Annotated in this window: 39 protein-coding genes and 2 pseudogenes (2 of these 41 cut by a window edge); 26 read left to right on the top strand and 15 right to left on the bottom strand. The window is 43.2% G+C overall.

Features of this window, described 5'->3' with window-relative positions:
• The 5 genes and pseudogenes from MLE17_RS05750 to MLE17_RS05725 all read right to left on the bottom strand — a co-directional run.
• On the bottom strand, window positions 1-819 hold the 5' portion of the coding sequence (locus tag MLE17_RS05750) for a DUF4974 domain-containing protein (protein ID WP_243347803.1). Its footprint begins 558 nt before the window's first position; only the first 819 of its 1,377 coding nucleotides appear in the window; the start codon lies at window positions 817-819; the stop codon falls past the left edge of the window.
• 42 nt (window positions 820-861) lie between these two features.
• Window positions 862-1,095 carry a hypothetical protein gene (locus tag MLE17_RS05745; RefSeq protein ID WP_243347802.1) on the bottom strand — a complete coding sequence of 78 codons (234 nt, stop codon included), beginning with the start codon at window positions 1,093-1,095 and terminating at the stop codon, window positions 862-864.
• 63 nt (window positions 1,096-1,158) lie between these two features.
• Window positions 1,159-2,745 carry a glycoside hydrolase family 28 protein gene (locus tag MLE17_RS05740; protein ID WP_410795599.1) on the bottom strand — a complete coding sequence of 529 codons (1,587 nt, stop codon included), beginning with the start codon at window positions 2,743-2,745 and terminating at the stop codon, window positions 1,159-1,161.
• A 149-nt stretch (window positions 2,746-2,894) separates the two neighbouring features.
• A pseudogene (locus tag MLE17_RS05730) lies at window positions 2,895-6,807 on the bottom strand (family 78 glycoside hydrolase catalytic domain).
• 63 nt (window positions 6,808-6,870) lie between these two features.
• A pseudogene (locus MLE17_RS05725) lies at window positions 6,871-8,355 on the bottom strand (MGH1-like glycoside hydrolase domain-containing protein); the annotation flags it as partial.
• Window positions 8,356-8,667: 312 nt separating this feature from the next.
• Here MLE17_RS05725 and MLE17_RS05720 point away from each other — a divergent pair.
• The 13 genes from MLE17_RS05720 (at window position 8,668) to MLE17_RS05660 (ending at window position 20,204) form a co-directional block, all read left to right on the top strand.
• Window positions 8,668-10,110 (top strand): T9SS type A sorting domain-containing protein, encoded by a 1,443-nt coding sequence (locus tag MLE17_RS05720; protein ID WP_243347800.1) that lies wholly within the window; start codon window positions 8,668-8,670, stop codon window positions 10,108-10,110.
• 780 nt (window positions 10,111-10,890) lie between these two features.
• Window positions 10,891-11,823 (top strand): carboxypeptidase-like regulatory domain-containing protein, encoded by a 933-nt coding sequence (locus MLE17_RS05715; RefSeq protein ID WP_243347799.1) that lies wholly within the window; start codon window positions 10,891-10,893, stop codon window positions 11,821-11,823.
• Window positions 11,824-12,185: 362 nt separating this feature from the next.
• Window positions 12,186-12,854: a hypothetical protein gene (locus tag MLE17_RS05710; protein WP_243347798.1), complete on the top strand. Its 669-nt coding sequence runs from the start codon at window positions 12,186-12,188 to the stop codon at window positions 12,852-12,854.
• 188 nt (window positions 12,855-13,042) lie between these two features.
• The gene (locus MLE17_RS05705) at window positions 13,043-13,528 is read left to right on the top strand and encodes a hypothetical protein (RefSeq protein WP_243347797.1); all 486 of its coding nucleotides are present in this window, start codon (window positions 13,043-13,045) and stop codon (window positions 13,526-13,528) included.
• A gap of 221 nt (window positions 13,529-13,749) precedes the next feature.
• Window positions 13,750-14,343: a hypothetical protein gene (locus MLE17_RS05700; protein ID WP_243347796.1), complete on the top strand. Its 594-nt coding sequence runs from the start codon at window positions 13,750-13,752 to the stop codon at window positions 14,341-14,343.
• Window positions 14,344-14,447: 104 nt separating this feature from the next.
• The gene (locus MLE17_RS05695) at window positions 14,448-15,011 is read left to right on the top strand and encodes a hypothetical protein (protein ID WP_243347795.1); all 564 of its coding nucleotides are present in this window, start codon (window positions 14,448-14,450) and stop codon (window positions 15,009-15,011) included.
• A 58-nt stretch (window positions 15,012-15,069) separates the two neighbouring features.
• Window positions 15,070-15,522, top strand: coding sequence for a DUF2059 domain-containing protein (locus MLE17_RS05690; RefSeq protein WP_243347794.1), 453 nt, complete (start codon window positions 15,070-15,072; stop codon window positions 15,520-15,522).
• A gap of 58 nt (window positions 15,523-15,580) precedes the next feature.
• Window positions 15,581-16,063: a hypothetical protein gene (locus tag MLE17_RS05685; protein WP_243347793.1), complete on the top strand. Its 483-nt coding sequence runs from the start codon at window positions 15,581-15,583 to the stop codon at window positions 16,061-16,063.
• Between the two features lie 69 nt (window positions 16,064-16,132).
• Window positions 16,133-16,633 carry a GNAT family N-acetyltransferase gene (locus MLE17_RS05680; RefSeq protein ID WP_243347792.1) on the top strand — a complete coding sequence of 167 codons (501 nt, stop codon included), beginning with the start codon at window positions 16,133-16,135 and terminating at the stop codon, window positions 16,631-16,633.
• A gap of 92 nt (window positions 16,634-16,725) precedes the next feature.
• Complete coding sequence (locus tag MLE17_RS05675; RefSeq protein ID WP_243347791.1) at window positions 16,726-17,736, top strand: hypothetical protein; 1,011 nt, start codon at window positions 16,726-16,728, stop codon at window positions 17,734-17,736.
• Window positions 17,737-18,001: 265 nt separating this feature from the next.
• A complete protein-coding gene (locus MLE17_RS05670; RefSeq protein ID WP_243347790.1) occupies window positions 18,002-18,541 on the top strand; it encodes an SRPBCC family protein in 540 nt (179 codons plus the stop codon).
• Between the two features lie 13 nt (window positions 18,542-18,554).
• Window positions 18,555-19,049, top strand: a complete 495-nt coding sequence (locus tag MLE17_RS05665; protein WP_243347789.1) for a YdeI/OmpD-associated family protein — start codon at window positions 18,555-18,557, stop codon at window positions 19,047-19,049.
• A 63-nt stretch (window positions 19,050-19,112) separates the two neighbouring features.
• Complete coding sequence (locus MLE17_RS05660; RefSeq protein ID WP_243347788.1) at window positions 19,113-20,204, top strand: toxin-antitoxin system YwqK family antitoxin; 1,092 nt, start codon at window positions 19,113-19,115, stop codon at window positions 20,202-20,204.
• 76 nt (window positions 20,205-20,280) lie between these two features.
• On the opposite strand, the gene MLE17_RS05655 is transcribed toward MLE17_RS05660, so the two are convergent.
• The 3 genes from MLE17_RS05655 to MLE17_RS05645 all read right to left on the bottom strand — a co-directional run bounded on the left by MLE17_RS05655 (window position 20,281) and on the right by MLE17_RS05645 (window position 28,110).
• Window positions 20,281-21,339: a hypothetical protein gene (locus tag MLE17_RS05655; protein ID WP_243347787.1), complete on the bottom strand. Its 1,059-nt coding sequence runs from the start codon at window positions 21,337-21,339 to the stop codon at window positions 20,281-20,283.
• Window positions 21,340-21,586: 247 nt separating this feature from the next.
• Window positions 21,587-24,982: a glycosyl hydrolase gene (locus MLE17_RS05650; protein WP_243347786.1), complete on the bottom strand. Its 3,396-nt coding sequence runs from the start codon at window positions 24,980-24,982 to the stop codon at window positions 21,587-21,589.
• 305 nt (window positions 24,983-25,287) lie between these two features.
• Window positions 25,288-28,110 carry a glycoside hydrolase family 2 TIM barrel-domain containing protein gene (locus MLE17_RS05645; RefSeq protein WP_243348126.1) on the bottom strand — a complete coding sequence of 941 codons (2,823 nt, stop codon included), beginning with the start codon at window positions 28,108-28,110 and terminating at the stop codon, window positions 25,288-25,290.
• A gap of 321 nt (window positions 28,111-28,431) precedes the next feature.
• Here MLE17_RS05645 and MLE17_RS05640 point away from each other — a divergent pair, with 321 nt between their 5' ends.
• Window positions 28,432-28,956: a hypothetical protein gene (locus MLE17_RS05640; protein WP_243347785.1), complete on the top strand. Its 525-nt coding sequence runs from the start codon at window positions 28,432-28,434 to the stop codon at window positions 28,954-28,956.
• 229 nt (window positions 28,957-29,185) lie between these two features.
• Here the strand turns inward: MLE17_RS05640 and MLE17_RS05635 are convergent, their stop codons facing one another.
• The 5 genes from MLE17_RS05635 to MLE17_RS05615 form a co-directional block, all read right to left on the bottom strand.
• Window positions 29,186-29,632 carry a YhcH/YjgK/YiaL family protein gene (locus MLE17_RS05635; protein ID WP_243347784.1) on the bottom strand — a complete coding sequence of 149 codons (447 nt, stop codon included), beginning with the start codon at window positions 29,630-29,632 and terminating at the stop codon, window positions 29,186-29,188.
• Between the two features lie 30 nt (window positions 29,633-29,662).
• Complete coding sequence (locus tag MLE17_RS05630) at window positions 29,663-30,868, bottom strand: acetate/propionate family kinase (RefSeq protein WP_243347783.1); 1,206 nt, start codon at window positions 30,866-30,868, stop codon at window positions 29,663-29,665.
• A 36-nt stretch (window positions 30,869-30,904) separates the two neighbouring features.
• A complete protein-coding gene (locus tag MLE17_RS05625) occupies window positions 30,905-31,861 on the bottom strand; it encodes a 3-hydroxyacyl-CoA dehydrogenase family protein (RefSeq protein WP_243347782.1) in 957 nt (318 codons plus the stop codon).
• A 60-nt stretch (window positions 31,862-31,921) separates the two neighbouring features.
• Entirely contained in the window at window positions 31,922-32,938 is a 1,017-nt protein-coding gene (gene pta / locus MLE17_RS05620; RefSeq protein ID WP_243347781.1) for a phosphate acetyltransferase, read from the bottom strand.
• A 908-nt stretch (window positions 32,939-33,846) separates the two neighbouring features.
• A complete protein-coding gene (locus MLE17_RS05615; RefSeq protein WP_243347780.1) occupies window positions 33,847-34,062 on the bottom strand; it encodes a DUF2892 domain-containing protein in 216 nt (71 codons plus the stop codon).
• Window positions 34,063-34,182: 120 nt separating this feature from the next.
• Between MLE17_RS05615 and MLE17_RS05610 the strand changes: the two genes are divergently transcribed.
• The 12 genes from MLE17_RS05610 to MLE17_RS05555 all read left to right on the top strand — a co-directional run bounded on the left by MLE17_RS05610 (window position 34,183) and on the right by MLE17_RS05555 (window position 55,949).
• On the top strand, window positions 34,183-34,404 hold the full coding sequence (locus MLE17_RS05610) for a hypothetical protein (protein WP_243347779.1): 222 nt from the start codon (window positions 34,183-34,185) through the stop codon (window positions 34,402-34,404).
• A 58-nt stretch (window positions 34,405-34,462) separates the two neighbouring features.
• Window positions 34,463-35,758, top strand: a complete 1,296-nt coding sequence (creD, locus tag MLE17_RS05605) for a cell envelope integrity protein CreD (RefSeq protein WP_243347778.1) — start codon at window positions 34,463-34,465, stop codon at window positions 35,756-35,758.
• Window positions 35,755-36,009 (top strand): DUF2007 domain-containing protein, encoded by a 255-nt coding sequence (locus MLE17_RS05600; RefSeq protein WP_243347777.1) that lies wholly within the window; start codon window positions 35,755-35,757, stop codon window positions 36,007-36,009. Before creD ends, MLE17_RS05600 begins: the two co-directional genes overlap by 4 nt.
• A 250-nt stretch (window positions 36,010-36,259) precedes the next feature.
• Window positions 36,260-37,534 (top strand): hypothetical protein, encoded by a 1,275-nt coding sequence (locus MLE17_RS05595; RefSeq protein ID WP_243347776.1) that lies wholly within the window; start codon window positions 36,260-36,262, stop codon window positions 37,532-37,534.
• An 823-nt stretch (window positions 37,535-38,357) separates the two neighbouring features.
• The gene (locus tag MLE17_RS05590; protein WP_243347775.1) at window positions 38,358-40,007 is read left to right on the top strand and encodes a DUF6377 domain-containing protein; all 1,650 of its coding nucleotides are present in this window, start codon (window positions 38,358-38,360) and stop codon (window positions 40,005-40,007) included.
• 496 nt (window positions 40,008-40,503) lie between these two features.
• Window positions 40,504-43,506 (top strand): SusC/RagA family TonB-linked outer membrane protein, encoded by a 3,003-nt coding sequence (locus tag MLE17_RS05585; RefSeq protein WP_243347774.1) that lies wholly within the window; start codon window positions 40,504-40,506, stop codon window positions 43,504-43,506.
• Window positions 43,507-43,524: 18 nt separating this feature from the next.
• Entirely contained in the window at window positions 43,525-45,024 is a 1,500-nt protein-coding gene (locus MLE17_RS05580; RefSeq protein ID WP_243347773.1) for a RagB/SusD family nutrient uptake outer membrane protein, read from the top strand.
• A 32-nt stretch (window positions 45,025-45,056) separates the two neighbouring features.
• A complete protein-coding gene (locus MLE17_RS05575; RefSeq protein ID WP_243347772.1) occupies window positions 45,057-46,508 on the top strand; it encodes a SusF/SusE family outer membrane protein in 1,452 nt (483 codons plus the stop codon).
• 70 nt (window positions 46,509-46,578) lie between these two features.
• On the top strand, window positions 46,579-48,351 hold the full coding sequence (locus MLE17_RS05570) for a glycoside hydrolase family 66 protein (RefSeq protein ID WP_243347771.1): 1,773 nt from the start codon (window positions 46,579-46,581) through the stop codon (window positions 48,349-48,351).
• A gap of 11 nt (window positions 48,352-48,362) precedes the next feature.
• Window positions 48,363-50,882 (top strand): glycoside hydrolase family 31 protein, encoded by a 2,520-nt coding sequence (locus MLE17_RS05565; protein WP_243347770.1) that lies wholly within the window; start codon window positions 48,363-48,365, stop codon window positions 50,880-50,882.
• A 27-nt stretch (window positions 50,883-50,909) separates the two neighbouring features.
• The gene (locus tag MLE17_RS05560) at window positions 50,910-53,594 is read left to right on the top strand and encodes an MGH1-like glycoside hydrolase domain-containing protein (RefSeq protein ID WP_243347769.1); all 2,685 of its coding nucleotides are present in this window, start codon (window positions 50,910-50,912) and stop codon (window positions 53,592-53,594) included.
• 213 nt (window positions 53,595-53,807) lie between these two features.
• The gene (locus MLE17_RS05555) at window positions 53,808-55,949 is read left to right on the top strand and encodes a TIM-barrel domain-containing protein (protein WP_243347768.1); all 2,142 of its coding nucleotides are present in this window, start codon (window positions 53,808-53,810) and stop codon (window positions 55,947-55,949) included.
• Between the two features lie 119 nt (window positions 55,950-56,068).
• Here the strand turns inward: MLE17_RS05555 and sucD are convergent, their stop codons facing one another.
• Window positions 56,069-56,941: a succinate--CoA ligase subunit alpha gene (sucD, locus tag MLE17_RS05550; RefSeq protein ID WP_243347767.1), complete on the bottom strand. Its 873-nt coding sequence runs from the start codon at window positions 56,939-56,941 to the stop codon at window positions 56,069-56,071.
• Between the two features lie 32 nt (window positions 56,942-56,973).
• Window positions 56,974-57,671: the 3' portion of an ADP-forming succinate--CoA ligase subunit beta gene (gene sucC, locus MLE17_RS05545; protein WP_243347766.1), read on the bottom strand. It continues 433 nt past the right edge of the window; only the last 698 of its 1,131 coding nucleotides appear in the window; its start codon lies off the right edge, out of view; the stop codon is at window positions 56,974-56,976.

The raw sequence follows: 57,671 nt of genomic DNA, 5'->3' as shown, positions 1-57,671 counted from the left end.
GCGGTTTTTATCTATTTCCTTTAATGAAGACAAATAATCGAGCAGCCGAATGCTGTTGAGCGTCTGCATAGTCATTGCTACCGTGGTGCGGTGATCCTTGCCATCGAACTGAAGCAGGGACTCGCCCCAGGCAAAAAGGTCGTAACTGATGGCCACGATACCGAGGCGGGCCAGCATGGCGCATTGGTACTGCTGGTCGGTACGGTAACGCCCGTCACCCCAGTGACCGTTCGGACAGAGCATGCCGGGGATTTTGCCTTTCGCAACAGCCGGACGATAGATGGAGCCACACACATAAACTCCCGTAAGGACTTCCAACCCAATGTTTTGAACAGTATATCCGTCAAACTTGCGCAACGGGGTCAGTATTGGTTTAGAGTTTGGTATTGCAGGTAGCGGCGAGAGGTGCAACGCCTCAAACAGGCAGGGTTTGAGTTCGGCTTTGCGCTTTTCCCAAGATGCTACGTCATGATACTTCGCAGCCAGCGAGTCGAGTTTTTGTTTGCCATCTTCGACTGTCCAGCGGTGAGGTTCGTAATCTTTTACCTTATATTTTCCATTCGACTTTGCCCACGACAGTTCCAGCGGCATGAGGATGTTGGTCAACGTTTTCTCCATCGAAGCGCGGAAACGCCACGGAGCCTTGGTCACCCAACGGTCAGCCACCATCTTTTCATCGAATTTAATGGTTACGTTGAAACGGACTTCTACCTCTTTCAGCACCTCTTTGAGGGGCTTCGTATATGGGTCTTTACCCTGTGCTTTGACGACAGTCAGGGTAAACAATATTAGGGCAAATATCAGAATGTGTTTTTTCATAATCAGTTTAAACGCTATAGCGCTGTTTTCTTTGAAAATAGATCAGTAGTTTATGGTTTCATGCCTGACCATGCCGATGTCAAGCTCTACAATGCCAATGTTATGCCCGACGGTGGCAATGTAATGCTCGTCAGTGGCAGTGTTGTGCTCAACAGTGGCGATGTAATGCTCAACAATGGCAAAATCATGCTCAACAATGGCAATGTTGAGTTCTACAGTGGCAGTGTCGGGCTTGACGACGGCGGTGTAGAGCATAACAATGGCGATGTTGGGCATAACACCGGCGATGTCGGGGTCTCAAACCTCCAAGGTTTTCAAAACCTTGGAGGTTTAGCCATATTACCGGATGATGATGCTGGTGGCCTTTACGCCTGTGCCATATTCCACCTTGTTCATCAGGCGATCCAGAGAATTATTTGACAAAATAATACCGGTCGATTTCGCGCCTTCCAATTGAAGGAACGATTTGCTGCCGCCTACGGGATAACAGCTTTGCATCAGCACATCTTTCGAATCCGTGATTTTAATCACCGGTGTTGTCGCATTGGGTGTCGAGGTTTTTACATTGGTCAGCATCACGTTTTCCACATTTTTCAGTTTAAACGGAGCACCCATTTCCACACCTACATTAATATTATTGAGTTCGATATCTTTCGCCATCGTAAATTCGAATCCGGTTTTACCTTCAATATTTATATTATTAAAGGTAAGATTGCTGATCGGCATTTCATCCAGACCAATCACGGTACATGCCATATTTACTTTGGTGCCGGTCAGGTTGCTGATGTGGATGTTGCGGAAGATCGGCGTTTTTTCAGAAACCGGTTCCGGTTTGGTATCGTCATACACCAGATTGACGGTGATCGCCTCCTTCTTGATGTTATTCATCACGATGTTGTCAATGCGAATATCTTCGACCTTACCGCCACGACCACGCATCGACTTGATACGCACACCGCGGTCGGTTCCATCAAACACACAATTGGAAATAGTCACCTTGCGCACATCGCCCGACATCTCGCTACCAATCACCACACCGCCGTGACCATTTTCCATGGTGCAATTGGTGATAGTTATGTTTTCGCAGGGAACGCCGATCTTGCGGGCTTGTTCGTCACGACCCGATTTGAGCGTGATGCAATCGTCGCCCACACTGATGTGGCAGTCGGAGATACGGACATTCTTGCACGATTCGGGATTAATCCCGTCGGTGTTGGGTGACGGTTTGTTGATCACATTCACCGCATGAATGGTCACATTCTCACAAAACTCAGGATTGATAGTCCAGAATGGCGAGTTGGTTACTGTCACTCCTTCGATCAATACGTTTTTACATTTATAAGGCTGGATAAATGGCGGGCGGAAGAAGCGACGCGCAATTACACGTTTGTAGTCGGGCGCCATTTGTTCCGGCAATCCGGCATTTTCCTTATCCCAAAGTTTGTTGAATTTATCTACATTCTTCAAAGCGCCATATTTATCCACTTCGCCTTCGGTGCGGAAGAGTTCGTACCACCATTTCTTGCCCTGGCCGTCGAGTTTACCACGACCGATGATAGCGATATTTTCCTGACCGTAGGCATAGATAAGTGGACAGAAACTTTTCATCACCACACCTTCGTAACGCATTTCCACGTATGGAAGATAATCTTCGAAATTATCGGAGAAAAGCAGAGTAGCACCAGCTTCCACATAAAGGGTGATGTTGCATTTCATCACAATCGGACCGGTCAGATAGGTTCCGGCAGGGAAATAGAGCGTACCGCCGCCTTTGCGTGAAAGTGTTTCGATGGCTTTTTTGATAGCGGCTGTGTTTTTGAACTTACCGTCGTTTTTACCACCGGCCTCAAGGATATTGATTCGGTTGGCAAACGCTGCCGTTACACAAAACAGAAGAAGGACTGAAAGAATATGTTTGAATTTCATTTTACGAATTATTATTAGCACACAGATATTTATCAACCCACCCCTACCCCCTCCAAGGAGGGGAATCAGGCTTGTAAGCATATTTGCAGAATACTATTGATTAGTCTTCTCTTTCTCCCACCCCTTGGGGGAGGGATGGGGAGGGGTCACTAATATTTTACCTCACTCCACTTCCCGTTCTTAATCTTTTTCATCTTCAAATGAGAAGGGTCGAGCGAAACGTATTTGATGCGTTTGCGTTTCCATGTATAAACGATATGAACGATGCCGTCTTTGGACTGAATCACTGACGGGTAAGAATATTGTCCGGGCTCATCTTCAAGCGTGAGAGCCGAATACCACGTCTTTCCATCTTTCGACAATGCCACATTCAGCGGAGTACGCTCGCCTTTGGTCTCAGTGCCCGGAGGCAAAACGTGATTGTACACCAGCAGTGTGCGGCCATCTTTCAATGTTACGGCATCGGTGCCGGAATTGTTGTTGGGCAAAGAGGTTTTCTCCATGGGGGTCCAGGTCAGGCCATTATCTGAAGAAAACGATTGCAGGATGGCGCGGTTCTTACTGCGGCAAAGGATTTGCAGACGACCGTCTTTCAACTCCAGCACGCTGGGCTGAATAGCCCCCAGCTCTTTGCCATCATTGATGGGGCCTAGTTTCTTCCAGGTCCTGCAACTATCTGTGGATATTTCAAAATGGACTCTCCAGCCATTTTTCCCCTCAGTACTTGACGGGCATATTACGGTTCCGTTTTTCAACATCACCGGTTTGTTTTTGATTGGACCGAGAAATCCTTCCGGTAAAGCTTCCGGAGCCGACCAGGAGATACCGCTATCTTTGGAACGAATCACATACCCCGTCCAGTCTGCCACATCTTCCCCCACTTTGTAGAAAAGAAGCAAATCGCCACCGGGAATCTGAAACAAGACCGGATTCCAGCACGCCTTGCGGGAACCATCGGGCTGGATGCCATTGGCCACCTCCACCGGAGTCGCCCACATGTCGCGCAACTGACGACAGACGTAGATGCAGACATCCGGATTGCGCTCTTTGGTTCCGCCGAACCAGGCAGTCACAATGCCTTTCGGAGTCTCGGCAATGGTAGCAGCATGCGCCTCAACAAATGGAGCCTGCTCGTAAATAAACTCATTGGCATAAACGCCATTTTTCTTCATTCGCGCCTGAGCAAAGAGAGTTACAGTAGCGACGATTATAAGGAATGATATGGATAATGCTTTTTTCATAATTCGTTTTAGGGCAAAACCTAACAGGTTTCAGAAACCTGTTAGGTTTATGTCGTTCTGATTTCTATTTTACTGAAAAATGATATTCACCGGAAGAAATTTCAAATACAGCACGCTCATTCTCGGTATGAAGGTATTTGACTCCATCAGCAGAAAGAGCCGCTTTGCCACTTTCCATGATCTGATTAGATGCAGATGACGGAATGTGAACAATGGCTTTTGTGTTAGCCGGAACGGTGATATTCCAGGTAAATTCATTGCCTGACTTTTTCCAGTCGCTGACGATCTTTCCGTAAACAGATTCGTATGACGCATTTACATAAGAGAGATCTTTCGGAAATGCAGGATTCATCTCCACGGTAGCAAAGCCCGGCTCAGCAGATTTAATACCAGCCAGATTTTCGTAATACCAGATGAGCAAATCCCCCAAAAGCATCACGTGATTCTGTGAATTCATCCATTTGTTGGCAGTATCACCGTTCCACAACTCCCAGATGGCGGTAGCACCTTTCTCGATCATGTACCCCCAGCTCGGGTAATCACGCTGCGTTGCGATGGTGTAAGCCAGATTGGCATTACCTGTTTCGGTGAGGCCACGCATGATCCACTGTCCGCCCACGAGTCCGGTGCTGATGTGGCTTTTATTGTCGATAGTGATCTTTTTGATCAGATTATCGAGCACACGGGCTTTGTTATCAGCGGGAACCATGCCGAAGTAAAACGGGAAAAGGTTAGCCGAAACAGTATTATTACCGTAATAACCTTTATCCTGATTATAAAATTTACCATTGAAAGCTGTCTTTATCTTTTCGCCCAAATCATTATAGTATGCAATATCGGCGTCATTTCCCGATAAGCTTGCAAATTTAGCCATCAGATTGCAGAGATAGAAATAGTATGCCGAAGCAATCAGTTGTCCGTCTGTAAGCCGGGTCGAATCTTTAGCATGAATCAATTCCGGAGACTCTGGTGGCATACACCAGTCTCCATAAGAATCCTTAGTCATGATGTAATCTTTCATATACTTATTGCTCATATATTGCATCCACTTTTTCATTGATGGATAGTGAGCGACAATCGGAGATTTATCACCATACTGGCGATAGATCATATCGGCCACAAACTGGAATGTAGATGGCCAGGTCACATTGTCAGAATAGTAATTCCAGTAAGCCGGGGAAACATCGGGGATTGATCCGTCCTCACGTTGCGACTGTTCGATATCATCGAGCCATTTGGTGTAAACGGAGTAGTTATCAAACAGGAAACTTTCGCCATACGATCCGGTTCCACGGTCTCCCAGCCACGGCTGACGCTCGTTGCGCTGCGGGCAATCGACCGGCATTCCTTTGTAATTGCTGGCAATTCCCCACCAGGCGTTGCGGTAGATCTGGTTAAGTGTAGTGGCACTTGAAGTAAACGAACTTGCCGATGCCATTTCATCATAAATAAGCAGACCCTCGAAATTCTCTTTTACAGGGATACCCGGCCAACCTGTGATTTCCACATAACGAAATCCGTGATAGGTAAAGTGAGGTTGCCACACTTCGATTCCTTTACCGCTCAGTTTATATTTGTCTTTCGACCGAGCATCGCGAAGATTAACCACATCAACATCGCCATTGGCATCCAGAGACTCTGCAAAACGCAAAGTGACCTCGTCACCTTTTTTCCCTTTTACAGAAATGCGCAACCAGCCGGCCATATTCTGTCCCATATCGAGAATGTATTTGCCCGACTTGCTTCGCAGTACAGCCACCGGCTTCACCATCTGCATAATCTGCATATTGGGAGTAAGCTGTGGTTCTATTTTTCCTTCCGGAGCCTTTACCAATTCGGCCGAAGCCCATTTCTTATCGTTGAAACCGGTCTTGTTCCAGCCCGGCATCTCTTTGGTAGCGTCGTATTCTTCGCCGTCGTATTCGTTATTGGTACGGATAGGTCCGTCAGAGGTAACTTTCCAGCTATCATCACTCACGATTAACTGGCGGGTGCCATCGGTGTACTCCACATCCAGTTGGAAAAGCATACGCGGCATGCCCCAGTTGCGGATTTTATACGGTTTGAAGTTCTGACGCATGGTGAAAAAGCGACCATTACCCAGTATAGTTCCTACAGCATTACTTCCATTGCGAAGCAACGTGGTTACGTCGAAAGTGTTAAACTTCACACCGGCCGAATAGTTGGTCGGAACCGGAGCCAACACCTGTTTACCCACACGCTGCCCGTTGATATAGAGCTCATACAGCCCCAGTCCAATGATATTAGCGTATGCGTGTTTGATCTTTTTAGGCAAAGCAAACTCTTTACGGAAGTAGCGGGCCGACAAACGGGAAATTTTCACATTAGCACTGTCCCATGCAAAGGATTTATCGAGGCCGATCCACTTACCTTTCCACTCTTTAGAAGAAAGCAATCCGGTAGAGAAGGTTGCCGGAGCACTCCAGTCACTTTCTCCTTTGGATGTATAAATTTTGACTTTCCAGAAACAAGTCTGATTACTGGAGAGAGCAGCACCGGCATAAGGCACAAAAGTACTTTGTGAAGAGGCGATTTTACCGGAATCCCACAGGTCGCCGCCGGCAGCCAGCTTCTGGGCTGATGATGCTACCACGATCCGGTAAGCAGTCTGTACGATGCCACGCTCTGAGGAAGCAATCGCCCAGCTCAGACGCGGATGAGTAATGCCGATCCCCTGTGGATTGGTCATCATCTCGCATCGAAGCGATGACAATGAGATGTTGCCGCTGCCATTTGCCGCAAACAGATTGATGAATAAAGTAAAAAACAGGACAGAAAAAAGAAGTCGTGTGTTTTTCATTTTCAATAGATTGAACAGATAAACCTAACAGGTTTCAAAAACCTGTTAGGTTTGGTCCGATTATTATAAATTTCCTTCAATACGTTCCAACTTATCCGAAGAAGCTACCTTCTTACCATTCACCAATACCTGAAGGCCTTTGCCTTTTTGATATTTCGAACCGTCTTTATCCCAGATGACGGTCACTATTTTACCGTGGTAGGGTACACGATCCAGGCAGAACCATGCCCATTTGCCTTCGGGAACCAGAGGATTAATCTCGATTTTGTTATCAGAACGGGGACGCAGACCCACAAGACCGGTAATGATGAGGTCATTAAAGGTCGAATGGTTGTAATAACGACTGCGTTCCTGGTCACCTTTGAGCCAGTATCCGGTCACTTCATCGAGATATTCACCGATATATGGACGACCGCGGTGGTATTGAGACTCTACATACACCTCCAAATGATGGAAGTAATCGGAATCAGCGACTACGTTTTGCTTGTAATTGTTCAACAGATTGGCCATCGCCGTCAATGTTTGCGAAGTAGCAAAGGGCCAAACAGCGCCATCCCACTCACATTTGCCTACGCCACGGGTACGGAATGACGGGTGACGACGTTCGGCAGTAGTGAGACCGTAAGGAGCAGAGAAACCTTTCTCGTCTTTTACCTGGGCCCAGGCTGTTTCAAATCCTTTATTTGCCGATGGCAGATTAAAATACCACGGGATAAATCCAATCGCTTCACGCGCATCGGCGAGCGTATCACCTTTTTCCTCAAGCGTCTCAAAGAAATTATCCTTTGCATTCCACAGGCGACTTTCTATAAGGTGTTTCAGCGTATCGGCTTTGGCTTCGTAGCGGGCCGCTTTGGCTTTGTCGCCGGTCAAAAGAGCGATTTGGGCCAACGCTTTGGCATTTCCATACATGTAACTGTTGATGGTCGGGCGATTGTTTTTTACCCGACGACCGCCGGATATGGTTTCCTCCATGCCGTCTTTGACATCCGATTGCCAGAACATACCGTTTGCCGTGCGGTGATCGCCTTCCCACAAGGCGTATTCAGTCTCAAGGTCGGGCAACATGTCGGTCAGAAACTTTGTATTTCCATCCGCAAGATAGCGATTATATAGCGCAGCGGCCACCCAACTGCTGAATCCACGCAGTTTATTCATCAATTTACCGTTGTTACCGCGGTACCACACGTGCACATTCTGGTCGAGATACTTCGGATCAGCCAACCAACGGGCCTCACTGATGTGATGTCCGAGTGCACTGCTGATGAGGTTATATTTGTCAGCGTAAGTCCGGTTTACCAAAAACTCGGTAAAAGCATAACCAACGGGAGTTACTTTAATATGTTTGCGGATGCTCCACCAGCGATAGTAGAACATCTCTTGGAAATTATCCTGCGGACATTCAAACAACGGAATATTAGCATTCATCCAGTCCCATGCCTGAGCGTTCGGGATAGCCTGAACGATGTTTTCATCCTCCATGCGATTGAAGTAATCGGCATAGTGTTTGAAATTATCAGCCTTCAAGACGAATGACTTTTGGGGTTTGATGAAAGTTTCGGGCGTTGTCTTTTGTTGCGCGACAGTCGATGCCAGGGTAAGTACAAAAGTCATGCAACTCAACACTGTTTTCTTCATAAAAATGATTTTAAAGGTATGATGCAATTAGCAGTTACAAATTTAAAATCATTTAATAGCACCGGAATACACGATTTGTTGAAATAGGGTTGCAAATTATCGGAAGCAAATAGTGACACTATTGCAACTATTTATTACCCTGTCGATTCGGATCATTCAACTTCAGCTAACTTTTCGTTTTGTTATCTGTTATAACAGTTAAACACCTTAAATACAGTTACTATGAAAAGAGAAGTTTACCTTATTTTCCTGGTGATAAGTATGGCTGTCACCATCAAAGCCCAGAACATAATCCCGAATGGCGATTTTGAAAACTGGAGTATTCTTACCTATGATCAACCGACCACTTACCCGGTATCATCAAACATCGAATCCTTGCAGAAAATGAAAGTTCCCAACGTGGTAAAGACAAGCGATGCTTACCATGGGCAGTATGCGGTTAAGGTTTCTACATTTATATCCGCATCGGGTGATACCGTCGGAGGCTGGTTTACAAATGCATCAGAGACAGGGAATGGTGATCCTACCGTTTGGAAAGGCGGTATGGCGTACGACCAAAAGCCGACCGGAATCAGAGGGTGCTATAAATATAATGTAGCCACAAAAGACTCGGCATTAGTCGGTGTTGTATTCAAGAAAGGCGGGAAAAGCTTTGCACACTATTTTTATCCCGTGGGAGGTGTCCATGATGCTTACACGCCGTTCTCATTTACCTTTAATCCTCCGCTCACTCAGGCGCCCGATACGATGATTCTTGTAGCAACATCAAGTAATCTGCTTAAAAATAACGGAATTCCCGGCAGTGTGGCACAGTTTGACAGCATCAGCCTGACCGGAGTGGCACAACCTCTGGCGCTGAACGGTGATTTTGAGTGGTGGGTCAATATGTCCACCAAACCACTGCTCGACAACTGGAACACTAACAGCGAACAGATGGGTGTTGAGCGGACAATGGACGCCTATTCCGGTAATTATGCACTCGAGCTGAACACTTATCAGGGGCAAGATGAAAACGGAACCCCGTATGCCCAAAACGGATGGGTGCAAATCGGAGAATGGAACAATGGCAGGACCACATTCCGTCATGGATTTCCAGTCAACATAAAGCAAGATGCCGTTGTATTTTACTATAAATATTTCCCGGCTACATTGACCGACAGTGCCACATTTACTATCATGCTCAAGAAAGGCGATATGATGGTGGGTGGAAATGGTGTCTTATTGGAATCATCAGCCATTTACAAAAGAGTAGAGGTGCCGGTTATGACACCCGGTGATAGTTTTGTAGCCGATTCGGCATATATTATGATTACATCATCACATTGGGACCACAGAGATCTTAGTTATGTCGGTTCTGTACTTAAAATTGATGGCATGGCATTTCTATCGCAGTTGCTGGGTGTCTCCGGAACAACAATTGCACCGGAAGTAACCATTTCTCCGAATCCCGTTATCACATCGGCGAAGTTATCCGTGTCGGAACCGGCCGACGTGACAGGATGGATGCTGACTCTCTGCTCTATGGATGGAAAAGTGCAAAAAATAATTCCCGTTACCTCCGCGATCACATCCTTTAACCGGGATGGTTTATCGTCAGGTCTTTACCTCTGGAGCGTAACGAAAGATAAAACCGTTATCCAACGGGGAAAAATAATCGTTCAATAGGTTTATATACATGTTTTTGATGTTGAAGGGCTGAAGGCGTAAGTTTTCAGCCCTTTTTTGTGTAAAAGTTTACCGCGAGATCGGGGATAATGATAAAAAGGAGCGCAATTGTTGTTGTCAGTACAGTCTTTTCTTTTTAATACACCATAGATTTAACTGCACGTTGAATATATGAATTCCGAACATTTTACAAACTTCCAGCTTCAGTCGTAATTTTTATTTGCGTGAATAAATATACGGGTAAAACTAATAACAATACACGAATTACATCAAGCAATTGAGAAGAATCACGAAACAATCAGGAATTTCGGTCAAGCAATGAAGAAGTTTCGTCAAACAATTGAAGAATTACATCAAACAATCGGGGAAATTCGTCAAACAATGACCGAAGATCATCAAGCAATGAGGGTATTTTGCTAAGCAATTGAGTTGAATTCTTGTGTCAATGGCTTATGTAGGGAAACTGCTCTATTTGTATAAATCCCTATCGTATAGGGTGTTCATGGGTGTTTAGTCCTTGGAAAGATACCCGTTTCACATTTATAAAACATCGTCGCTCTCCTGATTGCATAAATCTCTTTCTGTCTTTTTGGATGAAAATATACATTTAATATACAATTTAACAAGTCTCTTTTTGATGAAATACACCCTGATTGTCTAAATACATTTCTACTTATATTAAAATTATTCTGATTTGATTTTGTGGAGATATTTATAATTCTATATATTTGCAAAAGTGTTATCTAAAATATATTCAATAACATTTTAAACTTAAAGAGAATGGGTAATAAACAAGACGCATCGGTAGAAATGTACCGGTTACTACGCGAAGTCTTTTCGCAAAACAAAACAGAATTTGGTAAACTGCCTAATTTTATCAGTTATGAATCACAGTTTAATACGGACTTCGACACGCTGACGAGCCTGAGGCCGGAGCAGTTCCTGATCACAACAGACAGCACTACGGTAAAGGCGGAAAATCGTGTCAAACTGGAAACAAAGGCGATTACATTGTGTAAGTATCTTAATATTTACGCTACCGTCAACAATCTTTCCCAGCTAAAAGCGGAGACTGATTACTCCAAAACCGACATCAAACGTATGAAGCACGGGGAGTTGACGGAGTTTGTGGATGCATTGCTCATACGGGCTGAAGAACACAAAGACAAGACTGCGGAGTACAACATAGCGGAAGCGGATATTACCGGGTTGAAAACGCTGAATGACAAGTTCAAAAGCAGTATTCCCAAGCCCACGATCAATAAGCTCAACAGCCGCGAATATAACAACGCAGTGGATGAATGTCATGACAACATCGAAGAATCGTTGGGTAACATTGACCTGATCGTGGAGCTGATTAGCGAGACCAACACTGCTCTCTATAGTAAATACAAATCTGCACGCAAAGTGACCGTCAGAGGTACGCGTTCGGTAGCGGTGAAGATTAATGTGACGGATGCCCAGGGCAATCCGCTCAAAGGGGTTCAGGTTACGTTGGAGCTTCTCAATACATCGGAGACGCCAAGCGAGGAGTTTGACGAAATGAGCATGACCCGCACATCGGCTGAGAAGGGTGGAATGTTGATTAAGACGATTGATGAAGGTTCGTATCGGGTCACAGCTGTCAAAACAGGCTTCAAAAGGAGTGAAACGATTCTGCATTATTGTAGCGGTGAGCCGCAATCTCTGGTGATTAAAATGGAACAGGTGTAGGGGGGGGCTTTCTTTTTACACTTTGATAGCCTGACAGCGTGCTTGCACCTGTCAGCGTTTATATTGGAATGATGTTTTTTAACGCTGACAGGTCTATCGACGCTGTCAGGTTTTCGGTAGATCAATTTAGTCTGGTTGATTAAAAGAGTAGTTCTTCGCAATGTGATAACCTGACAGCGTGCTTGCATCTATCAGCGTTTATATTGGGATGATGCATCTTTAACGCTGACAGGTCTATCGACGCTGTCAGGTTTTCGGTAGATCAATTTAGTCTGGTTGATTAAAAGAGTAGGTCTTCACAATTTGATAACCTGACAGCGTGCTTGCACCTGTCAGCGTTAAAAACAAACAAAACGAATAGTATGGCAAATCAGAACGTTCTTGTATCCGGTAAGTATTATCATATTTATAACCGGGGAATTAATGGCGAAGATCTTTTTCGCAACGAGAGAGATTACGAGCATTTTCTGTTTTTGTATTCGAAATTTATTGAACCGATTGCAGAAACCTATTCATGGGTGTTGATGCCAAATCATTTTCATCTTTTAGTACGAATAAAAGAGAATATAGTGTACAAATATTCACGAGTTGATTTTCCAAATGACGAGGATTTTAATGCGGTAAAATGGGAAACGGTACCAATACAGAAAGAGATTGTTTCAGATAATGCAAAAAGTCCGGAGGCTTACCTGCATTTCTCCCATCTGTTTAATGCTTATGCAAAAAATCATAATATCGTATCTAATCGACATGGTAATATATTTGAACGACCTTTTAAAAGAAGAGAAATTGACAACGAAGTGTATTTAAAAAATGTCGTGATTTACATTCATAACAATCCTGTTCATCATGGCTTTTGCGAACATCCGATGGAATATCCGTGGTCTTCATACTTGTCATGTGTTTCGGTGAAACCGACAAAGTTATTTCGCGAAGCTGTTATGGGTTGGTTTGATGATGAGGCAAATTTCCAATACATGCACAATGGAAAGCTTGAGGTTGAAGCAATTGAACAGTGGTTAGAAATATAACATTTTCACACTGACAGGTCTATAAACGCTGTCAGGTTCTCGGTAAACCGTTGCAATACGATTAATTTATAGTGTTGGATATCACATATGAAACACCTGTCAGGTATAAAGAAAAATAACTACTGATACCAACAGAAAGGAATCGACAAACCAAATACAACCAAAACAAAAATCACAAAACACATCACATGACTAAATCTATTTTATTAGCTCTAATGGGAATTATTATGTCTGTATCTACGTTTTCCCAAACAACCAATGATTCAATCAAAGTCACCAAAATGTTTGGCGGATACAAATTTGAACAAAACGGGAAAACATTGACCTATAGTAAAATGCTCGAACAGATGCAAAGTAATCCCGAAGCCTACAATTACATGAAGAAAGCCTCGGACAATGTAGGTTTGGCAACTGTATTCAGCTACGCAGGAGGTTTTCTGGTGGGATGGCCTATCGGAACAGCTATGGGAGGGGGCAAACCAAACTGGTCATTAGCCGGAGTTGGAGGCGCACTTCTATGCATTACCATCCCGATAAGCAGTTCGATCAATAAAAATGCGGCAAAAGCTGTTGCTTTATACAACGGTGGGCAAAAGTCACAGATTCCAAACACCTCTTTAGACATGAAATTTAAAATGAAAGCAGATGGTCTGGCTTTTGTGGTAAACTTCTAAGGGGGGATTCTAATGTTGTCATACTTTTAATTATCTTAGGGTGTTGCCTTTATATCTTTATTGGGAAACGGCAAAGATTGGGGTAATCATATTTCACAGGGTTAAAACCCATGTGCTACAATATCGGCCATGCCTACGGCATTTCACAGCACTGTAGGTGCGAACGATATTGTAGTTCCGGATTTCTACTTTTAATATGAAACAAATATTACAATGCTGCAATGACCACTCTATTTGACAATATATTCTCCTTATGGAAATGGGCTATAATTCCATCATTTGTTTTGGCTATTATCGGTTTTGGAATAATGTGGTCTTATGTACGTAATTATGAGGTTGAGAATGGAAAGAGAGTAAATCCGGTAAATAGTTGGAATAAAGCTATGCCAGTCAATGTTTTTGACTCACTTAAAAGAAGGAATGACTCAAACTATTTGTACACCATAATGAATGAAAGATATGCAAGAGAACATGATATTTACAGATCATATTATGAATACGCAAAATCCGGGTATAATATATTTCAATTGAGAACTCAGTATTCATTCCCGCGCTCATCCTGTTTTTACATTGATCAGAAAGTCTCTAAGTATCTCTATCCCGGAAACAAAATTCTTTATTCGATTGACGGAGTTGGATATAAAGACTATGATTCGGTGATAAACATCTTAAAAAGGAACGTTATCACTGATACTATGCGATTAAATTCAAAAACAGCTATTTTACTATGGGGCAAAACTGCCGGTAAAAATGGAGTACTTTTAATCAATACTGAACATGGACCTGTTAAAGACAGTATTTTAATCAATAAGTAAACCCAGATTATTACAAAGCACCAAAAGAGCGAATGATATTGTAACTTTGGATTTCAGGGGCAAGTAATCCGCTTTTAATATGAAACAATTATAACGATATTGCAATGACCACTCTATTTGACAATATATTCTCCTTATGGAAATGGGCTATAATTCCATCATTTGTTTTAGCTATTATCGGTTTTGGAATAATGTGGTATGTCCGTAATTATGAGGTTGAGAATGGAAAAAAGAAAATGAAAATTGGAGTAATTCTTTTTGCTCAGGTTTTTATAGTTTTTGCAAGTATATTTCTTCTCAGATGGATAATTGAAATAAGAGTAAGAGACGAAATAAAAGAACTTGCTAATAATTCCAAGATTGAAATAAATAGTTCATCAGTAAATAAAGAAGTCTGTTGTCAACTTACTCGTGATATTCAAAACATATTTGATGATCTAGGGAATCATTCAAGCCCTACTGACACTTTCCTGATTACCATTTTATCTCAAAAACAGACTGTTTCCCTGAGATTTTGTAGGGATTCAGAGAATGATTCAATTTACTGGATTTACTGGGACAAGTACAAAACAACAGACGATAATTGTTTTGGGAAAGTAAGTACGAATTGTCTGAAAAACTATCCTTCTTTTAAAAGATTCAGTAATCGAACACCTGACAGGTTTTGAAAACCTGTCAGGTATAAAACCGAAAATCAATATAACACATTCAAAAACACCATAAACAATGAAACGAACAATCATCACCTTATTCCTTTGCAGTGGAATAATCGCAGCAGCTTTCGCTCAATCGGCAGCGAAGAGTAAAAAGATTGACCAATTGCTGGAACTTACCGGAATGGCAAAGGTCGGAGTGCAAATGGCGCAAAATATGTTGAATACAATGAAAGCATCTTATCCCAAAGTCGATGCAAAATTTTGGACTGATTTCCAGAAAGAGATGAGCCCCAAGGATCTTAATAACCTGATAAAGCCGATTTACGATAAATATTATACGGAAGCTGATATTGACCAGTTGATAACATTTTACAACTCACCGATTGGCAAGAAAGTAATCCAGCAAACTCCGGCTATTTCTCAGGAGTCGATGCTGGCCGGTCAAAACTGGGGCAAACAACTGGCGGAAAAGATTTTGAAAAGGTTGGAGCAGCAGAAGGGCGCTAAAGAGAAGCATCAATAAATTAGTGCAGGATTAATTGAATTCTGCTTGTAACAAGTAATCAAACAAAAGAATAATAATGAAACATCGGATTTTGATATTATTAGTTGCAATATTTGTCCTAAACATATCTCTAAATAGTAGTAATCAACAAAATAGTCCATCTAAAGCACCAAAAGCAAATAACATTTCCGTCAATAATAAATTAGGACAGTTTAGTGTAGATACATTTACAAAATTGCCCAAAGAGATGGAAGAAGGAGGTGGCTGCTTTTTTAGTCTTTCAAAAAAAGACATGGATAAAGAAGTCTATATCTGTGTGAATAATCTTGCTAATAGTGCTTATGTATCGATAAACAATAAACTGGAAATGTTTAATCTAATAAGTCATGACAAGCAGAACAATAATTTCTATTACACCAAAAACAAGCTTAGGCTTACAATTAAAGTGAAAAAGAAAAAATACATTGGAGACGAAGCGACTCAGATGGAAGGAATAATAATTGTTGAAAATGACCAATGTAAAATTGTAAAACGATTCATTGGTATTTGTGGAATGTAATTTCTGACAATGATAAATCACTGATTTTATTCTGGATATTCTTTGAATGTGTTTAAAAATATACTAGAAATGATACACCTTGAACCCTTTGACCGACAAGATTACGATAGATTGATCAGTTGGATTGCATCGGAAGAAGAAATGGTACAATTCAGCGGTCCGGTTTTCACGTGGCCGGTGACGCATGAGCAGTTGGAGATCTACCGAAAGACACCAAACCGGTTAATCTATCGGGTGGTTGAGGTCGAATCAAATGAAGTGATCGGTCATGCCGAACTCAATCATATCGACACGAAGAACAAATCGGCACGCATCTGCCGCATTCTGATAGGAGAGGAGCGATACCGTAACCGCGGCTTCGGCAAAGCCATTGTCCGGGCGTTGATTCATATCGGATTTGATGATTTGCGACTGCACCGTCTCGATCTTGGCGTGTATGACTTCAATCAACCGGCCATCAAGTGCTATCAGGATTGCGGATTAGAGATTGAAGGGTTGCTACGTGAGAATATAAGGGTGGGGAACAGCTATTGGTCAACTTATAATATGAGTATTTTGAATAAGAGGTAAGAGAATTGATCGTTAATCAAAAGTCATAGTATTTCAATATTGAAAATCAAATATATACAAGCAAGAAAACAACCAACCATAGAAATATAATTATGAAACAATTGAAACGACAATGTATTAGTACGGTAATTTTATTATCAGTTATTACTGCATTATGGGCAAGCGACACAAACAACTGTCGAATAGTATTTTATCGTAATGATAACTTAGAGAATCAACATCCAGCTTATAAAGTTTACATGGCGGATTCTATCATCACAAAACTCAAGAATAAAACATATTATTCATTCTATGTCAAGCCAGGGTGTTTATATTTTAAAAACTACAATCCCAATTTATCAGAGATCCATCTTAAAACCCAAAAGGATAAGACCTACTTTATAAAGTTAGGTCCTAATCCGGTGTCGCCCGACTCTTCATTAGTTTTTACTTTAATGGATAGTGCTATGGCTCGAAAAGAGCTTATTAGAAATCAACTTACAAATAAAGCGCCTACAAAGAAGGATGTTTTTATACCGCAAAATTCTATCGGATTTAATATTGGTGGAGGGTTTGGTCTTGATAAAGCTTCTGCAGTTAACACAACTACCGCAGAAGATGCATATATTAGTTTTGGAGGAGGGCTTGATTTAGGTCTCAATTATACCTTAGAGTTTATAAAAAACTTTGGACTTGCTTTGGACTTTGGATATAAACGTAGTTTTTTACACCCTTCAATAAGTAATGGATCGATACATTTTGAACGAAAAAATATTTCAATAACTCCATTATATATGATCCCATTAAACAAAAAAGAATCATCTCGTCTGAAAATCGGGATTGGAGGGGATTTATATCTAAATCCTGAAATGACTTTTGAATTAAGTAAGATCAAAGATGGATTTGATGATACCTGGAAATATAAAGATCAGCAAGGTTTCCATATTTCAGCATTTTATGAAACTATAATGCCTAGCGACTGGTCATTTCAAATAGGAATCACTTATTACAATGTAAATTACAACTTCAAATCTGGCGAAAAATATTATCCAACAAGTGATTTTCTTATCAATGGTCAAGGAGGAGGCATTAATATTACAGGAGGATTGGGATATCATTTTTAGAAATGAAAAGGGATTGTTTATATTTTGATCAGTTATTGATTGAATTGAGTTAGCAATATATCGTGTTTTGATGCAGAGTCTGAATTTAATAATAGGATTGCTATAAGCAATCAAACATTTCCCCCTCGATTGGAATCGAGGGGGATGGAATAGGAGCAGACTATTCGCGAACATTCCCCATTCCCTGAATGTTTTTAAACTATTCCTCTGAATCAAAAAGGGATACCTGAAAAACAAAAAACATTCACCTTAAATCCGGAATCTTATGTTTGCATTACAAATTATCCTGGCCGTATTGCTCAGCCTTGTAGCATTGGTGTATATTATTGCTCTTTTCTCGCGCAAAGAGTATGTCGTGGAGCGCACCGTCATCATCAAACGTCCGAAAGATGAGGTGTTTGACTATGTCAAGCTATTGAAAAACCAGGAATTCTACACCGTCTGGTCAAAAATGGATGTAAATATGCAGCGCGAGTATCTGGGTACAGATGGCACAGTAGGAGCCATCATGAAATGGAACAGCAAAGTTAAAAAAGTGGGTGTCGGTGAGCAGGAAATTCATGCCCTGAATGAGGGCAAGAGCATTGACTGGGAATTGCGGTTTCTTAAACCGTTCCGCTCTACCAGCCGGGTGTATATGCTTATCGAATCTGTCTCTGAAAATGAGACGAAAGTCTGCTGGGGATTTGACGGAAGGATGGGTTATCCCCAAAATGTGATGCTGCTTATGATGAATATGGAGCAGTTGTTAGGGAAAGACCTGCAAACTGGTCTCGATAATCTGAAAAAGGTACTGGAATCGTAATCAAGCGTATGATATGGATGAACAATTCAAACTTCTGACCGATAATAACTATATCCTGGAGAAATTTCCCGGGAAAGGCGGCTGGACCTATGCCGCTATTCCTGAAATCGCACCCGATAAGAAGTCGTGGTTCAACTGGGTAAAGGTAAGAGGTTGCATTGATAGTTACGAATTCAGCAATTATCACCTGATGCCGATGGGAAACGGTATGCTCTTTCTGCCCGTGAAAGCCGAAATCAGGAAGAAGATTAAGAAAGAAGCGGGTGATTCCGTACATGTCATACTTTATGCCGAAGAAATTCCCCTCGAAATACCGGAAAACCTGCGCCTCTGTCTGGAAGATGAACCCGATGCCCGGAGATTCTTTGACCAACTCACAGACAATGAACAACAGGCCTATATCGATTGGATCAGTTCGGCCAAGCGGGAAGATCTGCAAATCGAACGAATGGCGCAGACGATTAATCGGTTGGTAATGGGATTGAAGATGGTGGAGAAGGGGAAATGAAAATACAATTACTAACAATCTAATAAGAATAACCTCTCACTTATACTCGATAAATGGCATAAAATGAAACAAGTAATATTTATTGTGATACTCATAATTAGCTCTATTTCCTGCAACAACTCTAACAAGCGAAATATCTCTAAAGAAAAGAATAAACGTTCAAATATTGATCTTAGAAAATTTGCTGAAAATAGAATATTCCCGATAATATTTGATACGAATCAATACGTCGATATAACACCTGATTCCAATATTATCGATGGAACTTATATTGGAATATATAAGGATAGCATCATAGCATTTACCGGAAAATATCGAAACAAAAAACCGGAAGGTTTATTTCATTTTTACGCTCCAAATGGGAAGCTAAAAGAAACACGAATTTACGAACATGGATTAGAACATGGACCTGTAACATTTTGGAATGAAAATGGAGAACTAGAGGAATGTCTAACATATGTTAATGGAAAAGAAGAAGGTTATCATTATACATGGTGGAATTATAATACAATAAGAAGCAAATCATATTATAAGAGTGGTAAATATGAAGGACAAGTAATTAATTACTATCGCAACGGGGCAATTGATCACTTATGCAATTACCATAATAATATTCGAAATGGTCTAAGTATTGATTATTACCCAAATGGAAAGATCGAGCAAGTAGGATATTATATGAACGATTATCAGATAGGTACATGGAAGTCATATTATAGAAATGGACAACTCAAATCGTTGAATTATTATGCCAAATCAGTTGGTAGAAAAGAGCTAGAATATATAAAATCATTCCATAAAAGGATGTGTATGGGAGAAGCTACTTTGCCTATTGGTATATGGGTCCAATATGATAGTCTGGGTAATATCTTGACCAAAACATACTACGATAAATTATTTACTTTAAGAAGGGAAGATGAGTTTTTTCCTACAGGTCAACTTCATTTTAGATCATATTATAATGGTGAAGTTCCTTATATGTGTAGTCGAAATCCCGGATACAGAGTTAATAACGGTCTTTATGAAGAATATTTTCCGAATGGTGAGATTAGAATAAGAGGTTATTACACTAATAATAGTAAATCTGGTTGTTGGAAGACTTATGATAAAGCAGGAAAAGTGATTAAAATTGAAGATTTTGGGAGTTCCCCAAAATGACATACTATAGAAAAGAAAAGGAGTTGAAGACCGCAATCTTCAACTCCTTTTCTTTTCGTATCTGTTCAAACAGAATTTATTTCGCAAGAACCTCAGCTCTCAGGTCAGCCACTGTTTGCAGGATGGTTTCGATCTTATCATCCGAAACCTGGTCATCCATATTGATGCAGCAGACACCGGTCAGATAAGGATTAGCCGATTCGGTAACGAGACGCGTAATGGTTTCACGAATCTCGTCGTTGGATTGGTTGACAATCTCCACCGGACTCAGGCGCAGGCTAAAGAACGTATTGGGCAATTGAGCACGAAGTTGTTTCACATCACCACCCCAGCCGAGATCGAGGAAGTCAAGGTGAGGCAAAGAGGCAAAAGTCTCCGCATAACGGTGTGGGTCGTTGCCGCAATAGTGGATGCCGAAAGGACTCTTCGATTGATTCCAGTTTACATCATACTCTTTTAGCAACGCATCGTAATCTTCGGTCGAGATCATCGTATGCGAACATTCTGAGTGTAAGAATACCGGTTTGGCCAAATGACGTACCAGGCGGGTGACAGAGATGGAGGTCGAACCGGTTTCGGCAAAGACACTGCCGGTAAAACGGTCAATCACCGAAGCAATGTTATTGAAAGCAACTTTCACATCATCCGGTTGCAGCATCATTCCCATGAAAAGGTTTTGACCAAAGAGGTCGAGCGCGATGTTAAGCACACCGCCGAAGTTGACATCACCGGTCAGGTGACCGTAAGTCTGCTTGAGCGATTCGGTAAGCTTGACAAACTCCTTGTAAGCGGGAGAGTGAAACGCTGCATCGACATCTACTGCGTAATCTTCTCGATTGGCTGCCAGTACCTGTGGCGGATGATTTTCGGAATAGTTTACCTCACAGCCGAGCATCTCAGACAGCAGGTAGCCCGCAGCCAGGTGGACGGCTCCCACTTCAGGGCGTTTCTCTGCATGATGCTCTCCGAGGCCGTATTTTCCCCAACGGGCATAGAGTTCTTTCTCCATGCGCTGCTCGGATTCGACACGTTTCAAGGGGTGAAAGAAGAAGTCACGGTCAAACGTAAGTTCGGTGTTTTTTGCCCACCACTCCGGGGCAAGGACAATGTCAACGGGTAACAGGGTTTGGTTCATGGGGTTATTGTGCTAGTATATTTTGAATTCGGTTTGAGATTGATGTAACAGCATAAAGACAAATTTACGATCGAAATATTCGAATTGTCAACCCGCACTTGATGCGGGATCTCTCAACTTGATAAAGATCAATAAATGAAATTCTGCGATTTTGAGATCCCGTGTCAAGCACGGGATGACAGTCTGAAGGTTTGTTCTCCTATAAGCAAATCATATCTTTAGGTCTTCTGTCTTTTGTCTAAAATCTTTACTCTTTAATCAGTTTTACTATTCCGGTGAGCCCCGCTTTGAGCAGCGGTTTGCCTTCAAGACGGAAAGCAGCATTAGTTTTGGCAATACGCAGAGCTTCCGGCAGACGTTGATCTCCAATCATCCGGTTGGTCCAGGTGTTGGTTACTTCGATTTCCAGAGCGTTTTTACCTTTTTGTACCGCACGGGTGATATCTACCCGGTAAGGAGCAGTCCAGGCAACGCCGCAATCTATGCCATTTACTTTTACAGATGCAATATTATTCACCTCACCGAGATCGAGAAACAGTTTTTCGCCGGCTTTCACCTTCACTTTATGGGTAAATGAGATCGCATAGCAAGCCGCTCCCGAGTAATAACGGATACAGCTGTCAGCATGCAGGCTCCAGTCGGTCAATGCGGTGAATGTCACCGGAGCTTTCGGGCCACCCAACGTTGAATCGAAGGTCACTTGCCAGTTACCGGTGATCGGTTGCTCTACAGGTGCTTTTGGAGCAGGAGCAATAGCAGCCGTTTGTCCCGCATCAGCCTTGCGACGCAGTACAATGAAGATAGAACCACTGGCATCTAGCTTAATCGGCAACAGAGTGCGACCGTATTCAAACTTCCACTCCGCAGCATCGGCATTTTCACCAGTCACAGCATCAAAAAGTTCCGGCACTTTACCTGCAACACGCAATGAGAGATTCAATGTGCGTGCTTTCTCTTGCTGGTTGGAGATAAAGTAAATATCTGTGTCTTTATCACGGCGGTGGGTCCAGGCAATTTTCTGAGCCTGAACAGAAGAACCGCCTTCATGAGCAATTACATCCTGTGGAAGATTGATTTTGTCAAATGTATTATCGGTATAAGGTAAAGCAAGCAGTTTGTCTTTGCCAACATTACCCGAAGTTAACTGAGCAATCGCTGCACGTAACTCAACATCATCTTTTGCCGGATTCAATCCATTGAGAACAAATTTCGGAGTCGCTCCAAAGAGAATCGTAGCGCCCTCTTTCTTTAACTGGAGCAGCTTTTGCGCCACCTCGACAGACATATAATCGGAATCAGGATTCATCGGATGAGCGCCCGGAACTACCAATACGCTGTAAGAAGCACTGCCCGGCAAAACAATCTTGCCATCCTTCACGGTAGCCAGGCGAAGCAGCGCATCTTTGTTGAACGAGTCGTAAGCATAACCACGCAACGGATCGGTCCAGTTCTCCGGATCGGCCATATTAGCGGAATGACCAACCCCTACAGGACGAATGCGTTGCGGCTGACCGACATTAGCCAGACGGACTTTCTCCGCAGCTACCCGATCAGCACCGAAAATACCCGGCAACAAGCTTACCAAACGATCAGGCAATAATGATCTTCTTGGTGTGTTTTCACCGGTAAATACAGCAATATCGACTACAGGATCACCGGTTTGCAGCAACGTCTGGCAACGGGAGGCATAATCCACCCATGCTTTGCCCGGCTTCCACCAGACTTGGTCACGTTGAAAGCAAAGACCAACGCCTCCGAGTGTCATCCCCGGCTTACGATCCGGCCACGGATTGAGCATCGACACGTGATAGACCAGTTTATTTACGCCCAAAGCGTAATTGCGGTCCTGCAAAGCCTTCAGCATGGCAGGATATTCGTTCCATTCGAGGCGCAATTCGGTAAAACCTTCCGCCTGAATTATTTTTTTGCCATAAATATGAGCGCCGGAAATGGCATCGAGCATATCGTTGGGCTTATCATGAGTCGGACTATTGAGCCAAAATTCACCCATTGGCACATCTACTTTATCGTAATGCAGCATGCCATCGCTGGTCATCGTCGGACAAACGCTTTCGGCTGTGAAAGCAACGCCCAGTTTTGCGGATTCTTGTTTCAACGTCACATAAAATATATCGACAATGAGTTCGGCTATGGTTTGACGAACATCGTTCAGCACATTCTCCGACAACTCTGCACTACCGACAGGAACACCCGCCATCACCGGCAGATAATTGTAAATATCATAACCACGACGTTTCTTAAACTCTTCACGGAAATAAGGAGACCAGTTCTGACTACCACATTCCCAACTATCGACATGGAAGATAGATAATACCCGTTTGGCAAGCTCCGGTCCCGCAACGCGAGCCGCTTCTCCGTACCATTTGTCAAATTGCAGACGGATGGCATCGGGATTGAATTTATCACATTCGAGACCTTTACCGCCACCACCGGTCGCATTGGTATGGCCGGTAGAGGTGTGGCCGATGCGGAGGATAGTCCAGTTGCCCGCAGGAGCTTTCCAGTCAAGGACTCCGTCTTTTACAAAAGCGGAAATATCAATCAGTTTACTCACCGGCACGCACAACGAATCGGGCAATTGAGCCGAAGTAGTACGGGAAGCCACGCGCCAGATCTCACCGGCTTTTCCTTCATATTGGTGAATGACAGGTTCACCTGAGAGCATTATGCCTTTCAGCTTGATAGTCGGTTTCCACTTAGCAGCATCCAGGTCTTCAGAACCGGGTTCAGTGCCGTTCACATCATATACAAAGCGGAAATATTTGGCCGTAGTCGAAGGTATTGCATAGGTATTGTCGGCATCGGTATCCTGCCAGCCGTGACGGGGTGCCTGCAAACGGGCAATGGTACGGAAAGTTTTGCCATCATCACTCACCTGGATGGTCGGGCGCTGTGCCTGATAGTTATTTCCTCCGGTAAATATCTTCACCTGACGACAGGTGAACGGTTTCTCGAAAGCGTATTGAATCCAACATGAGGTGCCACCTTTGAAGGTCTCTTTATTGCCTTCTTTTACTAAAAAAGATGCATCAGCATCAGCCACGCTTGTCGTTACTTTCGGTATGACGTTCAGGGTAGTCTGAGTCGCTTTAGTAGGAGTCGGATAGGCATAGACCGCAATGTCTTTATAATAGTTTTCAATAGTCTCGGGCTGTGCAAGGGCTTTACGGATAGGCTTACCACCGACGATGAAGGTCTTCGATGAAACAACCTTTTGCATCGAGAGCTCCGGAGTAATCCACGGACCACCGGCCAATGCGAAACCATCACTCACGTGCATGGCCACTTTCAGCCCCAAGCGGTCAGCTTCGGTCATGGAGAACTTCACCATCTGCCACCATTCGGGAGTCAACTGCTCAATCGGATGCGCAATTAACGGCGGATCAGTCTTGCCATAGATCGGCATCAGGTAAACACCAGCGATGCCGTTTTGCTTAAGCGATTCCAGATCGGCGGTAATGGCCTCTTTGGTCACGGCTGCCTGCATCCAGTACCAGAATACCCATGGTTTTGCTGATTCCGGTGGCGTTTGGAAATTCCTTTTAAGATCATCCTCTGCACGCAATGTCATTGACATAAAACAGATAAGGATTACTGACAGGATCAATGTGATTTTTTTCATGATAGATATTTTTCGTACTGTAAGAGACGTGGCAGGCCGCGTCTCTACGAAATACGTATTTGATTATTCAATTTGTCTAAAAACATAAATGGCAAAAGCACAAACGATATCACATCGATTGTACCCTTGCACATTTAACTCACCATTATTTATCTACTAACACACAAAAAAACAATTCGTTTTTATATCTTGGAGACTGTCCAGTTTTTCCAAAGTTTACAGTTTTAGAAAAATCGGATAGCTATTTTCGTCGCTTTGCGTCTTTCCCCCTTCCCTTCGGGGAGGGCCGGGGTGGGGTCTTATACTTATTGAAATCTAAAGAAAATCGTTCCGTTTTGCGGGCCACTCACCTGTTTTGCCTGAGAAGAAGGACCTACAAGATCGGTCGCATTTACCTTGTTACGAACAGCTGGAATTACATCGAACACAGCCAGTCCTGTTTGCGGCAAAGTGTAAAGCAATGCATCACGGCCATCACGCGGGGTATAAACACCAAGATAACTGCCCGGTTTTTCATTCGCCATAATGATGTGACCTTCTTTAGTGGTAAAATTAGCCCAACGCCAGTCGTTGAAGTATCCTTTAAACTCCGGATAGATAAAGCTTTCTCCTGGAATCGGGTCGTTGTAGGTATTGTCATACACATCCAGCGTAGTACCGTGCAGACGGTTTTGCCATACACGATAAGGTCCTTTACCCAACCAGCGGATCGCCTGCATATTTTCTTCCGGATAATCAAACTTCACACCCATCAGTTCAACAACGCCATCGTATCCGTACTGGTAATCAAGGCGAAGTTTCCCATCAGGAGACAATGTCCATTTTACAGTATTCATCGCTCCGAAATATTTGGCTTCCATCACCAGATTTTCACCTTCCATTTTTGAGGTGAAGCTGGTCAGGGTACTCGGGTATTTTATTTCGTTGTAAATACGGTCAACAGCTTTAGTATTCTCTAAATTTATATCTACATAACCGTCTAATGAACGATCTCCGCGACGGGCAGCCACGAAACGGGGCCCGTTTCCGAAGGAGATGGTTTTACCCGCTTGTTTCACACCTGCAAGTTCTCCGGTTTTCTTGTCAAACACAAGTTCGGTCGCACCAACGGTTGCAGTAATTTTATCTTTTTCCTCTTTTACTTCAACTTTGCTTTTCTGAGACGTAGCCAGATAATCTGCTTTTGGCTTCCAGCTCCACGACCAGGTGAATAATTCCATGCCCTGCGGGTCAACCACGGTTACATACAACACATCGGCATCGCGCCAGTTCCCCGGCAATCCAAGCTTGATTTCGCCTTTACCATGAGCAGCCACATTCGGTCCGTCAAATTCGCCTTTATCCACAATTTGCTTGTTGCTTTTAGCATCCATTGGTGAAGCGAATTTCGCCAAAGACCATTTGAAACGACAATCTTTCAGATTATCGAAGTCGTAGCGGTTTTCCACCTGAAGCACGCCTTTGAAATCATTTGGCAATACATCCGGGAAGATTTGTACAGGTGACCACACCTGACGAATAGTATTGTAACTACCTTCTTTTTCGTGGTGAGGACCAACAATACCATCAGCGGCATAGTTACCGTAGTTATCAATGCGACCGTTTTGGTCAGCACGGGCAACGCCTTCATCAGCCAATACCCAAAGGATACCACCACCGCTGCGGGGATGTTTGCGCATCATTTCCCAATAGTCGTACAATCCGGCACCGTGGCCGCCATCGTACAATCCGTGAAGGAACTCAGTCGGCATGAAAACATCTTTACCACGAAGGTATTCCTGTGTTTCACCGTATGAACGATAGTGCATGGTTTCGAGTCCGTTTAGATTGCCTTGCGGGTGAATAACCGGACGATTCTGCGGATCCCATTTGGCAAATTCGCCATCCAGTTCGGTATTCCATCCACCTTCGTTTCCATTTGACCAGAAAACGACAGACGTGTGATTCACATCGCGGGTAACCATTTCACCAACCAATACTTTACCGATGCCGGTATCGTATTTACCGTGCCATCCGCCCAGCTCATTCATCACATAAAGTCCAAGTTCATCACAAGCTTCAAGGAAAGCCGGATCAGCCGGATAGTGAGAAAGACGAACGGTATTCATATTCATGCTTTTGATAAGCTTTACATCATCGTAATTGGCAGTGCGATTGAGTGTGCGACCCGATTCCGGACGGAAACTGTGACGGTTAACACCACGTACCATGATGCGCTGTCCATTCAGGTAAAGACCGTCTCCTTTGCGAATTTCGAATGTGCGGAAACCGAATTTCTCAGTTACAGTATGTACGGCATTGTCTCCTGAATATAAGGTGTAATTTACTTTATAAAGGTTTGGAGCTTCAGCTGACCAGAGTTTTACATTATCAAAATGAGAACTCAGGATTGCTTTGTCACCACCTTCACGCACTTCAGTTTCGAACGATTTTCCAACCGGTTTGCCGTTGATGTCGGTTACCTGCGCTACTATTTTAGCACCCTTAGGAGCGCCATCACCCAGATAAACCTCAGCTCTGAAAGTACCGTCCATTTCAGCTTTCAACGCTGTTCTGTCAATGAACTGAACCGGTAACGCTTCCAGATATACCGGACGGAAAATTCCACCGAAATTCCAGTAATCTGCACGACGTTCGGCCAGATTTACGCTCGGATTTGAAGATTCTTTGCTAACAGTTACTTCGAGCAAGTTGTCTTTACCGCCATAGAAAAGACGGTCAGTTACATCATATCGGAAAGTATAGAAAGCACCTTGGTGTACACCTGCTTTTTTACCATTCACGCGAACTTCAGTATCGGTCATTGAGGCTTCGAAGACAATGCGAACACGACGACCGCGCCACTCTTCAGGCACTTTGAAAGTATATTTGTACATCCCCTGCTCGGTAGGAATACCCGGGGCTGTCGCTTTTCCATAGAAAAGAACACCATAGTTGTATGTTCCGAATCCTTGTTGTTCCCAGCAGGAAGGCACGCCGATTTTGCTCCATTTTCCGCTGTTGCGACCATCGGTACACATGAAGTCCCATTGCACCATGCTATCGGATCCTTTGCCGGAAAGGTATTGAATTTGCGTTTGGGATGCAGCCTGTTTTGTCGCTGCATTCAGTTGAAAGAACGACATCATTCCCAATGTGAATGCTGCCGTGAATAGAGAAAGTTTCTTTTGGTAGTGATTAAACATGATATTGTATTGCCAATTTATATTTAGCTCTGAATCTTCTGTTTGGGGAAAATTTGACGAATACAAAATTAGCGTACGCCTTGTGCTAAGCTGTATAATATTTGCCGAAATAGGATAAGAGATTGACAATGGTGATGGAAGTGCTATTTTAGAAGGGACTACCCATTGTATGCAGTCTCTTGTAAGCCTGAAATTTAATGCTAGTCTTTTTGTGTAACGGGTCAAACTTTCTGTATATTTAAACCGGCATTTAATTCTAAACGAATGAGAAAACAGAAAATTAGAGGGCATAATAGACGACAACGACAGATTGAGCTTTGGCGTTTGGAAAATCTGAACCTTAATGTTGAGTCGCTTGAATCATTCTATTATGTTTATTCAAAAATGGTTGTTCATCCGTGGTGTGATCTCTCAATTTTGAATAGCATAATTCCCGCCCCAAAAGGGAAAACAAGACAACTAATTCTTGAAGGATTATTGGATATTTATCAATCTTGGAAAGAACAGTTGGATAAATCAGGAAAACCCTATTATTTGAAAATCTGGCTGTATGAACCTCGTTTCTCAAAATCACAGGTCGTATGTGCGGTTGGAGAAAGGATAGCTCATTATGAGACTCTCTTTGATAAACCGGAGAAGAATAAAATATGGAAGTCAACGCTTCCTGCCAGAATAAAAGACCGGTTTAGCAAATTAAACTGTGGATACAGTTGGGACGAGGAGTGCTACGGTAATGACTATGTCGGGTCTTCTGAAGCTTATGCTTCATTGTCTGATTATGAAGCATAAGCGTTGGTTTGAGAAGCAATTAACCAAGCCACATAAGACTGTAAGATTGGCTGAACCAATTGGTGATGTGACCGAGTTGTATTTTTTCAAACGTGGCGATTTATGGATTGGAGGAGAATAATTAAAATGAGCTAACGATATGTTGGTAAGTGCGTTCCTTGTCACCCAAAAAAAACGGCTCAGAACAAAAGTCTCTGAGCCGTTTTTACATATAACGTTTAGCTAAATCCTATACCAGAACTTTCACTACCAGTTTTTTGATAGCGCCATTACCGATAGCAGGAGCGTGACCGTCTTCAGGGAAGAAGATTACGAATTCGCCCGGATGAACATCTACATAAGTTGCCGGAGCGTCAGTAAAGAAGGTGATATCTTTGGTTTCGTTGTAACCCTCCGGAGAGTTTACACATTTATCACCAGCTAACCAACCCATAGTTTCCACACCAACCACAGGGATCTGGATGTCGATGTATTTGTTGTGAGTTTCCATTTTAGCCACTTCCTTAGTTTTACCGGTAATTTCCTGCACAGAGATAAAAAGATTTTTACCGTCCAGTTCGATTTTGCCGGCTTCAGCTTTAGCCATATCGTTGGCTTTGATATAGTCGAACGCCTGTTTAAACAGCGGGTGAAGTTTTTCAGCCGCTTCGGTGTTTTTTAATGAACCAAGTACCATAGTTTATTGATTTATCGTGGTTAAAAAGGATTAGTTTTTAGCTGTCAGGATTTCCAGTGTGTCGGATGCAATCATGTACTCTTCGTCGGTAGGGATAACCATCACTTTTACCTTCGAATCGTCAGCACTAATCACAGCCTCGTCACCGTAAACTTTTGCATTCTTTTCCGCATCCATTTTAATACCCATGTATTCCATGTTGCTACAAACGTTGAGACGGGAAGAAACTTTATTCTCGCCTACACCACCGGTAAATATGATAATATCAGCACCACCCAAAGCAGCAGCAAATGAGCCGATGTATTTTTTGATGCGGTATTCGTACATATCCAGGGCAAGTTTAGCACGGTAGTTACCTTCGTCAGCCGCAGAGGCAACTTCGCGCATATCCGAAGAAATGCCGGAGATACCCATCATACCACTTTGTTTGTTCAGCATGTTGCTGATGCCTTGTGCACCAATGCTTTCTTTTTCCATCAGGAAGGTAATTACACCCGCGTCAACATCACCTGAACGAGTACCCATCATCAAACCTTCTACCGGAGTGAATCCCATAGTTGTATCAACTGATTTACCGTCTTTGATAGCCGCTAATGAAGCACCGTTACCAATGTGGCAGGTGATGATTTTCTGAGACTCATAAGGAACTCCCAAAACATCACAGGCACGTTTTGAAACGTAACGGTGGCTGGTTCCGTGGAATCCGTAACGACGGATAGAATATTTTTCGTACAGAGAATACGGAATACCGTAGAAATATGCGTAGTCAGGCATAGTCTGGTGGAAAGCAGTGTCGAATACACCTACCTGAGGAACATTCGGCATCAGGCTTTTTACCGCGTAGATACCTTTGAGGTTTGGTGGATTGTGGAGGGGAGCCATCTCGATGCACTCTTCCATTTTAGCAATCACTTCGTCATCAATCAATACAGAGGAGTTGAATTTCTCTCCGCCGTGTACCACGCGGTGGCCTACAGCATTGATTTCGTCCAACGATTTAATACAACCGTATTTTTCACTCAGCAATACGCCAAGGATATATTCGATGGCAGCCTGGTGCTCGAGGATTTCACCTTCGAGTACTACTTTATCGCCATTGGGGAGCGTAAGTTTGAGAAACGAACCTTTCAGTCCGATTTTCTCGATTCCGCCCTGAGCCAATACATCTTTGTTCTCCATGTTGATGAGTTTGTACTTCACCGAAGAACTTCCGCAATTCAAGACTAATATCTTCATTTTCTTTTTGTGCTAGTTAATTTAGAAAAACGGGGATTACTTAATCAGTTTACCGTTCTCATCGTAAGTGTAAAATCCTTTTCCGGTATGCTGTCCGAATTGTTTAGCGCGGTAAAGACGCATCAACAGGGTGTTCGGTTTGTATTTTTTGTCACCGTATTCACGGAACATATTTTCCATCAGGGCAACCACTTTCTCAATACCGATTTCGTCGGCAATACGGAACACACCTTTGCGGTATCCCCAACCTTTGGTCAGGATTTTGTCGATATCTTCGATTGAAGCAACGTTTTCCATCAACATCTGGCAACCTTCGTTGAGCATTACCACGAAAAGTCGAAGACTCACGAGGCCGGCGCTTTCATGTACGCTGATGATTTCGTGTTTGATCATTTTGGTGAATACCAAAACTTTCTCATACACTTCATCTGAGGTATAAAGACCTTTTACAATCTCGAGGATGCGGCCTTCCGGTTGTGTAACCAGGAAGTGAAGGCTGATGCAACGCTCTTTGTATTGCAGGTCTTGCGCCAGTTCGGTAACGATTACCGTTGAGGCATTGGTCGCGATGATTGCATCCGGAGCCAATACAGATTCCAGTTTTTCGAACACCTCTTTACGGTAGCGGGTGTTGCGCTCACCGGTGTTGGTATCGTGGCGGGTACACTCGATTACGAAGTCACAATCGCTGAGGTCTTCGTAATTCACAGTACCTTTAATGCGGGTCATGATGGCTTTTTTCTCACCGGCAGTAAGACCCCAGTTTTCGATTTTATCGTCGAGGTTGCGGCCGATTCTGCTGATTGCAGTATCGATTTTATCCTGGGAGAGTTCTACAAACACAACGTCAAGACCTGCCGATGCAGTAATTCCCACGATGTTTTGCCCTTCTCTACCGCAGCCTACCACACCGATTTTGGAAAACATGGTTTTTTTGCGGTCTTTCTGACTCAAACCATAGTTTTCTATTTGATCATAAATAGTTTCAGACATATATTATTAAGTTTATTGGTAAACGGGTAATTAAACTTTATCCCCTACAATGGAGGCCAGTTATTTCTTGCTGTTTTTGATACCGATAGCCTGGTTAGCTGTAATCGCGATCAGACTGTACACATCTTCCGGAGAGCAACCTCTCGACAAGTCATTGATTGGAGCGGCGATACCCTGAAGGATAGGACCTACAGCTTCAGCGTTTGCAAGACGTTGTACCAGTTTGTACGCGATGTTACCAACTTCAAGAGTTGGGAAAACCAAAACATTAGCCTGGCCGGCGATTTCACTGCCCGGAGCTTTGCTTTGACCTACTGATGCGATGATAGCTGCATCAGCCTGAAGTTCACCGTCGATTTTCAATGTCGGATCCAGTTCTTTCGCCAGTTGGGTTGCTTTTACCACTTTGTCCACCATTTCATGTTTCGCACTTCCTTTGGTAGAGAAGCTCAACATCGCGATTTTAGGTTCGAAACCTGCAATAGCACGGGTCGTATGTCCGGTAGAAACAGCGATTTGCGCCAATTCCTCAGCGGTAGGATTCGGGTGAACGGCACAGTCAGCAAATACCATGATTCCGTTGTTTCCCCATTTGTCTTCAGGCATAAACATCAGGAATGCACCTGAAACCACGCTGATACCCGGAAGGGTTTTTACGATCTGGAAGGCAGGACGAAGTACGTTACCTGTCGTATTTTGAGCACCGGCTACTTCACCGTCGGCGTCACCGTTTTTGATCATCAGGCAAGCCAGGTAAAGCGGATCCTGAGCCAGTTTCTGAGCCTGCTCGATGGTCATGCCTTTGCTTTTGCGCAAATCGAACAGCAGGTTGGTGTAAACCTCTTTTTTATCGTTATCGATCGGGTCAACGATGGTTGCTTTTGAAATATCGGAAAGATTATTCTCCTGAGCTAATTTGTTTACTTCCTCCGGATTACCGATAAGAATAATTTCTGCTACTCCGTCCGCCAGGATTTGGTTGGCAGCTTTCAGGGTTCTGATTTCAGTTCCTTCCGGAAGGACAATGCGCTGCTTGTCAGCCTTAGCACGCGCTACAATTTCTTGCATCAAGCTCATGATGGTATATTTATTATGTTGGAAAATTCAATGTGGTTGCAAAAGTACACAATTTTGCAATATTGAGATTGCAAAATCGACTATTTTTTATTCGGATGAATTGTTAAAATGGTGACATTTTGATTATTTTCGGTAATTGGCACACAGGATGATACGAATTGTGTCAGGACTCGGGCTGATTTGATGACAAATAGATACTATTTTTATCGTGATATAGATTATTGCTTATTATTTCATTTCAGGAAAATAAAAGATGCAAGAAGATTTACACAATTCAAAGGCGCAAACGTGTCCAATTTATCAATGAGTATCAGGGCTTCAATCCTGCATAATTTTGAAAAGCTAAAAGATGAAACTTCATAAATGTTTTAACGATTCATGTTGAAGGTAGATGTATTTTCATTCCTGAGTAATGAATATCGATAATTGATTAATATATCTTCGTAATTGGTTTGTCAATCTCCAAACCTAAATAATATATCTCCATAAATGGTTTATCAATATCCAAACCGGATTAATGTATTTTAAAAATCGGTTATGCAATATCGAAACCGGATTAATGTATATTTAAAATAGGTTTGACAATATCCAAACCTGATTAATATATCATGATAATTGGATTGTCATTCTTGAAAGTTGGAGTTGTATTACGATAAATCGTCTTATCAATTTGTTAGCTTTCTTTTTTCATCTTGCTGACAGAAATCTAAATATGGCAAATGGAAATACCTGAAAGGTAAAAGGCTTTACGTATTGCGATATTCAAAGTTACTTTTCGCTTTTCCGGATGAAGAAATTCAATACCTGGATTAGCATAAAGAAAAAGCGCCGGAGAAATTCCCCAACGCTTTCCGGATTTTGATATGATTTGATTGTTTACCGGCTTTCAGTAAAAATAAAATGTCCGGTTATGACTTATTCTCAGACTTCTTGCAGGTAGAGATTTTGAAAGGTACATACAGCGGACACCAACTGATTACACTGGTTAAAACAAACACAGCTGCAATGACCAGTAATACCATAGCTAATGTTCCTTCTATGATTGCAGCTTGCTGCAAAACAACGATTACGACAGCGGCAATCAGTCGGATTACGCGGTCTGTCAGTCCCATATTCTTTTTCATGACTCGGATGATTTGGTTAAACTTTAAACTAGAAACATTTGACTGATTACTTTGGTTCTTAAATTCTTATCTGTCAAAATAGCATTATCTTTGCAGCGGAAATATTTAATCCGTTAATCAATGAAGAAGAAACAGAACGGACGTGTCACAATGGCCGACTACGTCAAAGCGATGAAACGCGCTAACAGGGAGATGGAACTCCAGAATTCAACCGGGTTTAAAGCTGTTACCCGAATCCACAAGTCAAAGAAAGCTTACAACCGAAGAGATGGTAAACGAACTGATTTCGATACCTTCTCTTCTTTTTTTTCAGGAAATTCCTTCCATTTTATTTATAGATAAAAACATTTCTCTGTTTCGTTCCGTTCTTAGTTCATTGATTAACTTTTAAAAGAATACCATGGAAGGAAAGAAAACCTATTTGAAGATCATTGTCATGATTTTTATGATTCTGATCTTTTTGATTCCCGTCGCATTGATTCAAAACCTGATTAAAGAGCGGGTACAGACACAACAGGAGGCAATCAGTGAAGTCTCCTCCAAGTGGGGCAATGAACAGACGATTGCCGGCCCCATTCTCTCTATCCCTTATTATGAGGTGATCACGGATAAGTCCAAAGTCACCCGCAAAATTATTCGCTTCGCCCACTATCTCCCTGATTCATTATATGTAAATGGTACGCTATCTCCCGAGATGCGTTACCGCGGAATTTATCAGGTAGTTGTGTACAATTCCAGACTTGGAATAAGTGGGATTTTTAATTCCATCAATCTGGAACAGCTAAAGACTCCGATGGAAAATATTTTGCTCAATGATGCTTTTCTGGCGCTTGGGATTTCTGACCTGCGGGGAATTGAGGAGCAGATTACCCTGCGGTGGAATAAACAGATGCAGGGATTCAATTCAGGCGTTGGTACAAATGATGTTCTTGCATCGGGTATCAGCACGCATGTCCGATTGTCTGCCGACAGTTTGCGAAATGGTAGCCGGTTTAATCTCAATATAGAATTGAAAGGTTCACAGTCGTTGAAGTTTGTACCGGTCGGGAAGATAACTCAGGTAAAGATTTCTTCGAAATGGAAGACTCCGAGTTTTGACGGCGCTTTTCTGCCCGACAGTCGCCAGGTGAATGCCAAAGGTTTTTCAGCTTACTGGAAAGTCCTGCACCTCAATCGCAACTATCCGCAAAGCTGGACAAACGATTCCTATAAGATAAATGACTCCGCCTTTGGTGTAAGTCTGCTTATCCCGATTGACTATTACCAGAAGGCGGAACGTGCCGTCAAGTATTCGTTTGTGTTAATCACCCTGACCTTTTTATTGCTCTTCTTTGTCGAATTGCTCAACGGGGTGAATGTTCATCCGTTCCAATATCTGTTGATTGGATTGGCTCTTTGTATTTTCTATACCTTATTATTGTCAATATCCGAACATTTGAGTTTTAATGTGTCCTACTGTATTTCGGGAGTTGCCACCATTGGTTTGATTACTTTGTACAGCCGTAGCATATCTGGTATGAAGCAGATTTCCCTTTTGATTATGGGTGTACTGATTATCCTGTACGGATTTATCTTCACCGTGCTGCAACTTGAAGATTACGCCCTGTTGATGGGTAGCATCGGGCTCTTTGTTATTTTGGCAATAGTGATGTATTATTCGAAAAAGATTAACTGGTACGATATAAAGATTATATGATGAAACAAGATGATATTCATCCGGTTGAGGTATTCGCCGGGACAGCCTGGGAGGCCGGGTTATTGAAAAGTATGCTGGAAGATGCCGGTATAGCAGTCTATCTGGTGGATGAAATACGGGGGACTCTAACACCCTGGCACGTGGCTCCCGGAGGTGTGGGAGCTGTAAAGGTTACCGTTTCCAGTGAAGATGAAGTGGAAGCCTGTAAAATCGCCGATGCTTTTCAGGAAAATTTGCAGAACGAAGACTGATTTTTTATATCACAGAGAGCACAGAGTTTTTTCACAGAGAGCCATAGAGGGCGACTATTCTATCTCTGTGGCTCTCCGTGTTTTTCTCCGTGTCTCTCTGTGATATATAAAAGTATAGTCTTGTTTTCAGCTCCATCTACTTCCCGTTTTTGATAATAAGCCACGCTGTTCCGATATTTTCTAACCCTTTGTGAAAATGGGATTGTCTTACTTTGTATCCCTAAAGTAAGACCGAAGATTGTTTCCCATTATGACATTTATTACCCGTAATTCTTTCCGATTTCTCTTTTCGCTGATTGTAATTATTTCTTTTCAAAATTCATTTGCGCAGGATAATCCTGTGATTTCTTCTGATTCGCTTCTTCATCGGATTTCCGCTTTGGAAAAAAGACTGGAGGAAAACAAAAAGCTCTATGTTGGCGGATTTATCCACGTACAGTGGAGTACATCGCCGCAGGCGGGTGTTCAGCGGGTAGGGGAGTTGCCTAACAGCGAATTGAACGAATCTACCTATAATCGGATCGGTGTCCGTCGCGGCCGCATCATCACTTCCTATGAAGACAAGGGTTGCATGGGATTCCTGCAATGTGACCTGACGGAAAAGGGAGTATTGCTGGTGGATGGTTTTATTCATGTGCGGGAGCCGTGGCTGAAGATGTTTTCGTTGAAAGGCGGTCTGTTTAGCGACCCTTTCGGTATAGAAGTGCCTTTTGCCACTTTCAATCTGGAGTCGATCGAGAAAAGCCGCATCATTAAGACTCTTTTCCCGGATGATAAAGATCTCGGTGTGGTGATTACTTTCCAACCGACGGTTAAGAGTAAATTATCGGGACTGAAGCTGGAAACAGGATTCCTGACCGGAAATGGATTGGACAAGGATGCCGATAATCACAAGGACTTAATTGCTCACCTCACCTATGCCGCATCTGCACATAAACTGAATTATAGTCTGGGCTCTTCACTTTACCTCGGTAAAGTGATTAATCATAAAGGCTATTACTCGATGACCGGTAAGCAGTTTGTACTCGCTACTGATACCTCCCGTTTTGCTAATCGGATTTATTATGGATTGGAAGGGCAGGTCAGTCGTACCTGGTTGTTGGGTAAACTTATATTACGAAGTGAGTATGTTTTTGGTGTGCAATCCGGTACTTCTGCAAAATCCCTCTCTCCCGGCATTTGCAACGTGGTGACGGGCGATACTTATCAGCGCCCTTTTGCAGGTGGTTACATTCATCTGGTGCAGGACATCCTGAATACCAAACATACCCTTACCCTTAAATATGACTGGTATGACCCGAATACCCGATTGTGTGGCGATGAGATTGGAACATCCGCTTTCAGTGGAGCGGCGGATGTTGCCTATGCTACGTGGGGATTGGGTTATCTTTTCCGCATGAACGACCACGTGAAGCTGATGGCTTACTACGAACGGGTTATCAATGAAACTACCCATAATCTGACAGGCTATAATCAAGACGTCAAAGACGATGTGCTCACATTGAGGATGCAGTATAAGTTTTGATCTGAAACATTTTCTCAAAATGGGGGCTTTGCCGCAGCAAGAACGCGGATTTCAGCACTTTTAGAGACTTTTTTAAAGAGATCCAGTGTTGTTTGCACCACTTCTCCCCATCTGATAGTTATCGGATTTGGGGAGGTTGGGGACAAGTGGCATTAATACAGCTTCTTAGTACGGTAGCGCAGATAAATTGATCAAGGAGAAATGGTGGGATAGCATCCGGTTGTTTCTCCTTTTTTTATGTTTATCGGCGAGTGATAACATATACCATGATTTCTAATATTCAGGGGGGTGTAGCTTTTTCCTTATCGCTGTCAGGTCTCCGATGCTGACAGGATAGCAGGGTGCAAACACCAGTCCTTTTAATCCACCGTACTGCGATGATTCCCTCACGATCTCAGCGTGTTAGCATCTGTCGCTGTCAGGTAATCTTTCTACTCTCCATTTCCCCCACGGCTCTATGAGAGGCTGTGTGAAAACATTTCATATTTAGCTACCGTCCCTTTCTCTACGAGCGAAAAGAGCGGATGCGCACACAAAAGTCTCGCACTGTAAAGCGGCCTAAAGCGGCTTGATTTGGTGTTTCTTTGAAAGTGTATAAAATTATGTTTTTTTGTTGCGTACGGAAATCTCAGTTCTTACGGTGTTATTCTTTTTATATACTCCAATCTCTTATATGGCAACACTCTTGTGTTTGACAAGGCGAAACCCTTTCGCTTGGTTGGAAATAGATGAAAGTTAGACTATACGCAAAGTACCGCAATAAAATTTAGACAGGCTCTTGTCAGCAGAATTTCTTATATTTGTTTTGAAAAACAACCGAACCATGAAACGAAAAGCCTTAACTCTGTTATTGGTTATTATACCCCTTCTCACTTTTGCCCGGAACGAGATAGACTCCTTATTATATGCACTGGATAAAACGATTGACAATTATCAGATTTATGGACAACGAAAAGAAGATAAACTCAGTCGGCTCAAAGAGTTATTGAAGATTGCACCGAGCGATGAACAGCGTTACAGTATTTGCGGTCAGCTTTATAACGAATACAGTCCCTATACTTCTGACTCAGCTCTAATATATGCCCGAAAGAAGCTGCAAATAGCGGAGAAATTAAATAACAAGCGGAATATTACAGATGCGCGCCTGAATCTGGCAGCCATTATGGGTACTGTCGGAATGTATAAGGAGGCAATCGATATTTTGGGGATGGTTGATATAAAGTCTTCACCGGACCTGAAAGCTTATTATTATCATATCTATCGGACCATCTATGGGTCTATGTCAGATTATGCAGTTTCCAATCAGGAAAAAGTGCGCTATGATATGTTAACCGCCCGGTATCGCGATTCTCTGCTTGTCTCAAACCCTCCAAGATCAAGTACGCACATCATGGTGAACTCAGATCGGCTAATCGTAAACCGAAATTACGATGCCGCATTGAAATTGTTACTTGAATATTTTCCCACTATACCTGTAGAGAATCATGACCGTGCCATCATTGCCTATAGTATTTCGCAGGCTTATCATGGGAAAAAGGAGCGGGAACAGGAGAAGAAATGGTTGACAATTTCCGCTATTTCAGATTTACAGTCAGCCAATAAAGAATATATCTCACTGCGTAGCCTCGCATATCTTCTGTACGAAGATGGTGATATAGATCGGGCCTACAAGTACATGAAACGTTCGCTGGATGATGCTCTCTTTTGCAAAGCAAGATTGAGAACCTACGAAATATCGCAGATGATGCCCATTATCGATAATGCTTATGCTCGGGAGAATCAGGCCCGACAGCGCCAGTTGGTTATTTTCCTGATCAGCATCAGCGTCTTGTCTCTGTTTTTGATTATCGCTATTGTCTCGCTTTACCGGCATATGCAGAATCTGGCAAAGGCCCGAAAAGAGATAAGTGCGGCGAATGACCGGTTGAGTGCATTGAATCAGGAATTGAAAGAAACCAATGAACAACTCAAAAATACCAATATCACGCTTTCGGAGGCCAGCCTGATCAAGGAAGAATATATAGGTCGCTATATGGATCAGTGCTCGGTCTATATTGATAAACTGGACGAATACCGTCGCCAGTTAAACAAAACGGCTACGGCTGGTAGAATGGAAGATTTGATGAAGGCTATAAAGTCAAAGCAATTCATCGAAGATGAGTTGGCCGAGTTTTATTCTAACTTTGACAGTACCTTCCTGCATCTTTTCCCAAATTTCATTGAAGAATTTAATAGTCTATTAGCAGAAGGGGAAAAGATAACTCCAAAACCGGGGGAGCATCTGACGACTGAACTTCGCATTTTTGCATTGATCCGACTAGGTATTACTGACAGTGTGAAAATCTCACACTTTTTGCGTTATTCACTTTCTACCATTTATAATTACCGGACTAAAATCAGAAATAAAGCAGCCGGTCCACGCGATGAATTCGAAAATCAGGTGATGAAGATCGGAACAGGTGAGAAGTCATAGAGCTCATATTCAAATACCAGTCATATTTTTCCTTTATATTTTATCTTTTCCTCAAAATGGCCCCTGGGATTTCATTCTCAAGGGCTTTTTTTATTGCAATTCTACTACAATGTCCTCTTCTTGATTGTTGTATAAGAGTCTGATAACAAGGTTTGTGGTGTTTTGAAGGTCTTGTATTTACTACATTTTGTTTCCAAAGAAATTTATCCGCATTATCCGATTATAATTTTGTGTTGAAGAAACACAACGGTCAAATCAATTGTCTCAGACAAGGATAATTAAAAACAACCGTGAAGCTTATTCTCCTTCTACTACTAATTACAAACCTTTAAATTACAAACTATGAAAAAAGAGTACATCACTTAATGTGAAACAAACTTCACACAAGGGAAATCAACTTTGGGAAATGGTTTCCCAAATCAAATCATCAACGAATGAGTAAATCTAAATCTAACTAATCCCCAAAATAAACGTGTCAACTTTAAATTCTAAAACAATGGTATATCAAAAGAAAGGGCTATGCAGTATAGTAATGCTATGGTGTATGCTGTTAATTTCGACCGGAGCTTTTGCACAGACAGCAAAAACTATTTCCGGAAAAGTGATCGATGGCAAAGGCGAAGCGCTGATTGGAGTCAGTATTCTGGTCAAAGGGACCACAACAGGAACAATCACTAATGTAGATGGGAAGTTTACCCTGTCAGTAGGAGCGGTAAGTAATCCGGTGTTACAGGTCTCTTATGTCGGGTTTATTAAACAGGAGGTTGACGTAAAAGGAACAGCTCCGCTTCGAATAGTCCTGGCAGAAGAATCTAAAAAGATCGATGAGGTAGTCGTTGTTGGTTACGGTAGCCAGCGCAAGAAAGATTTGACCGGTTCTGTTTCTGTTGTGAAGACCGAAGACCTGAAATCATTGCCTGTGCCCAGCGTAAGTGATGCCATGCAGGGACGTGCGGCAGGTGTACAGGTCATTTCATCCGGAACTCCGGGTAGTGATGCGACTTTCCGCATTCGTGGTACAGGTACTATCAATGATAATAACCCGCTGATCGTCATTGACGGACTTCCTGTGTCAGGAGGGCTGAATGAGCTGAATATGGATGATGTAGAGTCGTTACAAGTGTTGAAAGATGCTTCGGCGACCGCTATTTATGGTTCGCAAGGGGCTAATGGAGTTGTCATCGTTACCACTAAACGCGGTAAAAGCGGAAAGGGGCAAGTGAATTTCAATTACTCTTATGGCATCCAGAATGCAACCCATATGGTGAAGATGCTCAATGCATCGCAGTTTGCAACGCTGGAAAATGATATTTTGGGAAATGCGGGTATCACTACTAATCCGGCTTTTGCCGATCCATCCAGTCTGGGCAAAGGTACCGACTGGCTGGGGGCCATGTTCCGTACGGCAGCCATGCAAAATTACTCGATGTCTTATTCAGGAGGCAGTGAAAATACGAACGTATATGTTTCGGGTAACTACCTGGATCAGGATGGTATTGTGATTAATACGGGCTTTAAACGCTATACGCTTCAGATCAACACGGATACAAAAATCTCATCCCGGTTGAAATTTGGAAATAGCCTGACGTTGAACCATGACATTAAACCGAGCGGATCATACAGTATCCGTGATGCGATGTTGGCATTGCCTACTCAGGCAATTACCGACGAAAGTGGTAATTATACCGGACCAGGATCTATACCTATGTATGATGGTGATATTCTCAACCCGATCGGAGCAGCCAAAACGGTACAGAATGTAACCAAAGGTTATAACCTGATGGGGTCGGTGTTTGGTGAACTGGAAATTTTGAAAGGCCTGAAATTCAAATCTACTTTGGGGGTGAAAGCCAACTTCTGGGATTCACGTACCTGGTCTCCTAAATACAGCTGGGGTTCTAAGATTCAGGCCAATTCTTACCTGGGAGAACAATACAATAAAAATATCAACTGGGTGTGGGATAACTACATGACCTATGAAAAATTGATTGAGAAGCACCGCGTATCAGTAATGGCCGGTACCAGTGCCCAGGATAACCGTTACGATTATATGAACGGTTCGATACAAGGCTTCGTGAGTGATAATACCCAACAGTTGAGCAATGGTCTTTTGACACCTACCTTAGGCGGAAGTACAAATGGTAATTCCCTGTTTTCACTGATGGGTAGAGCTACATATGCTTATGCAGACAAATACCTGATCACAGGAACACTGCGCCGGGACGGATCATCCCGTTTTGGTGAAAATAACCGATACGGAACTTTCCCTTCAGCTTCATTGGCATGGCGTGTTTCTCAGGAGGATTTTTTCAAAAGTGTCACCTTTGTTAATGACCTTAAGATCCGTGCCGGTTACGGTATCACCGGTAACCAAAGCATTGGAAACTATTCATTTGCTTCGCAACTGAATATCGTAAAATATAACTTCAATAATACAGCAGTTTCGGCCGTAGTTCCTACGGTTATGCCGAATCCCAACATTCAGTGGGAAGGCCAGAAACAAGCCAATATCGGTTTCGATGCATCGATGTTTAATCAACGGGTAGATTTGACTGTAGATGCTTACCTGAAACAGACCGACAAGATGTTGGTGCCGATGTCAGTTCCTGTTTCTACAGGTTACTCAGACGTCTATGTGCCTTCGATTAATGCCGGTAAAATGGAAAACCGCGGTGTTGAAATTACGGTAAATACCAAAAACCTGACCGGGGCTTTGAAATGGAATACAAACTTCAATATTTCATTCAACCAGAATAAAGTGAAAAGCATCAACGATACCGTACCGATGTCGAGCGGAAGTATTGGTTTGAATCAAAACCTCGCTCTGATAAAGGCCGGTCAACCGATTAACATGTTCTATGGCTTTAAGACCGACGGCATTTTCCAGAATCAGGCTGAGGTAGATAATCACGCTACACAGGTGGTGGGTGGTACTGCTCCCGGTGATATCCGCTTCAAGGATCTCAACAACGATGGCGTGATCAATGATAAAGACCGTACGTATCTCGGTAATCCTAATCCGACTGTCATCTTTGCATTGAACAACAGTTTCTCATACAAAGGATTTGACCTGAGCATTTTCTTACAGGGAGTGGCCGGAAATAGGATTTGTAACGCCAACCGTTTCTGGAGTGAGGCGATGGCGGTTGCTCAAAATCAAACTGTAGAGACATTGAACCGCTGGACCGGAGAGGGAACCAGTAATTCTATGCCGAGAGCTATATTCAATGATCCGAACAAAAACACCCGTCCTTCCGATCGTTTTATCGAAGACGGATCATACCTGAGAATCAAGAATGTGACACTGGGATACAATTTGCCCAAGAACTTAATGGCTAAAGCCTTTATCTCTTCGGCCAGAATCTATCTGTCGGCTCAGAACCTTGTTACATTCACCAACTACAAAGGATTTGATCCCGAAGTGGGAACCAGTGGAATAGACAACAATGTTTACCCTGTTACCCGCACATTTAGCATGGGCGTAAATCTTGGCTTTTAATCTCTAAAAGAAAACAATATGAACTTCAAAAAATATATTTCAGTTGCACTTTTCGCTGCATTACTTTCAGCGTGTAGCAGTGACTTTCTTACTAAAGTGCCCGAAGATTCGATCAACACCTCTAATTTCTTTCAAACAGAGGCGGATGCGATTGCTGCGATCAATGGTGCTTATCAGCCTTTGCAATGGCCTAAACTATACAACATGCGTATGTGGACGACCGACATCATGGCCGGAAACAGTATTGTGGGTGCAGGAGGTGGTACGGATGGTATCGAGACTCAGGATGAAGCAAACTTCATCACTTCAACCGATAATCAGGGTGTGCTGGACTTGTGGCGTGGTCCCTGGCCGGGAATCCTGCGTACCAACATTATTTTGCAGAAGGTTCCGGGTATGAGTATCAGCGAAAACGTGAAAAACAGAGTATTGGGTGAAGCCTATTTCCTGCGGGCCCACTATTACTTTATTCTGGTTCGCTTTTTTGGAGATGTACCGTTGGTACTAACTCCGGTGACTCCGGGTGATGATTTACGTCCTTCCAGAGCGCCGAAAGCGGATGTATATACACAGATTATTTCGGACTTGAATAAAGCTATCGAATTGTTGCCAACGAAGGAAGAGTATTCAACGGCTGATTTGGGGCGTGCAACGAAGGGCGCCGCTGTTGGCACACTGGCTAAAGTGTATCTGACTCTGGGAAACTGGCAGCAAACGGTCGATCTCTGTGATCAGGTCAAGACTTTGGGATACAGTTTGAATGCTAATTATGGCGATAATTTTAATCCTGCTACTGAAAACTCTCAGGAATCGCTTTTTGAAGTACAGCATTCAGGCAAAACTACTTTTGATTTCTGGAGTAACGAAAATCAGGCTTCCTGGTTAAGCACCTTTACCGGACCTCGTGGTTCGAATATGGTGGATGGCGGTTGGGGATGGAATCAGCCGACACAAGAGTTTGTGGACTCCTACGAAACCGGAGATAAACGCAAAGATGTTACCGTATTCTATGAAGGTTGTCCGAAATTCGATGGTCAGGATTATAAAAAAGCCTATTCCCTGACGGGGTATAATCTGCGCAAGTTTGTGGTAACAAAAACAGTTACCGGAGGTGCCTATGACAATAGCCCGTTGAACTTCCCTGTATTGCGTTATGCCGATGTATTGCTGATGAAGGCCGAAGCATTGAATGAACTGGGAAGAACTACTGATGCGCAGTTGGCTTCTACCGATGCAAATGCAACGTTGAATAAAGTGCGTGCGAGAGCCGGTCTGGCTGATGTAGTGGGATTAAGCCAAAATGATCTGCGCAATAAAATTTTGCATGAACGTCGTATGGAACTGGCATTTGAAGGGCAGCGTTGGTTTGACCTTATCCGCGTACAAAACGGACAATACGGCATTGACTTCCTTCATTCTATTGGAAAATCAAACATGAGTTCGAAATTCCTGTTGATGCCTGTTCCGCAGAAAGAACGTGATGCGAACCCCAACCTGACTCAAAACACCGGTTATTAATCATTGTTTAATGCCATTTCAATCGTAATCAAATGAAGAAACAAATTATAAAGCGCATTTTCACGCAAAATGCCGGACGAATCATGTCGAAAGCTGCCTTGTCAGTGGCTTTGTTGGCCGGGGCATTGACCTCATGCAATATGACCGATGAGTTTAAAATTGCATCAGCCGGGCCTCTGTCCATGACTGCCACCAAAAGCAGCATTGTATTGAATCAAAAACAGGATGCACAGGCTGCTGTCGAGTTTGATTGGTCCACCGGAACAAATAACGGAACCGGAGCTTCTATCTCTTACCAGTTGCAGGTGGATAAGAAGGGTAATAATTTTGCCACTCCCATTAAGCTGGATATGGGAAAAGGAATCTATGCCAAAGCCTTTACTGTAGCTGCATTGAATGATTCATTACTGAAACATTGGAATGCCGTTCCGGGAAGTGAGATTCAGCTGGAAGCCCGCGTCATATCTACTATTTACACGACTCCGACAACGTCCGAGACTTCCAATATCGTTGAATTAACGGTAACTCCGTACCAACCGGTTAGCAAAACGTTGTATCTGCTTGGCAGCGCAGCTCCCAACGGCTGGAGTGCAGATAAAGTATCTGTAATGACTCCTTCGGCTTCTGATCCGACTGTCTTTGTTTATCAGGGAGCATTAAGTGTAGGGGATTACAAATTCATCACCTCATTGGGCCAATTCCTTCCTTCTTACAACAAGGGAGCAGATGACGGTCATATTGTTTACCGTACGCTTGATAGTCAGGCTGATGATAAATTTAGTATAACCGAGGCTGCTGTTTACAAAGTGACTGTAAGTTTGCTGGACATGACCATATCTGTAGTAAAATTGGATTTGCCTGCATACAGTGCAATCTATATGGTGGGTAGTGCTGCACCTAACGGATGGGATATTTCAAAAGCGACTCAATTGGTGCAAAATCCGGACAATCTGTTTGAGTTTACCTACAGCGGCGTATTGCAGGCAGGAGAATTCAAGTTTCCGGTAAACCGCAATGCCGATTGGGGACAGGATATGTTTATGCGTACCGATGATACGCACATGTATCTGCACAAAGGCGGCGCTTCTGACGACAAAAAGTGGACAATAGCCAAGAAAGGATATTACACTATCAAATTGAATCTGTTGGATAATACTATTTCCATTAATCGGTTGAAACTCTACATGGTCGGTAGCGCTACTCCGATCGGTTGGGACATCAGTAACGCTGTCGAAATGACGGAAGATGCTACGGATGGCTGTATCTTTACCTACACCGGCCCGATGGTTTCGGGCGAATTCAAATTCCCTGTAAATCGTGATTCCAGTTGGGGGCAGGATATGTATATGCGCACTGACGATACTCATATGTATTTACATAAAGGCGGTTCGTCAGGCGACGATAAATGGAACATTACAACTGCCGGTGATTATGTGATTAAGGCTAATGTAGAAACGCTTTCTATAAGTATTATCAAGCAATAGGTAATTAGTTTGTTTCTCAGGGTTGCTTCGAGTGATGAAGCAACCCTTCACCAAACCCCAAAAACAAATCATGAAGAAAGTAAAACTTCCTATTCTGATTTCTGCAATGATCATGATATTAGCTTCCTGCGGAGAAAAAGATGAGGTATCCAACACGCCTACTGAGGTTCCCACAAATCCGGCGACTCCGACCTTTTATAATTATTCGATTTCAACGGATAAAGCCATCTATAATCCCGGAGATGAGGTAACTTTTACGACAAATACCTCTTTGCCCGTTACTGCAAAGGTCAGATACAAATACCAGAATACAGTAGTTGAGGACATGGCTGTAAGCACTTCTACGTGGAAATGGAAAACTCCGACTACCGATTATAAAGGCTATATTGCTGAGGTATATTCCACTTCCAATGGTACGGAGACGATCTATTCTACCATTGGTGTAGATGTATCTTCCAGTTGGAAAAAATTTCCGCGCTATGGATTCCTGTCCAGGTTCCCCGTTTTAAGTGATGATGCTGTAAACAGCGTGCTCGGTAATTTGAACAGGTATCACATCAACGGACTGCAATTCTACGACTGGCAGAACAAACATCACATGCCGCTGCCGATAGTGAATTCCGCACCGGCAGTCAGTTGGAAGGATATTATCAACCGGGATATCTATCTCAGTACCATCCAGAAATACATCGCAGGAGCACACAGCCGCAACATGAAGGCGATGTTCTACAATCTGGTCTATGGTGCATGGGACAATGCCGAAGCCGATGGAGTTCAGAAGGAGTGGTACGTCTATAATGACAATACCCATACCAACCGGGACTTTCACCCGCTATCTTCACCGTTCCTGAGTAATATTTATTTGTTGGATCCATCCAATACCGGATGGCAACAGTACATAGCGGCTCAAAACCGGATTGTGTATCAGTATCTTGATTTTGACGGATACCATATGGATCAATTGGGCGATCGCGGTACTCGATATAAATATGATGGTACATCATTGAATCTGTCCCAGACCTTTAAGCCGTTTATCAATGCAATCAAAGCAGACGAACCTCAAAAGGATATCGTGATGAACGCAGTGGGTCAATACGGACAGCAGGGCATCGCAGAAGCGCCAACCGATTTTCTTTATACAGAAGTGTGGTCTCCGTTTGACACCTACAATGATCTGGCCAATTTGATTAAGCAGAATAATACGCTGAGCAGCAATACCAAGAATACGGTTCTGGCAGCCTATATGAACTATGATATGGCCAACAATACCGGTTATTTCAATACACCGTCTGTCCTGATGACAGATGCAGTGATCTTCGCTTTTGGCGGTGCACATATTGAGCTGGGTGAGCACATGTTGGGCAAAGAATATTTTCCCAACAGTAATCTGGCCATGAAAGATGACCTGAAGAGCGCAATGATCAACTACTATGATTTTATGACTGCATATCAGAATTTACTGCGGGATGGCGGTACATTCAATAACATAACTCTTTCGTCAACAGATAATAAACTCTCAATAGGGACCTGGCCTGCTGCTGCCAGAAAAGTGGCGGTGTTTGGCAAGAAGGTTGATAATAAACAGGTTATCCACCTGATTAATTTCACCAATTCCAAGACTCAGAATTGGCGGGATAATACGGGTGTTCAGGTATCTCCTACACTCGTCAAGAATGCAACATTGGTACTGACCAGCGATGCCATTGTGAAAAAGATATGGGTAGCTTCTCCTGATATTATTGGCGGAGCTTCCCGAACCGTCAACTTTGCTCAAAACGGAAATAAAGTGAGCTTCATCCTGCCCGAGTTGAAGTACTGGAGTATGGTGGTTGTTGAATATTAAAAACTCTTACGATGAAAAAATACATTACCGGCTATCTGATAGGACTACTCTTGTCGGTTAGCTCTCTTTTAGCACAAAAAATAACGGCGGATCCAGTCATATCTGGCAAATGCCTCTCCTATGAAGCTTCCGGTTCTCAAGCCGTTTTCCACTGCGAGAATAACGTCAATGTGCTGCTGAAAATTTGCAGCCCTGGAATTGTAAAGCTGTGGTATGAACAAGGCAAATTTCAACGCAACAATGAATCGTTTGCCGTGGTCAATGAAAACATTGATAATGCCGGAACTTTGTCCGTTTCAGAACAACCGGGCAGCTATGAAATTTTTACCAGCGAGCTGATTGTTCGCATCAATAAGAATCCTTTTCAAGTGCGTTTCTTTGACAAATATCAAAAGTTGCTGCTTGAAGATTTTCAAGGCAAAGGTTTTGTGAAAGAGACACAGAGACAAGTCAGCTACAAAACGCTTCGCCCCAATGAGCACTTCTTCGGGTTGGGTGAAAAAAGCGGAGGATTAGATCGTCGGGGTAAAACCTTCCGAATGTGGAATAGTGACAAGCCGTGCTACGCCACCGATGAAGATCCGTTGTACAAAAGCATTCCCTTCTTTATGAGTAACTTTGGATACGGGATTTTCTTTGATAATACCTATAAAAGTGTATTCAACTTCGGAGCTTCCTCCAACGAATATTATTCCTTCGAATCCCCCGGTGGAGAGATGGCTTACTATTTCATCTTTGGTCCGTCGTACAAACAAATCATCGAACGCTATACCCAACTGACCGGAAAACCAATCATGCCGCCCGAATGGGCATTTGGTTTTTCCCAGTGCCGGGGCATGTACACTAACGAGAAGCTGGCACGAGAAGTGGCGGGAGAGTTTCGTAAACGTCAAATCCCTTGCGATATTATTTATCAGGATATTGGCTGGACCCAAAACTTACAGGACTTCGAATGGAGAAAAGAGAATTATCAAAATCCGAAGCAAATGGTTTCCGATTTGGCAGCACAGGGTTTCAAGATGATTGTCTCTCAGGATCCGGTGATTTCCCAAAACAATAAAAAACAGTGGCGCGAAGCTGATTCGCTCGGCTATTTTGCCAAAGATATCCGCACCGGAAAAAGTTACGATATGCCCTGGCCGTGGGGCGGAAACTGCGGTGTGGTCGATTTTACCAGACCGGGAGTGGCCGACTGGTGGGGAAGTTATCAACAGAAGGTGTTGAATGACGGTGTTCGTGGTTTCTGGACCGATATGGGTGAACCCGCCTGGAGTAATGAAGAGGACGCTGACCGCCTCAATATGAAACATTATCTCGGGATGCACGACGAAATCCACAACGTTTATGGATTCAACTGGGATAAAGCCGTGACGGAGCAGTTTGAAAAACGCAATCCCAACAAACGGGTATTTCAGATGACCCGCTCATGCTTCGCAGGCATGCAACGTTACACCTTTGCATGGTCAGGCGATTCGGGTGATGGCAATGACGTACTGAATGGCTGGAATAAACTGGCGGCTCAGGTTTCTTTGGCACAATCTGCAGGAATGGGATTGATTCCTTTCTGGACTACCGATATTTCAGGCTATTGTGGCGATATCAAAGACCGTGAAGCTTTCGCGGAATTGTATATCCGATGGATGCAGTTTGGGGTATTCAATCCGCTAAGCCGTGCGCATCATGAAGGAGATTATGCTGCTGAACCCTGGACATTCGGTGCAGATGCCGAGCGTCTTTGCCGAGAAGCCATCAGCCTGAAATACAAGCTGCATCCCTATATCTATACCTATGCCCGCAACGCCTACGATACCGGATTACCGCTGATGCGAGCCCTGTTGCTTGAATACCCTGACGATGTGGAGACCTTTAAACTTGATGGTCAGTTCCTGTTGGGAAAAGAGATTCTGGTGGCACCGGTTGTTGAAAAAGAAGCATCCGAAAAGCAGGTTTATCTGCCACAGGGCGAATGGATCGACTTTAATGATGGAAAAACGGTTCATAGAGGAAAACAGTGGATTACCTACCCGGTAACATTGAGCACGATTCCTATGTTTGTAAAACGGGGCTCCATCATCCCACAAATGCCGGTGCAACAATATATTGGGGAAAAGAAAAACGCTCCGGTTGGGTTCGATATTTATCCGGCTGCAGAAGGTCGTTCAGCCGGTTTTACACTTTATGAAGACGATGGAGAAACCAACGATTATAAGAAAGATATTTGTGTCAGAACCGATGTGAAATGTCAAACGGAAAAGGATGCTTATGTCGTTACTGTACAGAATCGGGATGAGAATCGTTGCGTTGAGCTAAAGCATAACCGGAATTTCGGAGTAAAGATTCGTCTGGAGAAGATACCGGTAAAAGTAGAATTGAATGGAACAAAACTGAAGTTTGTAAGTCCTGAAAAAATGGGCAGAAGCTGGTTTGAATTGTCCGCTACAGCATCAGCGTCGTGGGATAAAGATACCAATACATTCTGGATAAAATGGCAGGATAATGGAGAAAAAGTTGAAATCAGTATCCGTAAATAGAAGTATAAAAACGAAAGATAGAAACAAATGAGACTTCAAAACTTATATGTTGCAGCAATAGCTATTATTTTCACAACAATAGCTCAAGCTCAGAATAACAAGACGGTATTTCAGTCAAAAGCATTCTCTATTTATGAAAATAGGGTAGAGCAGGGGAAGTTTAAATCAGTTGCGACATCTCCGACAGAGCTGACTTCTGACTATCGCAGTCCTGATGCTGACAGGTATAGCCCGACTGTTTCATTCAAATTCAGTATTAATTCCCGGGATAATGAAATGACTCCGGGAAAAGACCACAAGGTAACCCTTCAGCCCGTTAACGGTAGCTGTGTAACTACAGTGCAGTTTGGAAAACAGTACATACAAACCGTTCCGGTAAAAGAGGAGGAGAATCTTCCGGTAAACACGCGCTGGACTATCCGTCTTGATATGCGTGACGTATTGAAGTCTTTCAGGGAAAAGGGATATTACACGCTGTTCAACGGAGAAAAACTGGATCGGTCAGACTTTAAGGGGGTATATGTGGCCGGAAGTGCAGCTCCACTGATGTGGGATTTCAATAACCTTCGAAATCGTACAGAACTGGAACTAAAAGATCCGGATGGGGATGGTATTTATGAGACTACCCTGATCCTGAATAAGAAAAGTGATGAAAAGCAGATGGCTTCTACCTGGTCACTGAAGAAGGATCTGTCCGCTTTTCCCAAATATCAATCAGGTTATACTATCTCCGATGCCTTATACAATCTGGCCTTGGATGAAATGGTTAATGCCGTGGAGCCTGACAGCACTTTCCGTACCGGAAAAGAGTGGGCCGGTGTATGGACGCGTGATATCAGTTACAGCATCATTCTGTCAATGGCACATCTGCAACCGAAAGTAGCGAAATACAGCCTTTTGCGTAAAGTGAAAAATGGGCGGATTATTCAGGATACCGGTACTGGTGGCGCTTATCCGGCTTCGACAGACCGTATCATTTGGGCAGTTGCAGCCTGGGAACTGTACAAGGTGACCGGAGATAAAGAGTGGTTGTCTCATGCATATTCTATTATAAAAAATACGATAGAGGATGACCTGAAAAACGTCTATGATCCTGTAACTGGATTGGTTCGGGGTGAATCATCGTTTCTCGATTGGCGTGAACAGACCTATCCCCGCTGGATGCAGCCTGTCGATATCTATGAGTCGGAAAATCTAGGAACCAATGCTGTCCATTATCAGGCTAATATCATTCTTTCTCAAATGGCTAAATTGATGAATGATGTGGATGCATCAGTCAGATATGCCGGGATTGCATTGAAAATTAAGAAAGGGATCAATTCTTATCTCTGGATGGAAGATAAAGGTTATTACGGTCAATACCTATACGGTCGTAATTTCAAAATCTTGTCGCCGCGTGCAGAAGCATTGGGTGAAGCTCTTTGTGTGTGGTTTGGTATTGCCAATGCTCAACAACGCAAGTCAATCATAGAACGTGTACCGGTAATGGATTATGGTATTCCTTGTATATATCCACAAATCCCGGGTATTCCGCCTTATCATAATAATGCCGTGTGGCCATTTGTCCAGACATATTGGGGACTGGCATCCGCTTCGGAAGGAAACGACGAGGCTGTACTCGAAACGATGGCTGCGGTTTATCGCCCCGCCGCAATGTTTCTGACCAATAAAGAGAATTTCGTCGCATCGACCGGAGACTTTGCCGGGACACAAATCAACTCCAGTAATATGCTCTGGAGTTTATCCGGAAGTATTGCTCTTGTTCATCGAATATTGTTTGGCATCGAATTTAAAACTGATAGTCTGGTATTTCACCCGGTTGTCCCTAAAGCCTTGTCGGGTAAACGATCTTTATCCAATTATAAGTGCCGTAATGCCATTCTTGATATAGAGATGGATGGTTTTGGTAATCAGGTAAAAGAGTTTGAACTTGATGGAAAAGCACTAAAGGTTGCCGCTCTTCCTTATACGTTGACAGGCAGACATTCTATTCGAATTATTTTGGCAAATAATGAGTTTTCAAAATCCGGTATTCATAAGGTCGCAAACTATACGACAGTAGAAACTCCGGTGGCTCGTTATGCTAATGGTCGATTGACATGGAATAAAATCCCGGGTGCCAGATCGTATGCTGTTTTGAAAAACGGCAAACAGGTACTGAATACAGCGAAAACCTCAATACTGGTAACACCAATGGTTTATGCAGAGTATCAGATTATAGCTAATGATGCAAGAAGTGTGGCTTCTTTTGCTTCAGAGCCGGTAGTGATCGCAAACAGTAAATCCAATAAGACCTATGAAGCAGAACTATTTGTTCCAAAAGCTAACTTGGGCTACAAAAACTACCGGGGAGAAGGATATGTCGAAATCAGTAAACAGGCCAATAGAAGCATTACCATACCTGTTGAAGCAGACAAGACAGGTGTATATGCAATCAACTTCCGCTATGCAAACGGCAATGGTCCGGTCAATACTGAAAACAAGTGTGCCATCCGCACATTGAACATTGATGGACGTTTTGCCGGAACCATCGTACTTCCTCAGCGGGGAACCAATGAATGGTCAAACTGGGGATACACAAATTCTGTGCAGGTGGATTTGACAAAAGGCAAACATCAGATTGAAATCTGTTTTGAGTCTCAAAATGAAAATATGAATGTGGAGGTTAACCAGGCGATGTTGGATACTATGTTCGTTTGGCTGATTAAGTGATGTTATATGAGATTCAATTTCAGGGTTGATTATTCAAAGTTCGTGTGTGACTGTAATTCACACGATTAAGTTTATCCTCCCGAAATTGAATTTCATCAAATAAATCTTCCTTTGAGGGAGGAATAGTGCCTACTTTGTGTTGCGATTATAAAGCAGGGCCGATAAGCCCTCAAGAATAAGTTTAACCTTAATAATCAGATTAAATACACACTTATGCGTAAGAAGATTTTTTTATTATCCTTTTTGTTTGCCGGTATTCTTCAATTCATATTTGCCGGAAATGCGGATAAATTGATTGGTAATCAGATCTCCGTCTTTTATCCCAAAAACTACAATCCGGCTAACCATTATCCTTCCATAGCTTTATTGAAAGAGCCGCAGTCTGTAGGAAACATTCCTGCGGACTGGAAATTAAAGCCCCGCTTTTACCTGAAAAATGGAAAATCGGTTGCGACGCTGCCCATTGCAAAAGGTACTAGTCTTTACGGGACAGGTGAAAACACCGGAAGTCTCTTACGTAACGGGAAACAGGTAACTCTCTGGAATACCGATAACTACGAATATAAAAAGGATGGCGGAAAACGTTTGTATCAAAGCCATCCGTGGGTGATGGGGGTAAATGCGGACGGTACAGCTTTCGGAGTGATTGCTGATAATAGCTGGAAGCAGCAGATTGAACTGACAGACAGTATCCGGTTTATTTCCGATGGCCCGGCATTCAGGTTGATTATCATTCAGCGAAACTCTCCGCAGGAGGTACTCAAAGCCTTAGCCGGTCTGGTAGGAAAAATGGAGATGCCGCCACTTTGGGCATTGGGATATCAGCAATGTCGGTACTCCTATGTGCCGGATACCCGCATTAAGAGCCTCGCCGATACCTTCCGCCTGAAAAAACTGCCCTGTGATGTGATCTGGATGGATATTGACTATATGGACAGCTTCAAAATATTTACTTTCGACAAGAATAAGATACCCAATCCCAAAGCGGTCAATGACTATCTGCACCAAAAAGGTTTCAAATCCGTATGGATGATTGACCCGGGCGTAAAGGCTGAAAAAGGATATTTTGTCTATGATTCGGGAAGCAAAGGTAATCATTGGGTGCAAAATAAAGATGGAAAGGAATATAACGGTAAAGTATGGCCGGGCAAATGTGCCTTTCCTGATTTTACCCGTCCGGAAACAAGAGCGTGGTGGGGTGACCTTTACAAAGATTTTATGGCTCAGGGTGTGGATGGTGTGTGGAATGATATGAACGAACCGTCCGTTTTTGACGGACCTGATGGTACCATGCCGGAAGACAATCATCATCGCGGGGGAGGGGAACTTCCAGCCGGTTCTCATTTGCGTTATCACAACGTGTATGGCACTTTGATGGTAAAAGCTTCCCGCGAAGGGATCCTGAAAGCTAATCCGGATAAACGTCCGTTTATCTTGTCCCGTTCCGGATTTTTGGGTAGTCACCGTTACGGTGCTACCTGGACGGGGGATAATTCAGCCACTGAAGGATATATGAAAGAGTCCACACCGTTGTCTCTCAATCTGGGTCTGTCCGGTCAGCCTTTCAGCGGTCCCGATATGGGCGGTTTTACCGGAAATACCACACCCGATTTGTTTGCGAAATGGATTGCTATGGGAGCCTATTTTCCATTTATGCGCGGACATGCCAGTAATGATGCCAACAATAAAGAACCGTGGGCATTCGGTCCTGAAGTTGAGCAGGTCTCCCGTACCGCTTTGCAAAGACGTTATCGGTTGTTACCCTACCTTTATACTCAATTCCGCGAAGCTTCAGTGTCCGGTATTCCGGTGATGCAACCGGTCTTTTTTGCAGACCCCAAAGATACAACACTGCGAAAGGAAGATCGTGCTTATATGGTGGGCAGCCAATTGCTGATTGTTCCGAAGTGGGCTGCACAGCCGGCATTGCCGAAAGGAATCTGGCGGTCATTTATTCCGGAAAATGAAGTGGCGGATAATTACCAGGCAGATATGAAGGTAAAAGGTGGCGCGATTATACCATTGGGTAAAATCATTGAGAATACTACTCAATATAAAACCGATTCATTGACATTGGTAGTTGCATTGGATAAAAACGGGCAAGCTAAAGGAGTGCTTTATGAAGATGCCGGTGATGGATTCGGTTATCAAAAAGGGGAGTACCTGATTTCTCAGTTTGCAGCTAAACAGGTGGGGAATGTTGTCAATGTTACCATAACTCCCCAATCCGGAAATATGAAACAGGTTCGTCATCACTACAAAGTAAGATTGCTGACTGCAAATGGAGAATATACCTCGGACTGGAATGCCAAGCCGGTTATTCGTGTCGTAACCTCCAAGCGAAATAAGAAATAAAGTTGAAGGAATTCAGCTTTGATAAATGGTTTTTGATGGTTTTGTGTGAAAATGAAACAGCCCCTGCGTGATGCCGGGGCTGTATTATATAACTGCTTTTCTATTCAGGCTTGAATGTTTTATTGGTCCAATAATTTCTTTACCAGTTCCGGTATTTCCGAAGGTTTGCGGGCCACAGGAACGCCAACACTTTCAAAAGCAGCTATTTTTTCTTCTGCTGTACCCGTACCGCTGGAGATGATGGCACCGGCATGACCCATCCGTTTGCCCGGAGGAGCGGTCTGTCCGGCTATAAAGGCCACTACCGGTTTGGTGATTTTTTCTTTGATGTATTGTGCTGCCCGTTCTTCCGCATCACCACCGATTTCACCGATTAATACGATCGCTTCGGTTTCGGGGTCGTCTTCAAACATTTGCAACAACTCCTGATAATAGAGCCCGGCTACCGGGTCGCCACCAATACCCACACAGGTGCTTTGCCCCAGTCCGTTTGTGGTCAGTTGGTTTACCATTTCGTAAGTGAGCGTGCCGCTACGACTCATCAGCCCGATTTTACCTTTCAGGAAAATATTCCCCGGCAGGATACCGACCAGTGATTCGTCCGGAGAAATCAATCCCGGGCAGTTAGGGCCAATCAGTTTGGCGCCCATTTTCTTAAGATACGGAGTTACCTTTACCATATCCAGCGTAGGGACACCTTCCGAAATGGCGATAACCAGCTCAATACCGGCTTCTGCCGCTTCCAGTATGGCATCGGCAGCCAATGGGGCAGGGACAAAGATGATGGAGGTATTGGCTCCGGTGGCTTTGACCGCTTCTTCTACAGTGTCAAATACGGGGATGTCATGAATCGTCTGACCTCCTTTTCCCGGAGTAACACCACCGACGATGTTTGTTCCGTATTCTTTCATTTTCCAGGAGTGGAAACTGCCGTCGCGGCCTGTGATGCCCTGTACAATCAGTTTGGTATTTTTATTGACAAGAATGCTCATATCAATGAATATTTAAAAGTAAGGTAAATGGATTAATTAATCAGGCTGATGGCTTTTTTTGCCGCGTCACTCATCGTTTCCACAACGGTCAGGTTGGAATCTTTCAGAATTTCCAGACCCTCTTTAGCATTGGTTCCCGACAAGCGGACGACTATAGGAATTGAGGTCTTTATTTGTTCCAATGCCACCAGCAGGCCTTTGGCTACATCATCGCAACGGGTGATTCCCCCGAAGATGTTTATCATCACCACTTTCACGTTTTTATCCGAAAGCAGCAGGTTCATAGCCTCGATTACCTTTTGCGGATTGGAGCTGCCACCAATGTCAAGGAAGTTGGCCGGAGAGCCACCAAATAGTTTAATCATATCCATGGTTGCCATAGCCAGTCCTGCCCCGTTTACCATACAGCCGATTGTACCGTCGAGGCGGATGTAGCTGAGCCCTTTTTCCTTGGCCTGAATCTCTTTCAATTCGTCTTCGGTCGGTTCGTTGAGGGCATAAATATCTTTTTGGCGGTAAAGCGCATTGTCATCAAAGGTCATTTTTCCGTCAATGGCATATAGCTGGTCTTTATCGGTGATCACCAGAGGATTTACCTCCACGAGATTTGCGTCAGTCTCTATAAATATCCGGTAAAGTTTTTGGAGAATGGGTGTGGCCTGTTTGACCAACGCGAAATCATCAAAAAGGGCGAAAGCAATCTTCCGAGCCATGAAAGGTGTCATGCCTA

The organism is Parabacteroides sp. FAFU027 (genome assembly GCF_022808675.1).
Taxonomy (GTDB): domain Bacteria; phylum Bacteroidota; class Bacteroidia; order Bacteroidales; family UBA7332; genus CAXXIC01.
Note: the sequence above shows the minus strand (reverse complement) of the source record. Positions and strands in the feature narration are given on the sequence as shown.

What these genes read in the sequence shown, in the direction of transcription:
- MLE17_RS05745 (WP_243347802.1), bottom strand. Translation starts at nt 1,095, where the DNA reads ATGCCCAACATCGCCATTGTTATGCTCTACACCGCCGTCGTCAAGCCC.
- MLE17_RS05740 (WP_410795599.1), bottom strand. Translation starts at nt 2,745, where the DNA reads ATGAAATTCAAACATATTCTTTCAGTCCTTCTTCTGTTTTGTGTAACG.
- MLE17_RS05720 (WP_243347800.1), top strand. Translation starts at nt 8,668, where the DNA reads ATGAAAAGAGAAGTTTACCTTATTTTCCTGGTGATAAGTATGGCTGTC.
- MLE17_RS05715 (WP_243347799.1), top strand. Translation starts at nt 10,891, where the DNA reads ATGGGTAATAAACAAGACGCATCGGTAGAAATGTACCGGTTACTACGC.
- MLE17_RS05710 (WP_243347798.1), top strand. Translation starts at nt 12,186, where the DNA reads ATGGCAAATCAGAACGTTCTTGTATCCGGTAAGTATTATCATATTTAT.
- MLE17_RS05705 (WP_243347797.1), top strand. Translation starts at nt 13,043, where the DNA reads ATGACTAAATCTATTTTATTAGCTCTAATGGGAATTATTATGTCTGTA.
- MLE17_RS05700 (WP_243347796.1), top strand. Translation starts at nt 13,750, where the DNA reads ATGACCACTCTATTTGACAATATATTCTCCTTATGGAAATGGGCTATA.
- MLE17_RS05695 (WP_243347795.1), top strand. Translation starts at nt 14,448, where the DNA reads ATGACCACTCTATTTGACAATATATTCTCCTTATGGAAATGGGCTATA.
- MLE17_RS05690 (WP_243347794.1), top strand. Translation starts at nt 15,070, where the DNA reads ATGAAACGAACAATCATCACCTTATTCCTTTGCAGTGGAATAATCGCA.
- MLE17_RS05685 (WP_243347793.1), top strand. Translation starts at nt 15,581, where the DNA reads ATGAAACATCGGATTTTGATATTATTAGTTGCAATATTTGTCCTAAAC.
- MLE17_RS05680 (WP_243347792.1), top strand. Translation starts at nt 16,133, where the DNA reads ATGATACACCTTGAACCCTTTGACCGACAAGATTACGATAGATTGATC.
- MLE17_RS05675 (WP_243347791.1), top strand. Translation starts at nt 16,726, where the DNA reads ATGAAACAATTGAAACGACAATGTATTAGTACGGTAATTTTATTATCA.
- MLE17_RS05670 (WP_243347790.1), top strand. Translation starts at nt 18,002, where the DNA reads ATGTTTGCATTACAAATTATCCTGGCCGTATTGCTCAGCCTTGTAGCA.
- MLE17_RS05665 (WP_243347789.1), top strand. Translation starts at nt 18,555, where the DNA reads ATGGATGAACAATTCAAACTTCTGACCGATAATAACTATATCCTGGAG.
- MLE17_RS05660 (WP_243347788.1), top strand. Translation starts at nt 19,113, where the DNA reads ATGAAACAAGTAATATTTATTGTGATACTCATAATTAGCTCTATTTCC.
- MLE17_RS05655 (WP_243347787.1), bottom strand. Translation starts at nt 21,339, where the DNA reads ATGAACCAAACCCTGTTACCCGTTGACATTGTCCTTGCCCCGGAGTGG.
- MLE17_RS05650 (WP_243347786.1), bottom strand. Translation starts at nt 24,982, where the DNA reads ATGAAAAAAATCACATTGATCCTGTCAGTAATCCTTATCTGTTTTATG.
- MLE17_RS05645 (WP_243348126.1), bottom strand. Translation starts at nt 28,110, where the DNA reads ATGATGTCGTTCTTTCAACTGAATGCAGCGACAAAACAGGCTGCATCC.
- MLE17_RS05640 (WP_243347785.1), top strand. Translation starts at nt 28,432, where the DNA reads ATGAGAAAACAGAAAATTAGAGGGCATAATAGACGACAACGACAGATT.
- MLE17_RS05635 (WP_243347784.1), bottom strand. Translation starts at nt 29,632, where the DNA reads ATGGTACTTGGTTCATTAAAAAACACCGAAGCGGCTGAAAAACTTCAC.
- MLE17_RS05630 (WP_243347783.1), bottom strand. Translation starts at nt 30,868, where the DNA reads ATGAAGATATTAGTCTTGAATTGCGGAAGTTCTTCGGTGAAGTACAAA.
- MLE17_RS05625 (WP_243347782.1), bottom strand. Translation starts at nt 31,861, where the DNA reads ATGTCTGAAACTATTTATGATCAAATAGAAAACTATGGTTTGAGTCAG.
- pta (WP_243347781.1), bottom strand. Translation starts at nt 32,938, where the DNA reads ATGAGCTTGATGCAAGAAATTGTAGCGCGTGCTAAGGCTGACAAGCAG.
- MLE17_RS05615 (WP_243347780.1), bottom strand. Translation starts at nt 34,062, where the DNA reads ATGAAAAAGAATATGGGACTGACAGACCGCGTAATCCGACTGATTGCC.
- MLE17_RS05610 (WP_243347779.1), top strand. Translation starts at nt 34,183, where the DNA reads ATGAAGAAGAAACAGAACGGACGTGTCACAATGGCCGACTACGTCAAA.
- creD (WP_243347778.1), top strand. Translation starts at nt 34,463, where the DNA reads ATGGAAGGAAAGAAAACCTATTTGAAGATCATTGTCATGATTTTTATG.
- MLE17_RS05600 (WP_243347777.1), top strand. Translation starts at nt 35,755, where the DNA reads ATGATGAAACAAGATGATATTCATCCGGTTGAGGTATTCGCCGGGACA.
- MLE17_RS05595 (WP_243347776.1), top strand. Translation starts at nt 36,260, where the DNA reads ATGACATTTATTACCCGTAATTCTTTCCGATTTCTCTTTTCGCTGATT.
- MLE17_RS05590 (WP_243347775.1), top strand. Translation starts at nt 38,358, where the DNA reads ATGAAACGAAAAGCCTTAACTCTGTTATTGGTTATTATACCCCTTCTC.
- MLE17_RS05585 (WP_243347774.1), top strand. Translation starts at nt 40,504, where the DNA reads ATGGTATATCAAAAGAAAGGGCTATGCAGTATAGTAATGCTATGGTGT.
- MLE17_RS05580 (WP_243347773.1), top strand. Translation starts at nt 43,525, where the DNA reads ATGAACTTCAAAAAATATATTTCAGTTGCACTTTTCGCTGCATTACTT.
- MLE17_RS05575 (WP_243347772.1), top strand. Translation starts at nt 45,057, where the DNA reads ATGAAGAAACAAATTATAAAGCGCATTTTCACGCAAAATGCCGGACGA.
- MLE17_RS05570 (WP_243347771.1), top strand. Translation starts at nt 46,579, where the DNA reads ATGAAGAAAGTAAAACTTCCTATTCTGATTTCTGCAATGATCATGATA.
- MLE17_RS05565 (WP_243347770.1), top strand. Translation starts at nt 48,363, where the DNA reads ATGAAAAAATACATTACCGGCTATCTGATAGGACTACTCTTGTCGGTT.
- MLE17_RS05560 (WP_243347769.1), top strand. Translation starts at nt 50,910, where the DNA reads ATGAGACTTCAAAACTTATATGTTGCAGCAATAGCTATTATTTTCACA.
- MLE17_RS05555 (WP_243347768.1), top strand. Translation starts at nt 53,808, where the DNA reads ATGCGTAAGAAGATTTTTTTATTATCCTTTTTGTTTGCCGGTATTCTT.
- sucD (WP_243347767.1), bottom strand. Translation starts at nt 56,941, where the DNA reads ATGAGCATTCTTGTCAATAAAAATACCAAACTGATTGTACAGGGCATC.